This is a genomic window from Streptomyces sp. NPDC005141, assembly GCF_053599975.1.
Genome location: NZ_JBSFYW010000004.1, coordinates 229,331 through 273,815, shown reverse-complemented (window position 1 = coordinate 273,815; position 44,485 = coordinate 229,331). Strand labels below are relative to the sequence as shown.

The 44,485-nt window shown below is 70.0% G+C and carries 41 protein-coding genes and 1 pseudogene (1 of these 42 only partly in view); 25 read left to right on the top strand and 17 right to left on the bottom strand.

Annotation, left to right across the window (positions count from 1 at the left end; translation table 11 throughout):
- The first annotated feature begins 124 nt into the window (after positions 1-124).
- From iolB to ACWD68_RS05365, 3 genes are all read left to right on the top strand, one after another.
- A complete protein-coding gene (gene iolB / locus ACWD68_RS05375) occupies positions 125-1,009 on the top strand; it encodes a 5-deoxy-glucuronate isomerase (protein ID WP_451805145.1) in 885 nt (294 codons plus the stop codon).
- Positions 1,009-2,880 (top strand): 3D-(3,5/4)-trihydroxycyclohexane-1,2-dione acylhydrolase (decyclizing), encoded by a 1,872-nt coding sequence (gene iolD / locus ACWD68_RS05370; RefSeq protein ID WP_451805144.1) that lies wholly within the window; start codon positions 1,009-1,011, stop codon positions 2,878-2,880. Before iolB ends, iolD begins: the two co-directional genes overlap by 1 nt.
- Before the next feature lie 89 nt (positions 2,881-2,969).
- Positions 2,970-3,773 carry a GntR family transcriptional regulator gene (locus ACWD68_RS05365; RefSeq protein WP_451805143.1) on the top strand — a complete coding sequence of 268 codons (804 nt, stop codon included), beginning with the start codon at positions 2,970-2,972 and terminating at the stop codon, positions 3,771-3,773.
- A gap of 173 nt (positions 3,774-3,946) precedes the next feature.
- Here the strand turns inward: ACWD68_RS05365 and ACWD68_RS05360 are convergent, their stop codons facing one another.
- Complete coding sequence (locus ACWD68_RS05360; RefSeq protein WP_451805142.1) at positions 3,947-5,107, bottom strand: Gfo/Idh/MocA family protein; 1,161 nt, start codon at positions 5,105-5,107, stop codon at positions 3,947-3,949.
- A gap of 127 nt (positions 5,108-5,234) precedes the next feature.
- Here ACWD68_RS05360 and ACWD68_RS05355 point away from each other — a divergent pair, with 127 nt between their 5' ends.
- Complete coding sequence (locus ACWD68_RS05355; RefSeq protein ID WP_451805141.1) at positions 5,235-6,236, top strand: LacI family DNA-binding transcriptional regulator; 1,002 nt, start codon at positions 5,235-5,237, stop codon at positions 6,234-6,236.
- Here the strand turns inward: ACWD68_RS05355 and ACWD68_RS05350 are convergent.
- The 3 genes from ACWD68_RS05350 to ACWD68_RS05340 all read right to left on the bottom strand — a co-directional run bounded on the left by ACWD68_RS05350 (position 6,184) and on the right by ACWD68_RS05340 (position 8,309).
- Entirely contained in the window at positions 6,184-6,816 is a 633-nt protein-coding gene (locus ACWD68_RS05350) for a TetR/AcrR family transcriptional regulator (protein WP_451805140.1), read from the bottom strand. The two genes, ACWD68_RS05355 and ACWD68_RS05350, sit on opposite strands and share 53 nt — an antisense overlap.
- A gap of 14 nt (positions 6,817-6,830) precedes the next feature.
- Entirely contained in the window at positions 6,831-7,526 is a 696-nt protein-coding gene (locus ACWD68_RS05345; RefSeq protein ID WP_451805139.1) for a type 1 glutamine amidotransferase domain-containing protein, read from the bottom strand.
- Between the two features lie 219 nt (positions 7,527-7,745).
- Positions 7,746-8,309: a PadR family transcriptional regulator gene (locus tag ACWD68_RS05340; protein ID WP_451805138.1), complete on the bottom strand. Its 564-nt coding sequence runs from the start codon at positions 8,307-8,309 to the stop codon at positions 7,746-7,748.
- Between the two features lie 82 nt (positions 8,310-8,391).
- On the opposite strand from ACWD68_RS05340, the gene ACWD68_RS05335 reads away from it, so the two are divergent.
- Positions 8,392-8,784, top strand: coding sequence for a nuclear transport factor 2 family protein (locus tag ACWD68_RS05335; protein WP_356749940.1), 393 nt, complete (start codon positions 8,392-8,394; stop codon positions 8,782-8,784).
- Between the two features lie 51 nt (positions 8,785-8,835).
- Positions 8,836-9,207, top strand: coding sequence for a ferredoxin (locus ACWD68_RS05330; protein WP_451805137.1), 372 nt, complete (start codon positions 8,836-8,838; stop codon positions 9,205-9,207).
- A gap of 27 nt (positions 9,208-9,234) precedes the next feature.
- On the opposite strand, the gene ACWD68_RS05325 is transcribed toward ACWD68_RS05330, so the two are convergent.
- Complete coding sequence (locus tag ACWD68_RS05325; protein WP_451805136.1) at positions 9,235-9,810, bottom strand: histidine phosphatase family protein; 576 nt, start codon at positions 9,808-9,810, stop codon at positions 9,235-9,237.
- Between the two features lie 321 nt (positions 9,811-10,131).
- Between ACWD68_RS05325 and ACWD68_RS05320 the strand changes: the two genes are divergently transcribed.
- The 3 genes from ACWD68_RS05320 (at position 10,132) to ACWD68_RS05310 (ending at position 12,538) form a co-directional block, all read left to right on the top strand.
- Positions 10,132-10,353 (top strand): CbtB domain-containing protein, encoded by a 222-nt coding sequence (locus tag ACWD68_RS05320; RefSeq protein ID WP_451805135.1) that lies wholly within the window; start codon positions 10,132-10,134, stop codon positions 10,351-10,353.
- A 125-nt stretch (positions 10,354-10,478) separates the two neighbouring features.
- Positions 10,479-11,261, top strand: a complete 783-nt coding sequence (locus ACWD68_RS05315) for a hypothetical protein (RefSeq protein ID WP_451805134.1) — start codon at positions 10,479-10,481, stop codon at positions 11,259-11,261.
- Positions 11,262-11,347: 86 nt separating this feature from the next.
- Complete coding sequence (locus ACWD68_RS05310; protein WP_451805133.1) at positions 11,348-12,538, top strand: acyl-CoA dehydrogenase family protein; 1,191 nt, start codon at positions 11,348-11,350, stop codon at positions 12,536-12,538.
- Positions 12,539-12,558: 20 nt separating this feature from the next.
- Here ACWD68_RS05310 and ACWD68_RS05305 read toward each other — a convergent pair whose 3' ends face one another.
- On the bottom strand, positions 12,559-12,789 hold the full coding sequence (locus ACWD68_RS05305) for a TniQ family protein (RefSeq protein ID WP_451805159.1): 231 nt from the start codon (positions 12,787-12,789) through the stop codon (positions 12,559-12,561).
- Positions 12,790-13,129: 340 nt separating this feature from the next.
- On the opposite strand from ACWD68_RS05305, the gene ACWD68_RS05300 reads away from it, so the two are divergent.
- Positions 13,130-13,627, top strand: coding sequence for a hypothetical protein (locus tag ACWD68_RS05300; protein ID WP_451805132.1), 498 nt, complete (start codon positions 13,130-13,132; stop codon positions 13,625-13,627).
- A gap of 365 nt (positions 13,628-13,992) precedes the next feature.
- On the opposite strand, the gene ACWD68_RS05295 is transcribed toward ACWD68_RS05300, so the two are convergent.
- Together ACWD68_RS05295 and ACWD68_RS05290 are read right to left on the bottom strand one after the other, a co-directional pair.
- Positions 13,993-15,012: a hypothetical protein gene (locus ACWD68_RS05295; protein WP_451805131.1), complete on the bottom strand. Its 1,020-nt coding sequence runs from the start codon at positions 15,010-15,012 to the stop codon at positions 13,993-13,995.
- Between the two features lie 218 nt (positions 15,013-15,230).
- Complete coding sequence (locus ACWD68_RS05290) at positions 15,231-15,839, bottom strand: hypothetical protein (RefSeq protein WP_451805130.1); 609 nt, start codon at positions 15,837-15,839, stop codon at positions 15,231-15,233.
- Positions 15,840-16,654: 815 nt separating this feature from the next.
- Between ACWD68_RS05290 and ACWD68_RS05285 the strand changes: the two are divergent.
- Positions 16,655-16,843: pseudogene (locus ACWD68_RS05285) on the top strand (MMPL family transporter); the annotation flags it as partial.
- 465 nt (positions 16,844-17,308) lie between these two features.
- A complete protein-coding gene (locus ACWD68_RS05280; RefSeq protein ID WP_451805129.1) occupies positions 17,309-18,445 on the top strand; it encodes an FAD-dependent oxidoreductase in 1,137 nt (378 codons plus the stop codon).
- 35 nt (positions 18,446-18,480) lie between these two features.
- On the opposite strand, the gene ACWD68_RS05275 is transcribed toward ACWD68_RS05280, so the two are convergent.
- A complete protein-coding gene (locus tag ACWD68_RS05275; protein WP_451805128.1) occupies positions 18,481-18,777 on the bottom strand; it encodes a hypothetical protein in 297 nt (98 codons plus the stop codon).
- Between the two features lie 927 nt (positions 18,778-19,704).
- Here ACWD68_RS05275 and ACWD68_RS05270 point away from each other — a divergent pair.
- The gene (locus tag ACWD68_RS05270; protein ID WP_451805127.1) at positions 19,705-20,238 is read left to right on the top strand and encodes an NUDIX hydrolase; all 534 of its coding nucleotides are present in this window, start codon (positions 19,705-19,707) and stop codon (positions 20,236-20,238) included.
- Here ACWD68_RS05270 and ACWD68_RS05265 read toward each other — a convergent pair.
- Positions 20,216-21,556 (bottom strand): helix-turn-helix domain-containing protein, encoded by a 1,341-nt coding sequence (locus ACWD68_RS05265; protein ID WP_451805126.1) that lies wholly within the window; start codon positions 21,554-21,556, stop codon positions 20,216-20,218. The two genes, ACWD68_RS05270 and ACWD68_RS05265, sit on opposite strands and share 23 nt — an antisense overlap.
- A gap of 114 nt (positions 21,557-21,670) precedes the next feature.
- On the opposite strand from ACWD68_RS05265, the gene ACWD68_RS05260 reads away from it, so the two are divergent.
- The 4 genes from ACWD68_RS05260 to ACWD68_RS05245 all read left to right on the top strand — a co-directional run bounded on the left by ACWD68_RS05260 (position 21,671) and on the right by ACWD68_RS05245 (position 25,036).
- Complete coding sequence (locus ACWD68_RS05260) at positions 21,671-21,913, top strand: hypothetical protein (protein ID WP_451805125.1); 243 nt, start codon at positions 21,671-21,673, stop codon at positions 21,911-21,913.
- Between the two features lie 251 nt (positions 21,914-22,164).
- Positions 22,165-22,608, top strand: coding sequence for a glycine-rich domain-containing protein (locus ACWD68_RS05255; protein ID WP_451805124.1), 444 nt, complete (start codon positions 22,165-22,167; stop codon positions 22,606-22,608).
- Positions 22,609-22,678: 70 nt separating this feature from the next.
- On the top strand, positions 22,679-23,515 hold the full coding sequence (locus ACWD68_RS05250; protein WP_451805123.1) for a protein kinase: 837 nt from the start codon (positions 22,679-22,681) through the stop codon (positions 23,513-23,515).
- Positions 23,516-24,640: 1,125 nt separating this feature from the next.
- Entirely contained in the window at positions 24,641-25,036 is a 396-nt protein-coding gene (locus ACWD68_RS05245; protein ID WP_451805122.1) for an Imm7 family immunity protein, read from the top strand.
- A gap of 15 nt (positions 25,037-25,051) precedes the next feature.
- Here the strand turns inward: ACWD68_RS05245 and ACWD68_RS05240 are convergent.
- The 4 genes from ACWD68_RS05240 to ACWD68_RS05225 form a co-directional block, all read right to left on the bottom strand.
- Positions 25,052-25,932, bottom strand: a protein-coding gene (locus ACWD68_RS05240; RefSeq protein ID WP_451805121.1) for an IS5 family transposase whose coding sequence is annotated in 2 segments (ribosomal slippage) — positions 25,052-25,572 and positions 25,572-25,932 — 882 coding nt in all. Because the reading frame shifts where the segments join, the coding sequence is not laid out codon by codon here.
- A gap of 145 nt (positions 25,933-26,077) precedes the next feature.
- The gene (locus ACWD68_RS05235) at positions 26,078-26,257 is read right to left on the bottom strand and encodes a hypothetical protein (RefSeq protein ID WP_451805120.1); all 180 of its coding nucleotides are present in this window, start codon (positions 26,255-26,257) and stop codon (positions 26,078-26,080) included.
- Between the two features lie 16 nt (positions 26,258-26,273).
- Positions 26,274-26,546 carry an NUDIX domain-containing protein gene (locus tag ACWD68_RS05230; protein ID WP_451805158.1) on the bottom strand — a complete coding sequence of 91 codons (273 nt, stop codon included), beginning with the start codon at positions 26,544-26,546 and terminating at the stop codon, positions 26,274-26,276.
- 1,199 nt (positions 26,547-27,745) lie between these two features.
- Complete coding sequence (locus ACWD68_RS05225; RefSeq protein ID WP_451805119.1) at positions 27,746-28,093, bottom strand: HNH endonuclease; 348 nt, start codon at positions 28,091-28,093, stop codon at positions 27,746-27,748.
- A gap of 661 nt (positions 28,094-28,754) precedes the next feature.
- Here ACWD68_RS05225 and ACWD68_RS05220 point away from each other — a divergent pair.
- The 4 genes from ACWD68_RS05220 to ACWD68_RS05205 all read left to right on the top strand — a co-directional run bounded on the left by ACWD68_RS05220 (position 28,755) and on the right by ACWD68_RS05205 (position 34,687).
- A complete protein-coding gene (locus ACWD68_RS05220) occupies positions 28,755-28,940 on the top strand; it encodes a hypothetical protein (RefSeq protein ID WP_451805118.1) in 186 nt (61 codons plus the stop codon).
- Positions 28,941-29,737: 797 nt separating this feature from the next.
- A complete protein-coding gene (locus ACWD68_RS05215) occupies positions 29,738-30,535 on the top strand; it encodes an oxygenase MpaB family protein (protein ID WP_451805157.1) in 798 nt (265 codons plus the stop codon).
- Between the two features lie 65 nt (positions 30,536-30,600).
- Complete coding sequence (locus ACWD68_RS05210; protein ID WP_451805117.1) at positions 30,601-32,880, top strand: tetratricopeptide repeat protein; 2,280 nt, start codon at positions 30,601-30,603, stop codon at positions 32,878-32,880.
- A 241-nt stretch (positions 32,881-33,121) separates the two neighbouring features.
- Positions 33,122-34,687: a phytoene desaturase family protein gene (locus ACWD68_RS05205; protein WP_451805116.1), complete on the top strand. Its 1,566-nt coding sequence runs from the start codon at positions 33,122-33,124 to the stop codon at positions 34,685-34,687.
- 119 nt (positions 34,688-34,806) lie between these two features.
- Here the strand turns inward: ACWD68_RS05205 and ACWD68_RS05200 are convergent, their stop codons facing one another.
- Entirely contained in the window at positions 34,807-36,588 is a 1,782-nt protein-coding gene (locus tag ACWD68_RS05200; protein ID WP_451805115.1) for a serine hydrolase, read from the bottom strand.
- A 172-nt stretch (positions 36,589-36,760) separates the two neighbouring features.
- Between ACWD68_RS05200 and ACWD68_RS05195 the strand changes: the two genes are divergently transcribed.
- Genes ACWD68_RS05195 through ACWD68_RS05185 form a run of 3 tightly spaced genes read left to right on the top strand, consistent with a single transcriptional unit; the run spans position 36,761 to position 39,584 of the window.
- On the top strand, positions 36,761-37,873 hold the full coding sequence (locus ACWD68_RS05195; protein ID WP_451805114.1) for an NAD(P)H-dependent flavin oxidoreductase: 1,113 nt from the start codon (positions 36,761-36,763) through the stop codon (positions 37,871-37,873).
- Positions 37,870-39,420 carry an acyl-CoA synthetase gene (locus tag ACWD68_RS05190; protein ID WP_451805113.1) on the top strand — a complete coding sequence of 517 codons (1,551 nt, stop codon included), beginning with the start codon at positions 37,870-37,872 and terminating at the stop codon, positions 39,418-39,420. The genes ACWD68_RS05195 and ACWD68_RS05190 overlap by 4 nt, the downstream gene beginning before the upstream one ends.
- The gene (locus tag ACWD68_RS05185; protein ID WP_451805112.1) at positions 39,417-39,584 is read left to right on the top strand and encodes a hypothetical protein; all 168 of its coding nucleotides are present in this window, start codon (positions 39,417-39,419) and stop codon (positions 39,582-39,584) included. The genes ACWD68_RS05190 and ACWD68_RS05185 overlap by 4 nt, the downstream gene beginning before the upstream one ends.
- 113 nt (positions 39,585-39,697) lie before the next feature.
- Here the strand turns inward: ACWD68_RS05185 and ACWD68_RS05180 are convergent, their stop codons facing one another.
- Positions 39,698-42,109, bottom strand: a complete 2,412-nt coding sequence (locus tag ACWD68_RS05180; RefSeq protein ID WP_451805111.1) for a penicillin acylase family protein — start codon at positions 42,107-42,109, stop codon at positions 39,698-39,700.
- A gap of 130 nt (positions 42,110-42,239) precedes the next feature.
- Here ACWD68_RS05180 and ACWD68_RS05175 point away from each other — a divergent pair, with 130 nt between their 5' ends.
- On the top strand, positions 42,240-43,739 hold the full coding sequence (locus ACWD68_RS05175; protein WP_451805110.1) for an acyl-CoA synthetase: 1,500 nt from the start codon (positions 42,240-42,242) through the stop codon (positions 43,737-43,739).
- A 102-nt stretch (positions 43,740-43,841) separates the two neighbouring features.
- Here the strand turns inward: ACWD68_RS05175 and paaK are convergent, their stop codons facing one another.
- On the bottom strand, positions 43,842-44,485 hold the 3' end of the coding sequence (gene paaK / locus ACWD68_RS05170) for a phenylacetate--CoA ligase PaaK (RefSeq protein WP_451805109.1). It continues 664 nt past the right edge of the window; 644 of the gene's 1,308 nt are visible here — the last part of the coding sequence; its start codon lies beyond the right edge, outside the window; it ends in the stop codon at positions 43,842-43,844.

Sequence of the window (44,485 nt, the reverse complement as noted above, 5' to 3'; positions counted from 1 at the left end):
CCCTCCTGGACCCACGTCTGATCCAGCGGCGACGGACTGGGATGTACCGGCACGGCCCCGACCCACCCACCGGACCCCCACCCGAGAACCGCCGAGGCCCCCGCCCCCGCAGAGGAGTCAGCCGATGACCACCACGCACCATCTGCCCGCCGGCAAGGCCGGCACCGACGTCTACGCCGTAGAGGTCACCCCCGCGACGGCGGGCTGGGGCCACGCCGGCCTGCGGGTGCTGGAGCTGCCGCCCGGCGGGAGGCACGTCCTCGACACCGGCGACAGCGAGTGGATCGTGCTCCCGCTGGCGGGTGGCTGCACCGTCGCCGTGGACGGTGACACGTTCCGACTGACCGGCCGGGCGAGCGTGTTCGCCGGGGTCACCGACTTCGCGTACGTCCCCCGCGACGCGGAGGTCTCGATCACCTCCCGCGACGGCGGCAGGTTCGCGCTCACCGGCGCCCACTGCACCCGCAGACTCCCCGCCCGCCACGCGCCCGCCTCCTCCGTACCGGTCGAGCTGCGCGGCACCGGCACCTGCTCCCGCCAGGTCAACAACTTCGGCGCGGCAGGAGTCTTCGACTGCGAGAACCTCATCGCCGTCGAGGTGATCACACCGGCCGGCAACTGGTCGTCCTTCCCGCCCCACAAGCACGACGAGCACCGCCCCGGCGAGGAGTCCGAACTGGAGGAGATCTACTACTTCGAGTTCACCGCCCACGAGGGCACCCCCGGCCTCGGCTACCAGCGCGTCTCGCCCTCCGGGAACGGCACCGGCACGGACGTCCTCGCCGAGGTGCGCGACGGTGACGTCGTCCTCATCCCGGACGGCTGGCACGGCCCCTCCATGGCCGTGCCGGGCCACGACATGTACTACCTCAACGTCATGGCGGGCCCCGACCCCGACCGCGCCTGGCTGATCCGCGACCACCCCGACCACGCCTGGATCCGCACCACATGGCCCGAGCGGCCCGTCGACCCCCGACTGCCCCTCTACACCGCCCCCGAGAGGTCATGATGAGCACGACCACCCGCCGTCTGACGACAGCCCAGGCCCTGGTGCGGTTCCTGTCGGCGCAGTACAGCGAGCGCGACGGCGTACGCCACCGGCTCATCACCGGCACCTGGGGAATCTTCGGCCACGGCAATGTGGCGGGGATCGGCCAGGCGCTCCTGGAGGCAGGCGAGGACGCCATGCCGTTCCACCAGGGTCGCAACGAACAGGCCATGGTGCACGCGGCGGTCGCCCACGCCCGCCACCTGAACCGCCTCTCCGCCCAGGCCGTCACCACGTCCATCGGCCCCGGCGCCACCAACCTCGTCACCGGCGCGGCCCTCGCGACGATCAACCGCCTCCCCGTCCTGCTGCTGCCCGGCGACTACTTCGCGAGGCGCCCCGCCGACCCGCTGCTGCAGCAGCTGGAGCACCCTGTCGAGGCCGACGTCTCCGTCAACGACACCCTGCGCCCCGTGTCGAAGTACTTCGACCGCGTCACGCGCCCGGAGACGCTGATCCCGTCCGTCCTGAACGCGATGCGGGTCCTCGCCGACCCGGCCGAGACCGGCGCGGTCACCCTCGCCCTGCCGCAGGACGTGCAGGCGGAGGCGTACGACTGGCCCGATGAGTTCTTCGCCGAACGCGTCTGGCCCGTACGCCGTCCCGCGCCGGACCCGGTCGAACTCGCCGCGGCCGTCAGGGCGATCCGCGCCGCGCGGCGCCCACTGATCGTCGCGGGAGGGGGAGTTCACCACAGCGAGGCGGAGGAGGCGCTCAAGTCGCTGGTGGACACCACCGGCATCCCGGTCGCCTCGACCCAGGCCGGCAAGGGATCGCTGCGCCACGACCACCCCGCGGACCTCGGCGGCATCGGCCACACGGGGACCGCCGTCTGCGACGACATCGCCCGCACCGCCGACCTGATCATCGGCGTCGGCACCCGGTACAGCGACTTCACCACCGCCTCCGCCACGCTGTTCCAGGAGCCGGGCGTACGGTTCGTCAACCTCAACATCGCCGCCTTCGACGCTCACAAACTGGCCGCCCGCACCCTGGTCGCGGACGCCCGGACCGGCCTCAGGGCCCTCACGGAGGCGCTGTCCGGCCATCGCGTCGACCCGGCCTACGAGGCCGAGTACCGTGCGGGCGGGGCGCGTTGGGACGCGGTGGTGGAGACCGCCTTCGCGGCGGACGACTCCGCGGTGCCCACCCAGACCCAGGTCCTCGGCGCTCTCGACGCGGTCGTCGGCGACGACGACGTGATCATCAACGCGGCCGGTTCGCTCCCGGGCGACCTGCACAAGCTGTGGCGGGCGCGCAGTCCGCGCCAGTACCACCTGGAGTACGGCTACTCCTGCATGGGCTACGAGATCCCGGCCGGCATCGGCGTCCAGCTGGCCGCCCCGGGCACGCCGGTCTGGTCGCTCGTCGGTGACGGCACGTATCTGATGATGCCGACCGAGATCGTCACCGCCGTCCAGGAGGGACTGCCCGTCAACCTGGTCCTGATCCAGAACCACGGATACGCCTCCATCGGCGGCCTGTCCGAGGAGACCGGCGGCGAGCGCTTCGGTACCGCCTACCGCTACCGGGCGGCCGACGGGACCTTCACCGGAGACCCGCTCCCCGTCGACCTCGCCGCCAACGCCGCCAGCCTCGGCATGGACGTCATCCGCGCCAAGACCGTACGGGAACTGCGCGACGCGCTCGCCGCGGCGCGTGCCTCGGAACGGCCGACCTGCGTCTATGTCGAGACCGATCCGGCGCCGACCTCGCCGTCCGCCGCGGCCTGGTGGGACGTACCGGTCGCCGAAGTCGCCTCCCGCGAGGCCGCGTCGGACGCCCGTGAACGGTACGACGGCCATGCCGCCGACCGCCGGCGCCACCTCTGACCGCTCCCGCCGCCCACGAGCGGCGGTCGGCGCGGTGGTTCCCCGGCACCGCGCCGGCCGTCTCCGGGGCCGACCGTCAGGACGATGCGATGGCAAGGGTTCCCGACCGCCGGAGTGCCCGATCGGCAGGGGCGCCGGCCGCCCCGCCCGAGGGCCTCGACCTCGACCTCGTGCTCGACCGCAGCAGTCCCGTGCCGCTCTACTACCAGCTGGCACGGCAGTTGGAGACCGCCATCGAGCGGGGCGTGCTCGCCTCCGGGAGCCTGCTGGGCAACGAGGCGAAGCTCGCGGCCCGGCTCGGCCTGTCCCGGCCCACTGTCCGTCAGGGCATCCAGACCCTCGTCGACAAGGGGCTCCTGGTCCGCCGCCGCGGCGTGGGCACCCAGATCGTGCACAGCCGGTTCAAACGGCCACTGGAACTGAGCAGCCTCTACGACGACTTGGAGAAGGCCGGGCAGAGCCCGACGACCCGCGTACGTCACAACGCCCTCGAACCGGCGTCCCCCGAGGCCGCCGTCGCTCTCGGTATCGCGGAGGGCAGCGGCGTGCACCGCCTGGAGCGGCTGCGGCTCACCCACGGCCGGCCCGTGGCCGCCCTGTGCAACTTCATCCCGGAGGGGCTACTCGACGTCGACACCGTCCGGTTGGAGTCGACCGGCCTCTACCGGATGATGCGCGCCGCCGGTATCACCCTGCACAGCGCCCGCCAGTCCGTCGGCGCCCGCTCCGCCACGGCACAGGAGGCCGGCCTCCTCGACGAGCCCGTGGGCGCGGCCCTGCTCACCATGCAGCGCACGGCCTACGACGACACCGGCCGCCCTGTCGAGTACGGCTCCCACATCTACCGCGCGGCGCGTTACGCCTTCGAGTTCCAGCTGCTCGTCCGCCCATGAACCCCGACGGTCCGTGAAGCGGGTTCACCAGGCGACCGGTGAACCCACTTCACCGGGCAGTCCGCGATCCCGGGCTCACAGGCCACACCGGCCGGAACCTCCCGGAGCGCGCCCCCGGTTGGAGCCTCCGGGAGCGCCCCCGGCCGGAGCCTCCCGGAGCGCGACCCCGTCCGTCACTCCACGCCGAGCGTCACCCAGCCGCCCGACTCCGCGGAGCGCGCCATCGCGTCCAGCGCGGTCGCGCTGCGGACCGCGTCGACCAGCGTCGCGCCGTACGGCGTGTTGTCGGCGACGGACCGCAGGAAGGTGTGCGCCTCGACGACCTTGAGATCGTCGTAACCCATGCTGTTCGCCGCGCCCGGCTGGAAGGCGGCGTAGTCCCCGGCCCCCGGACCGACGTACACGGTGCTGACCGGCTGGTCCTGGTACGTCGTGCCCCGGCTGACCCCCAGCTCGCCCATGCGCCGGAAGTCCCAGAACACGGCGCCCCTGGTGCCGTGGATCTCGAAGCCGTAGTTGTTCTGCTCGCCGACCGAGACCCGGCACGCCTCCAGGACGCCGCGCGCACCGGAGGCGAAGCGCAGCAGGCAGTTGACGTAGTCCTCGTTCTCCACGGGGGCCGGCTCGCCGCCCGTCGCGCGCGCGTGCCCCGCGGTCGCGCCGGCCGGGCGGGCCCGCAAGGGCAGGAAGACCGCGGTGTCCGCCGTCAGTGCCTCGATCTCGCCGAGCAGGAAACGGGCGAGGTCGACGCCGTGCGAGGCCAGGTCGCCGAGGACTCCGCTGCCGCCGCGCTCCCGCTCGTAGCGCCAGGTCAGCGCGCCCTCCGGATGCGCCGCGTAGTCGCTGAGGAGGCGGACGCGCGCGTGGGTGACGTCACCGATGTCGCCGGAGGCGATCAGCTCGCGGGCGGCCACGACGGCGGGGGCGCTCCGGTAGTTGAAGCCGACCGTGCCCCGGACACCGGCCTTGGCCACCGCGTCCGCCACGGCTCGGGCGTCGTCGGCGGTCAGGCCGACCGGCTTCTCGATCCAGATGTGCTTGCCGGCCTCGGCCATGGCCACACCGATCTCACGGTGCAGGAAGTTCGGCGCGGCGATGCTCACGGCCTCGACGCGCGGGTCGGCGGCGATCTCGCGCCAGTCGCGCACGGCGGTGGCGAAGCCGTACCGCTCGGCTGCCTCCTCGGCCCGGCCCGGCACCTCGTCGGCGACGGCGACCAGTTCGGGCCGCAGCGCGAGATGCGGGAAGTGGTGGGGCACCCGGGCGTACGCCTGGGTGTGCACCCGTCCCATCCAGCCGAACCCCACGACGGCAACGCCGAGCGTACGCACCATGACTGCCCTTCTTTGGACCGGTCCAATTGCCTCCCGGTTCACACTGAAGCTCATAACAGGACGTGTCAACCCCTTTGACAGGCTCACCCACCCTGTGGAACGGTCCAGAGATGGAACGGTCCAGGTCATGAGAGCCCCGACGATTCGCGACGTCGCGGAGCGGGCCGGAGTGTCGAAGTCCCTCGTCTCGCTCGTCCTGCGCGGCTCGGACCAGGTCCGCGACGAGAAGCGGCAGGCGGTGCTCGCCGCCGTCGAGGAGCTCGGCTACCGGACCAACGCCGCGGCGCGCAGCCTCAGTGAGCGGCGCACCCGCACGGTCGGCGTGCTCCTCAACGACATGCGCAACCCCTGGTTCGTGGAACTGCTCGACGGGCTGAACGCCCGGCTGCACGACGCCGGTCTGCACATGCTGCTCGCCGACGGGCACCTCAACCGACGGCTCGGCGAGGACCTCACCCGGACCTTCCTGGACCTGCGCGTCGACGGTCTGATCGCCGTCGGCACCCTCCCTGCCTCCGAGGCGCTGCGCACGGCCGCCGGACGGATCCCGACCGTCGTCGCGGGCGCCCGGGAGCCCGAGCTGCCCGGCGTCGACATCGTCGCGGGCGACGACGAGCACGGCGCCCGCCTCGCCGCCGAACACCTCGTGGGCCTCGGCCACCGGCGCATCGCGCACATCGCGGGCCGGGGAATGGCGGGCGCGCTGCGCCGACGCGGTTTCGAGGCGGTCATGCGCGAGCACGGACTGACCGGGACAGCCGTGGTCGAGCAGGGCGATCTGACCGAGGAGGGGGGCTACCGGGCGACGGTACGGCTGCTCAGCGCGCCCGAACGGCCCACCGCCGTCTTCGCGTTCAACGACATCGCCGCGATCGGCGCCCTCTCGGCCGCCGAGGAGCTGGGCCACCGGGTGCCGCGCGACCTCTCCCTCGTCGGGTACGACAACACCTACCTTGCGCGCCTTCGCCACCTGTGGCTCACCACCGTGGACAACGCCGGCCACGACATCGGCCGCCGCGCCGCGCACTGCCTGCTTGACCGCATCGAGGACCCCGCCCGCCCCGGCGAGGTCGTCCTCACCCGCCCGGCGCTCGAAGTCCGCGGCACGACGGGACCGCCGGGCGCCTAGGATCGACGGCCGCATCCGCCGGCGCGCCCAGCAAGCCCGTCAGCAGGGCGTCCGCCGCCGGAGCGAGCAGCCGCCCGCCGTCGGGCGCCGACTCCAGCCCGGCCACCAGCGCGAGACAGATGTCCGCGGCCCGGGCGGGCTCGACACCGGCCGGTGACCGGGTCCCCGCGTCCGCCTCGGTGAAGAGCGCGATCAGCAGCAGGCGAAGCTCGCGGGTGAACGCGTGGCAGATGTCGCCGAACAACCGGGCCTTCTCGTCGAGGAGTTCGGCCGTGTGGGGGGAGTCCCCGGCCAGACCGCGCGCCAGGCCGAGCTTGGCGGCCAGGACGCCCCGGACGCGTTCGGCGTACGGGGCGTCCTCGGTGCCGGCCGCCCGGCGGGCCCGTACGAGCGCTTGATCGTGCAGTCGCCCGGCGAGGCGCCGGAAGGCGTCGTCCTTGCCGTGGACGTACTGGTAGACCGCCGACCGGGACACGCCCATCGCGGAGGCGATGTCGTCCATCGTCGTGCGCCGCACGCCGTACCGGGTCAGGCAGTCGTAGGCGGCGTCGAGGACGTCGTCCAGCCGGTCACCGGGCATCGTCCGGACCGGCCTCAGGCCAGCTTCTTCAGCAGTTCCGCGGCGAGCGGGGCCGAAGAGGCCGGGTTCTGGCCGGTGACGAGGTTGCGGTCGACGACCACCTTCGGGGCCCACGGCTCACCCTCCTGGAAGTCGACGCCCGCCTCGACGAGGCGGTCCTGGAGCAGCCACTTGGCCTGGCCGGCGAGACCGGCCTGGGTCTCCTCGGCGTTCGTGAACGCCGAGATCCGGTACCCCGCGAAGGAGTTGGAGCCGTCCTCCCGGGTGGCGGCCAGCAGCGCGGCCGGGCCGTGGCACACCACACCGAGCGGCTTGCCCGACTCCAGCGCGAGGGTGAGCAGCCGGCCGGAGTCGGCGTCGACCGAGAGGTCCTCCATCGGGCCGTGGCCGCCCGGGTAGAAGACGGCGGCGTAGTCGTCGAGGTTCACCTCCGACAGCTTGAGCGGCCGCTGGAGCTCGGTCATGGACGCGAGGGTGCGGGCGACCTTGTCGGCGCCTTCCTGGCCGCCGTTGTACTCGGGGGCCAGGCTCCCCTTGTCCACGGTCGGTACGACGCCGCCCGGCGTGGCGACGACGACGTCGTACCCGGCCGCCTTGAAGGCCTCGTACGGTGCCGCGGCCTCCTCGGCCCAGAAGCCGGTCGGGTGCAGGGTGCCGTCGGCGAGCGTCCAGTGGTCGGCGCCGGTCAACACGAAAAGGATCTTCGACATGGTGCGTTTCTCCGAAAAGTGCGGGCCCTGACGGACCTGGGAGGGATCTTGGTCGTACGCCCTGACGTTCTGTGCGCGGATCGTCAGGGCGGCGATGTCTTCGACCGTATGCGCGCCGGACATAGGTGACCAATAGGGAACCCGCTCGCAGCCATAGGCCATCCGATGGGGTCGCGGGAATACCCGGCGGCCGGGGCGGTGGCCGGAGCCCGCGCCCGCCTACCGGGGCACGGACGCGCGCTGTTCCAGGACCCGCAGCGCCTGCTTCGCCCAGTCGATGATCGCCTGTTCGAAGGCGCGTCCCCCCAGGAGAGTGAGATACGGGCCGACGCGCTCGGCCCCGGCGAGGTACTCCTCCTCGGTGCGCCCGTCGAGGAGGCGGGCGCCGATCCGGTCGTAGTGCGCCAGCTTGGCGCGCGCCCACTCCAGCCGCTCGGCGATCGCCGCCCGGACGGCGTCGGCGTCCCCTACGTCGAGGGCGTACACCTTGACCATCAGCTCGTCGCGGATCGCGGTGGACCGCGCGGGACCGGCGGTGAAGGAGGCCAGGGCGTCGAGGCCCGCCGCGGTCAGGGAGAAGACCCGCTTGTTGGGCCGGCGTTCCTGCCGCACGAGCCGGGCCTCGATGAGCCCGTCCGACTCCATACGGTCGAGTTCCCGGTACAGCTGCTGCGGGGTCGCCATCCAGAAATTGGCCACCGAGGCGTCGAACCCCTTGGCCAGGTCGTAGCCCGACGCCTCGCCCTCCAGGAGCGCGGCCAGAACCGCGTTGCGCAATGCCATCCTCCAAGGCTAGACGGCATGCACCCGCACGACTAATCTGATCCGCACTTAATCAATTAGTTGAGTATGAGAGGTGGGCGCGATGAACTCCTTCCGCAAGGCCGTGGAGGCCGGAGACCTCGGCGCGGTCGAGGAGCTGCTGGCCGACGACGTCGTGTTCACCAGCCCCGTCGCATTCAAGCCCTACCCGGGCAAGGCGATCACCGCGGCCATCCTGCGCGGCGTCTGGCGCGTCTTCACCGACTTCCGCTACGTCCGCGAGATCGCCGGGGCCGACGGCCGTGACCACGCGCTGGTCTTTACCGCCAAGGTGGGGGACAAGGAGATCAACGGCTGCGACTTCCTGCACTTCGACGAGGACGGACTCATCGACGAATTCACCGTGATGGTGCGTCCGTTGACGGCCGCGCAGGCGCTCTCCGAGGCGATGGGAGCGCAGTTCGAGCAGATCTCCCGCGAAGCGGCCGGCGCGTGAGGTCTCCGCACCCCGCTGTTTGAACCGACTCCCTTCGGCTACCCGGCCGTTGTGACGACGACTTCGCAGCAGGAACTCTTCCAGTTCCTCGAGGACCGCTTCGCCTGCGCCCAGGTCTGCGCCGAGTGCGCGCTGGCCTGTGCGCTGCGCGCGAGCCTCATGGATCCCGACGGGCCGAGGGAACAGGAGCTCGCGCGGCGCAAGGGCATCGAGTGCGCGGAAGTGTGCGAGGCGACCTGCCATGTGCTGTCCGGTCAGCCGGGGCATGACGAGCGGCGTATCCGCGCCCAGTTGGAGTGGTGCCGTGACGTCTGCCTGGAGTGCGCCGACGTCTTCGACAGGCACCCCGGCGCGGAGGTCGCGGCGAAGACCAGCCGCACGTGCGCCCAGGCGTGCGCGGACTTCATCGCGACTCTCCGCTGAGCGCACAGGCCGTCCCGGAGGGCGCCCCTAGGCGAGCGGACGCCCGGCGCGGACGTTCCAGCGCCCCGCGCGTCCACTGAACTCCGTGACGGTGAGCGGCGGCACGTCCACGCGCCAGAACGCCGACTCCGGCGCCCCCAGCACCCGTACCACCAAGGCCCGTACGACCTCGGGCTCCACCACCGCGACGGTTCGGCCGTCGAACTCCGCCGCCGAGTCCAGGCGCTCCGCGACCCGGTCGCAGAACACCCGCACCGGCTCCCCGCCGTGCGGCGCCGACGCCGGATCGGCGAGCCACCGGGCCACCGCCTCCGGCTCCTTCGCGCTCACCTCGGCCAGGGTCGCCCCGCGCCAGCGGCCCACGTCCAGACCGGCTAACTCCGTTGCCTCCACGCCGCCTTCGAGCCCGAGGGCGTCCGCGGTCTGCCGGCACCGCGGGGTGGGGGAGACCCACAGCCGGCCCCCGGCCGGCACGGCACCCGCACCGGCCGCCGTCCGGGCGGTCCGCAGGCCCGCGGCGTCCACCGGACTCCCGTCGTCGAAGCGGGCCTCGCGCAGCGCCTCGCTGATCGCCGCGGAGATCAAGATCACTCGGCTCGTCATGCCATCACTCTCATACGTTCTGGACCGTGCCCGGAGGCAAAACCCTGATCCGGCAGGGCGGTTACCGTGCTTCCCGGCGCACGGGGCGCACGTAGTGCGGGGCGTGCGCGCCCTTGGCCGGGCCCCGGCTTCGCGGTACGGTCGCGTGGATATTGACGACGGTTCGGCGGAAGCCCGGTGGAAATCCGGCACGGTCGCGCCACTGTAAGCCCAGCACGCGTCGCTCCGGCCAGGGGCGGCGAGGCGGGCCAAGTCAGACCCGTGGCTGTCGTCCTGTGCACCACCGAGACGGGACGCGAGTTCCCCAGGAGGTTCTGCCGCATGGCGCAGTCCGTCGCTCAGCCGACCGTTACCCCCACCGCCCTTCCCGCCCAGCTGCCGATCGGTGCGATCGTCCCCTGGGCGGCCTTCTTCGGCATCCTGATGCTCGTCCTGCTCTACTTCGTCGGCGCCGAACAGGGCGCCACCTCCCTCGTGTCGGGCGAGAACGTCCACGAGTGGGTCCACGACGCCCGCCACCTGCTCGGTTTCCCCTGCCACTGACGGCGACGAGGGACGCGCGGGCGGGTCAAGGCCCGACCGGCACCGGCCGGGCTCCGCCTCCCGCGGCGGCCCCGGCCCCGGGTGCGCCATTGACGGACCGCGAGCGGGTTCGGACGATGGCGTCCATGCGTTTTCTGCGGCGGGTGCGGGCCGATCTCTCCGCCGGGGAGAATCTGGAGATCTACGTCACGGCCCTGCTATCGCTGACCTTGGCCGTGCTCGGCGCGCTCGACGCCGTGAGCGGCGAGGTGCTCTCCGCCGCCACGCTCGCGACCCTCGCCCTGCTGGCCGGCGGCCTGCTGGGCGGCAGGCGGCAGGTCGGGGAACTGGCGGCGGAGGTACGGGCGCGCGCCGCCGGAGACGTCTCGGCGAAGGACTTCTTCGTCCACGACAAGCCCGAACTCGTACGGCAGGTGCGCGAGGCGCGGGACATACGCATCTGCGGAGTGACCCTCGCCCGGACCCTTCGCAACGTGATCGACGAGCTGGAACGCCGGGCCGTCTCGGGATGCGCGATCAAGGTGGCTCTCATCGACCCGGCCGGCACCGCGCCCGCCGAGGCCGCGCGCCGGAGCACACTCGCCGACCGGCCGGACGTGTACGAGAACAGGCTGCGCCCGTCGATCGACCTGCTGCGGGAGCTGATGGAGAGGCCGGGGGTCGGGGACCGGGTCGAGGTGAGATTCCTGCCGTTCGTGCCCGCCTTCGGGCTGGTGGTGCTCGATCCGCAGCGGCCGGGCGGCCTCATCCACGTCGACATCTACTCCCACAGTTCCGCGAGCGGTGACGCGGTGTTCACGCTGCGGCCGGATCGCGACGGGCCCTGGTACGAGCACTTCCACGCCGAGTTCGAACGCGTCTGGGAGTACGGCCGCCCGGCCGGGCCGTCCGACGGCTTCCCGGGCTGAGCTTCCCCGTCATCTGCATTCCCAATTTCTGAAACACGTTCTACGGTGTGCGCCGTCAGGTCGGGCTCGGGGAGGCAGGAGGCGCCGTGCATCTCGAATACACGCCGGAGCAGCAGCGGTTGCGCACCGAACTGCGGGTCTACTTCGCCGAGTTGGTACCGGACAACGCCTACGCCCGGTACGGCGATCCGGCGACGCAGAAGCGGTTCTACCGTGAGACGATCCGCCGGCTCGGCGCGGACGGCTGGCTGGGGGTGGGCTGGCCCAAGGAGTACGGCGGGCGGGGCCTGAGCCCGATGGAGCAGTTCATCTTCTTCGACGAGGCGGCCCAGGCCGGGGTGCCGCTGCCGCTGATGGCCCTCAACACCGTCGGGCCGACCATCATGCGGTTCGGTACGGAGGAGCAGAAGTCGTACTTCCTGCCGAAGGTCCTCGCCGGCGAGATCGACTTCGCCATCGGCTACAGCGAGCCCGACGCCGGGACGGACCTCGCCGCGCTCCGGACCAAGGCCGTCCGGGAAGGCGACGAGGAGACCGGTCACTACACGGTCGACGGCCAGAAGATCTGGACCACCAACGGCGACACGGCCGACTGGGTGTGGCTCGCCGTCCGCACCGATCCCGACGCCCCGCCCCACAAGGGCATCACCATGCTGCTCGTACCGACCTCCGACCCCGGCTACTCGTGCACCATCATCAACACGCTCGCCTCGCACGACACCACCGCGAGCTACTACGAGAACATCCGCGTCCCGGCCACGCGCCGGGTCGGCGAGGAGAACAAGGGCTGGCGGCTGATCACCAACCAGCTGAACCACGAGCGCGTCACGCTCGCGGCGCACGGCACCATGGCCATCCGCGCCCTGCACGACGTCCAGCGCTGGGCGATGGAGACCAAACTCGCCGACGGCCGCCGCGTCGTCGACCTCCCATGGGTGCGCCGCCTCCTCGCCCGGACGCACACCAAGCTGGACGCGATGAAACTCCTCAACTGGCGGATGGTGAACGCCGTCCAGGAGGGCACGCTCACCCCGCAGGACGCCTCCGCCGTCAAGGTGTACGGCTCCGAGGCGCGCCGGGACGCATACGCCTGGCTGATGGAGATCGTCGCGGCCCCCGGCGTCCTCAAGGAGGGCTCCGCCGGCGCCGTCCTGCACGGTGAACTCGAACGCGGCTACCGGTCGGCGGTGATCTTCACCTTCGGCGGCGGGAACAACGAGATTCAGCGGGAGATCATCTCGTGGATCGGACTGGGGATGCCCCGGGTGCGGCGTTAGCCGTTGTGTGACGAGGCTTTTTAGAGCACGGTGCGGTGCGTGACGCAGGCGTACGAGACGGGAAGATGCCAGCGCAGTTTCCAGGGGCCGCCATAGAGGGTTTGAACGGGACTTCCGTTCCCGGAAAGACAGGCAGCACAGTATCGACTGGAAATGCTGGCGGCCCACGACTTCCGCGCGGCAGTGGTGTTGCGGTTGCCGTCGATCCGTACGGATGCCAGTGGCGGGTAGGCGGCAGCAAAGGACGACAGCGTCAGTGCGTTGGCGTTCCAAGCGGTAGGCCAACCGCAGGAGCAGGCCGGGCAACGATTCCTCGGGGAGCGGACTGAGGGCGCGCGCCAGTGGGTGAACGGTCATCGAGCCGCGGCCAACCGGTGCGTGACGCATGGCCCGATATGAGCTTCGCACGGAACGGGGATATCGAGATCCCGTCCCTCATCACAGGCCCGTGCCATCAAGCCTCGCTCCAACCGTTGGGACAGTGCCGAATACGAGATTCTCCGGCGGTGGATGATTTGTCTGGCGGTGCAGGTGATCCGGTCAGGCGCCGTGCGGGCGGAGCGGTGCACAGTGACGGCCGGGACCCGCCGCATGATCGATGCCGGAGCCTTCGCCCTTCCCTCCGCGCCGCAGGACAACGAGGCGATGCCGTCGGGAGTCTGCCGCCCCACCCGGCCTGTCGTGGAACTCCTGTACGTTCGCTACCTTGCCGCCAGCCCTGTCGACGAGATCCAGTGCGTCGCCCAGACTCGGCGCCGCCGCCGCTGCTCCAGCGCGCTACTCACCCATGAGGCCCCAGCAGGCGCCTGGCGTCTGGTGCCCGCCACCGCTGCGGCCGGTCAACTCGCCCTGACCAACGAGGTAATGGCCGTGTACGACCTGACGCGCCTGCCCTACGCCGAGCAGCTGCGCTGGCGGTCGCACCGCTGCGTGCAGCACGCTGCCACGCCCTCCGCCGCGGATCTGGCTGTCGCCGACTGGGAACCCTTCGACCCGCTCATCCACCACGAGCACATCCACAGCCGGCTACCGGACCGCATTCGGCACCCCGGCCCAGCAGAGTGTGGTCGGAAGGCGGCCCGGCCGTGACACGGCACCACGCCATCGAGATCACCCTGACCTGGTCCGCCACCGCCGCCGAACTCCATCGCGCCTGCCGCGCCGTGCCACTGGCAACCAATGCGGAGCGCACCCGGCTGATGGCCTTATTGAGTGTTTTCACCCGACTGGACTGCCCAGGCGGGCGTTGCCATGTCCAGGTCGCAACAGCATCGCCCGTCGCGTGGTTCGACCTCCCCAGGCGCCCGGGCGGCAGCCGCGGAACACGTCGATCAACTTGTTGGGCCTGCACCGTGTCACCCTGGCCGTCGACGACAGCCTCGCCCGCCTGCACGCCCACCGCGCGGCCCCCAGCGAGGTGGCGCAGTACGAAGACAGCTACCGGCTCTGCTGCGTCAGGAATCGGGGCCCGGCTGACGACGGTCAACGCGACGGTGGCTGTTCGATCGCGCCGCCGCGATGAGCTGTAGGGATATAGCCCTTTGGCCCGGGTGGCAGAGCGTCGAGGCACGCCTGGGAGCAGGCGTTGACCAATAGCGGCAGAACGTCGTCGCCACCACCTGGGAGAGCCAAGCCTGGTGAAGGCCTGTCGCCGAAATCGACCCGGTGCAGACACTGCAAGTGCGAGCCGCGATGGTGCCCCAGCGGAAGGGAGCCAGGCTATCGAGGTCCAGGACGGTATCACCGGGCGGGAGGAGCCGCGGGAAGGGCGGCCGGTGCTTGTAGTTGCCGTAGATCGAGCGTGTGCTCACCGTGCTGCGCGCAAGCCGAGCGCACCGCGTGATTTCGTACGGGAACCAGTGCAGCCGTCGCGAAGTGTAGGGACTGAACTGCTCCAGGCTCGTCATGTCGCCGATCTCTGGAGGTATCCGGACCAGGTTGCTCCCGTACAGTACAAGGGTCCGTACCGCCGTCAGCCGCCCGATCGACGCCGGCAGCGTCACGATCTGCCGCCGCTCCTCAGGGCTCAGCTCCGGCAGCGGGCGGAATTCCTCCCGTCTGTCGGCCGCCGCCTCTTCGATCAGCTCCATCAACCGGAGCCAGCCCGGAGCACTGGTGTCCTGGATCTCGGCGTGGAAGGACGCCACCGCGCCGGGGGAACTCACCCGAACCTGGCTGAAGCAGTCGCAGCTGTCCTGCGGCACCCCGGGCCGGGAGTCCACCGCCTCGGGAAAGTGGTTCGGGAAGACCTGTGCAGGTAGTTGTTCGTCCGTCATGGCGCAACGATAGGGACGCGGCGTCCGGTACGGCACCATCCGGAAACCAGCGGACACAAACGACCCTTGGCAGGTGAAGGCTCCCTGGCCAGGGCTGGCGGACGCGGACAGATGCGCTGGACCGCGCACCACCTCGAGACTGTCACCAGCGCGGTCGCGGACCAGATCCTCGCTGATCTCAAACTCGGATTCGATCATGCCGAGTCGCCGTACTTGAGGTAGGCGAACGCCACCTTGCGCTTTGGGAGATCCAGCTCCCCGGCTGGATCTCCCGAGCTCTCTGAAGAGCTCACAGGCAAGCGCTGCAAGTCGTACTCGCCCGCCAACTGATGCGCTCGGCTCCGCTAACTGTCGGGCTCATCCGCCAGCTGGAGCGTAAAGCCACAGCGCCATCTACAAAGATCTCAAACGCGGTCTCAGATAGTCGGGGTGTCGTCAACAATCGGCCTGTGAACCTCAACGACCGGCTTCCACCCCGCGGAGAACTCGATGAAGTCCGCACGGGTGGGGTAGGTGTCGATCGCGCGACGGTCACGCTTGGGGCTGTCGCTCCCCTTGCGTCCCCGGGGAATCTGCTCCTCGAAGATGTCGACCTTCACGTCGGGAACCTCCTTGAGGCCCTGGCGCCAGATCTGCACGATGTCGGCGCCGAACGCCTGCCGGGCCGCAGCGTAAAGGGCCGTGAGGGCCCCCTTGTCCCCACCAGGGACGAAAAGTGCCAGGTCCAGCACGACACCGGCGGACTGGAGGACCTCGATGGTCACCGAGCCGTTCTCGTCGGCCAAGTAGATTCCGGCTTCATTCTCGTCGTCGGGAAGGCAGGAGACCTCTTCCTGGAATACGGTTCTCGCCGTGATCGAGCCGCCTTCGAAATGCTCACCGGACTTGGTCAGCAAAGCAGGGACATAGCAGTCGGGAAGCTTGAGTTCTGCCGTGTCGGCGGAAATGAAGAGCCTGTCTTTCACGCCGAGCTTCGTCACCTCTTTCAGTGAGAGGCGGCGAGCGGCGATCTTCTCCGTGTTCACGATTTCCCTTTCAGGTTGCACTGTCCCTCCGAACAAGGACGCTACCACGAAACCTGAGGTCAACTGCCCAGTAATCTTTGGGTAAATGGCCTCCGATGACCTGCACGGGAGGATGTCGAAGCGAGTGCCACTCGGTCGGGAACACGCATCCGCCAGGTAGTGGCCCTCGTCATGGTGTTGGGGATCAACTGGCGGTTGCATTTCGGTGCGTTGGGCAGCGCGGAGGAACTAAAAGAGAGTTTTCGGTAGATATCACCCATATTGCCTTCGGGGAGGTGGCGGCGAGGTAAGGCGATCCATTCGTCGTGCATCTCGAAGAGTGCAGCGGAAACCAACCGGATGGTCCGACGACGCAACAACAGAGACCCCCACCGGCAACATCTGGATGGAGCGCGAACCGGAAGTCGCCTACTACCGCGCCCTCTTCGGTCAGGACTTCGGCGTAGTCGGCTTCTCCGCGTACTGCAGCACCGACACGAGAGCCAGCTGAGCCGAGTCGGCATCCGTGAACATGCCGTCCAGCCGATCACGCACCCACATCGCGGTCGTGCCCCGTGGACTGCTCGCCCGGGCCATCCGCACCGTCAACGGCGGAATCACCCGCCCCGAAACCGAACCCATTGCCACTGCGGTCGCCCCTCCGACCGCCGAACCGCCCCGCTCCCACCAGCGCAGCATCACGAGGACATGAACACAGCCACGGTCAGAAGAAGTCACCCAGAGTGAAGATCACCAACAGCATCCGGAACTGCGGCCAGAGCCGGTTTCCACGAGCGCCGTCACCCCATCAGACGCTTGGAGTTCAGAGGCACCCTTTCGGAGGCTTCGTCCTCAGCGACGACCGTATGCTCCAGCAGTTCGGACTCGGCCTTGCCGTTGCCGCCCTGCTCGACGCCGTCGTCATCCGATGCCTCATCGTTCCCGCGGTCATGCGGATGCTCGGCACATGGGCCTGGTGGCTCCCTGCTCCACTGGCCCGAAAGCTGCCCAAGGTGTCCATCGAGTCCCTGAGCAGAGCTGACCTCGGCTCAACGCGGCTCGGATCACCATCAAACCCCCGTCACTTCCGCAGCCGGCGGCGCGGTCACGATGCACGCCGTGACCCGCGCATGGCTGGAAGAACGCATTCCCTTCGCCGGCGGCCCAGTTGGAATGCGCCTCTCGCCGCCGGGGAGGGGGGAAGCCCTGCGGTCAGGGCGAAGAGGTGCATCGAGCCGACCGCGACATCAGCCCCTGGCTACAACGCACGGGCCTTGCGGTCCGAATGGCCGTGGTTCGCTCGCAAACCAGCCTGGAAAGGAGAGTTGGAGCACGGTCGAGCGTGTCGACGGGCACAGGGGGCGGGCGGCGGCGACCCGGCCGGTTCGCTCCGGGCTGATGGCTGATAGAAAGTTGCAGGTCACACCGGAAAACCTCGGGGCGTCCGGTTGCCTGGTCGGTCCGGATCGTTCACCAAAGGATCGAGCATCGTGTCTTCTCGTCGAGTCGTCGTCATCGGTGGCGGGGTCATGGGCTCGTCCGCCGCGTGGAGGCTTGCTGCCAGGGGTGACCGCGTCACCCTGCTGGAGCGCTTCCCGCCCGGCCACGACCGGGGCAGCTCGCACGGCACCTCGCGGATCTTCCGGCTGGCCCACACGGACCCCTTCTACGTCGGTCTCGCCGTGCGGTCGCTGCCGCTGTGGCGGCGGCTGGAGCAGGAGACGGGACGGCAGGTCCTCACCCTCACCGGAGCCGTCGACCACGGCCCGGCCGCCACGACCGAGGCACTGTACGAGGCGCTGACCGTCGCCGGACACCCTGCCGAGCGGCTGGCCCCGGAGGAGGTCGCCGAGCGCTGGCCGGGGTTGCGCGCCGACACCGGTGCGGTCTTCCACCCGGAGGCCGGACGCCTGCACGCCGACGAGGCGGTCACCGCCTTCCAGCAGGCGGCGCGGGCGCCCGGCGCGGAGGTCCGGCACGGCGTCCGGGTGACCGGGCTGTCGGTGCACGGCGACGCCGAGGTCCGGGTGGTCACGGACACGGAGGAGGAACTGCGCGCCGATGCGGTCGTGGTCGCGGTCGGCGGCTGGGCGCCCGGAATGCTGGGCGGCGGTACCGTTCCGCTGGTCGGCGGCGTACCGGTGCTGCGTGTTACCCAGGAGCAGCCCGCGCACTTCCCCGCGGCGGACGCGCTCACCTGGCCCAGCTACATTCACCACCCGGGTGCCGCGCTGCCCATGGACGGCCTCACCGCGGACGGGGTGTACGGACTCGGCAGCACCGACGGCGTCAAGGCGGGTTTCCACGGCGTCGGCCCGGTCGTCGACCCCGACCGGCGCGACCGCACCCCGGACGCCGCGATCCTGCGGGAGCTGGCGGCGTACGCCGAGCGCTGGCTCCCGGGCGTGGACCACACCGCGCCCGAGGCCGTGACCTGCCTGTACACCACCACCCCCGACCATGACTTCGTCATCGACCGGCAGGGCCCGGTCACCGTGCTGGGAGGGTTCTCCGGGCACGGCTTCAAGTTCGCTTCGGTCATCGGGGAGCTGGCGGCCGCGCTGGTACGCGGAGAGCCCGGACCGAGCCGGTTCGCGCTCGGACGCCCGCGTCCCACGAGTCACTGAGCCGTTCCCGAAGAAGGGGCACCCCCCACCAATTTTCACCAGCGTAGGGCCGGACGCTTGACGCGATATAGCAGCCCCGGGGGGAGCTGGCTGCCGAGGAGGGCTGAGAGGTAGCCCAGGGAAATCACTTCACTACGACGTTGTCCCCGGCCGAAGTCGACGACCCGGTGGTGGATCTTCAAGGTTCTGGATGTCCTCTGGCTCGGGCGTTCGATGAGCTTGAGGATCTGGCGGCAGATGGTCCGCTTGAGACACCGTTGTGCGTCTCGGGAGGTCTTGCCCTCGGCCGCCCGGCGGGCGACGTAGGTCTCGGTCACCCGGTCCAGCTGCATCCTGATCAGCGTGATGGTGTGCAGTGCTCGATTCAGCTGCCGGTCATCGCTACGGTTGATCCGGTGTGGGTTGGTCAGCCTGAGGCACCTGGGTGAAGGGCCAGATAGCTTCGGGAGGGGTCCGTGCCGCGGCGTCGGAGACGGCACGAGCCCCTCCCCTTCTTCCGAATATCCCGTGCCGGATGGGGGCGTTGAGCAGATCCAGTGCATCGGCTCCCCCACGGCGGATGCGTATCCGTACGGGGCCTAGTTTGATCTTTAACGTCCGTCGTCGAATGGTGCGTCGACGGACGTTAAAGATGCAAGATGAGGTCTGTCGCACATTTCGGGTCGACCTCGATGAGCGCCTCATCCACCTCGGCCAGCGAGTAGGGGCCCCAGTCACCCCAGGCGCGGCGTACCGCTCCCAATCCTGTTCGGCCTCGGCAACGAGACCGCGAATCTGCTCCTCTACTGAGCCCTCAGCCTCAGGCGAGACGCGGCCGAGGACCCCTTCCTCCCGAGCCAGCGAGGCAAGCAACCCGCGAAGCTCACACGCGATGTTCATCGCACCATTTTCCCAGGCAGCTGGGGATATCCCCACGGCGTTCCTTCACCCTTGAGAGGTCGTGCCAGATGCGTGCCAGATCCCACGGGGAGCCGCGGGGAACACGGGGGAATCAGAGGACCCGCCACCAGCTGTCGACGCCCCTCCGCCCCAGGTCAGTCCCCCAGTAAGCCCCAGATCACCTCAGCTTCCCAAGCAGAGGGTTCGACGAACTACCCTGCCACCACGTTCGGTACTTCTCTCCAAGGGGCTTTGGCCACTTTCTAGAGTGCAAGCTCTCCGCAGGGCATTTCGTCAGTGTGACGCGAAAGGCAGCTGAACTTGCGCCGTCCTCTGGGGTGGTCTGAGATCCTGGAGTCCGATCGAGAGGGGCCGCAGGTATGGAGTGGAAGACCCACGGTGAGCGACAGATCTACACCAACCCTTGGGTGAATCTGTGTCTGGTCGACGTCCAACAGCCTGACGGGCGCAGGTGGGAGTACCACGTCGTTCGCCTTCGGCACCTGGCCGTGGCTGCCGTCGTCAACGACCGCCAGGAGGTGCTGATGATGTGGCGGCACCGCTTCATCACCGACTCGTGGGCCTGGGAGTTGCCCATGGGTCTGGTCGAGGAGAGCGAGACTCCCGAAGAGGCGGCAGCGCGCGAAGTCCTGGAGGAGACGGGCTGGCGTCCCGGTCCCATCAAGCCCCTGATCTACGCCGAGCCGGCCAACGGGATCACGGACTCACAGCACCACGTCTTCCGTGCGGATGGTGCGACTTACGAGGGTCCGCCCACGGAGAAGAACGAGTCCGACCGCATCGAGTGGATCCCGCTCAGCGAGATACGGGGAATGATCGACCGCCGCGAGATCGTGAGCAGTGGATCCCTCGTCGGTCTCCTGTACGTGCTCATGGATGAAGCGATCCGGTGACCGGTGGCAGGAGCTCCCGTAGCCGCGCCTCGAAGGCCAGGGCTACGGGCTCCTGCCTGTGTGGGGCCAACTGGTCGTAGAACTCCCTGAGGTGGCCTGACACGCGCTCTGAAGCGACCGCTGATGCGGGCTCCAGAGCTTGGGTGGCGGTGTGGCACGCCTGATCAAGCTTGCCTTGGTCCAGCTGCGTACGAGCCAGCCAGAACGCGTGAAACGCACGGCCTCGCTGGTTGTTGCGGGCTTCCCGACGCAAGGCGTCAGCGATCAACGGTTCAGCGGTCGCGGCTTCGCCCAGTCGGCCGTGGGCAATGCCGGTGTCCACGATGAGCTTCGGTTCGTCGAAGTAGGCCACCCACGACGGGTCCGGGTCGCCGGCCTGGATCTGCTCGAACTGGTGGTGCGCTTCCGTGATCGTCCGGTGAGTGGATGTCTGGCTGCCGAGCGTGGCGTGGGCGAAGGCTTCCCGCATGGACAGCATCGACAGGACCCGTGGAGTGGTGTCGATGGCGGAGCGGGCCTGGTCCTGGGCGGCGGTCACGAGGGCCAGGGAGTCCGCGGGCTTGTCCTGGTAGGTCGCCTGCAAGCTCATGCAGGCGAGGACGTTGGCCATGAACTGGCGGTCGTCGATGGCCTTGGCGAGTTGCAGGGCCTCGGTGAAGTAAGCGCGGGCCTGGTTGTACTGGCGGGCGTCGAAGTAGGTCCAGCCGGTGAGGCGTGCGAGCTCGGCCGCGATCCCGTACAGGCCGTTTCGGATGGCCGGGGGTCGGTTTTCCTTCAGGAGTCCGACCACATACCGAAGCTGACCGACGACGGCCGGCCTGAGAGCCTCTCCGCCGTGCTGGTCATCTCGTCGCCAGTAGTCCTCGATGGAGGACCGGAATGCTTCAAGCGTGGCCGCGCTGAGGTTGGTTCGCGTGGTCAGCGCAAGGATGCTGTCCACATCGGGCCCCGGAAGCGACGCGGGGGCCTGCTGTTCCGGCTCCGGTACTTGGGGTGCCTCGCGCTCGGTGACGACGAGAGCCTGCGGCGTCTCCCACGGGCGCCGGGCAAGCCCTAGCATGTGCCCTGGAATGCGCAAGCCGTCGGCGATGCGCTCGACGACGTCCATGTGAAGCAACTGGCGTCGGCCTGCGATGACTTCACCGACACGACTGGGCGTCAGCTCGCATCGTCTCGCGATCATCGACGGGTAGATGCCCGCTCTGGTCTTCACGAGCCGAAAGACTCTGCCGAAGTCCCGTGCCCGGCACGCATTGATCATCTCGGGATCGGTGAGCAGCCGGGCAGGCAACTCCTGCGGCCGGTCGGCGTCGGGCATCGGGCAAGCTCCCACACTGCGAGGGCTACGCAACGTCGCGGATTCTCTACTTGCCGCGATATTACCCAAGTTGGGTAATCAGCCTGACCTTTTGGCGGGGGTACCTGGATCGCGATGCTCGTGTGCATGGCGAGCAATCAGCAGACCAGACCAGCCGTCGGCGAACTGGCGAAAGACGGTGCCACCGGACGTATCGGCGTCGTCATGGGGGAGATCGGTGGCCGCGTGCAGATGCGGCCGGTCCGTGGCGGCAAGGAGTGGGATGCCATGCCGGGCAGTGTGGTGGCACCCAGTGCGCGGGAGGAACTGAGCGCGCGCCTGGCCGTGCGGAACAACGACAGTCAGGTCCCGCTGTGATGCGCGCCATCGGCCGGTACGCCGGGGTCCTGTTCATCATCTGCATCAGCGGTTCATGCGGTCTGGTGATCGGCATGGCCCTCGGGACCGGCCAGTAGACCGGCCGACCCCGGACGGGTGCCGATCCGCCCGGCTCCCCGTCCCCGTCCGGGGTCGGCCTCCAAGCCCGCTTCCTGATCGTCTCTGAGCCGAGCTCGACGATCGGGACGGGTCGTACGTGTCCTGCACCACCTCACCTGAGGAGATCGCACATGACGGCAACAGCGAACGATCAGAAGACCGGTCGCGCGGTGGCTGGCGAAGAGCTGTTCGAGAGCCTGGCCCGCTTCGTGGTCACCCACAACGGGCAGTCCCCCGAGCGCGCTGAGCGGATCGCGGATCAGGCGGTCGCGTTCCTGGTCACGGCAGCTACCGCCACCGTTCCAATGGTCCCGTCCGACGACGTCGACCACGGCCTTCACGCGCTCATCCTGCACACGAAGGAATACGCCGGACTGTGCGAGCAGTACGCGGGCCGCTTCCTGCACCACAACCCAATGCCAGGTGGAGGAGGCCGCGACCTGGAGAAGGTCGCTGCCTCGGCTCGCGCCATGAAGGCGGCCGGGTTCGTGGTCCTCGACGACCTGTGGACCGTGGACGGCACGAACCTCGCGCAGTGCGACTCGGACTGTGGCCGACCGTACGGTCAGGCGTAGCTCACGACAACAGCGACGCGGCCGGCCTCGACTCGTGTTCGGCCGCGCTCGCCCGGAGGGAGAAGAGATCTTGTCCAGCCCAACCCCTGAACTGCCGATCGTGGTGCTCGACGCGCTCATACCCACGACTCAGCGCATGGTCATCAATCGTCGAGGCTCCACGGTGTGGGAGGTGGAGAGCCACCGGGGCCACTTCGCGGTGAAGCTCGGCTATCCGATCGAGGCCACGGCCGAGTGGACCGCTCAGCCCTGGACCGTGCTCGCGCCCGCACGCGAGGGCGCTGTCCTGCATCGCCTCGGGCTCGACGCCGTTGCGTACGGAGAATGGGAGCGCGGTACCTGGAATTTCCAGCCGTGGCACGAGGGGCCGGACCTCTACAGGCTGTGGGAGCCATGCCGTAAGCAGGGCTCGTCCATCAAGCCCCAATCCAGCGCGGCGCTGGGCTGTGTCGAGGCCCTGGCTGATCTCCACGTGCGGGGCTGGGCTCACGGTGATGTGCAGCCCGCGCACTTCATCGTCGGGCCGGAGCGAACGCACCTCATTGACCTCGCCCTGGCCCAGGGAGGACAGGTACCCACGGGGTACGACTTCCCGTTCCGCGGCTGCCTCGTCCACTACGAGGCACCGGAGATCGCGCGCAGCGTGCTCGACACCGGGGAAGCGGAGCCGACACAGGAAGCTGACATCTACGCACTCGGGGCGTCGCTGCTCATCTCGGCCACGGGCTGGCGGGCGGTCGAGTACCCGGATGACGCTCCGCGCCTCGTGCAGAGAGATGCAGTGGCCAACGGCCGGCGTCGGCCCGTGAAGGTGCCCGGTGAGCTGGGTGAACTGGTCGACGCGATGCTCAGCCATTCGCCGGGGGATCGGCCGTCCATCTACGAGGTGGGCAAAGCCCTGATCTGATGCGGTTCGGACGGGTGACGATCGTCATCACAGTCGGCATACCGCCGCCCGCGTCCGCGCCGCCTTCCCCGTGGTGGGCAGCCCGGTCGGTCTCGCCGTCGAAGCGACCATATGCGCCCAGCTACTCCAGACCGTGGCCCGCGGAGAACAACCTGCCCCTCCAAGCCACGCTCCAAGCCTGGTCCGAGGCGCTCCACCGCAGATGAGGATGCCCATCCATACTGTTCGGTGCCTGGCGCCCCCAAATCGGCGTCACGTACTGCGGCGCAGACACCCACGCATCCATGGTCGGCCCGACCTCGAGTTCAGCCACGGGGGCGATCCGTGGTCGGGGTCTGTGGGCGGCAACCCGATCGAGTCGCCGGATGCGCCACACACTTGACCTACACCCGTTCCTGCACCTTCCGGCCGGTGGAATGCAACGTGCTACGCGCCAGCCGCGCGCTCGGCGCCACGTGCTCTGGTGAAGAGGGACACGACATCTCTAGCGGGATCTCTTGCGGCTTCTCCTGCGACGTCTCTTGCAGCATCTCTTGCGCGACTTCAGAGCCCGACACTGGTATCCGCGCAGCTCAACCCAGGCCCACGCCCGTGGTCGGGATGCTGACATCCCCTCTGGAGCCGCTTTTCCCAGGCCGGGTGAAGATGAGTGAGAAGGAGGCGGGGCGGGCGTAGTCGAGCAGCGGCCGCAGGGATGGCGACGCCGTCTGGGCAACGCCGGGCAGGTCCGCCGCTGCGCCGGTGCCCACGGCGGTCACGCGGATCCCACGCCACAGGGTGGCCTGGCCGACGAGTGGACAAGAGGCGGTCGACGCCCAATCCGCCGAAGCGGATGGCAAGAGCGGGTTGAAAGCGAGGGTCGGTCACAAGCGACTTCCAGGCGCATCAATGCATCAGCTCCACCGGATACTCGTAACTGGTAGTTCTGTGAGAGGGCCGAAGGGGCTCCGCCCGGCACGTGGCCGAACGGGGCGCTTCCGTGTCTGTTCAGTCGCTGAACGACGACTTTACAGCGGTGACGATGTCTGCCGCCTGGTCGTCGGTGAGGCTCGGGACCTGAGGCGTGTCCGGCGGATCATGCTGCGGCCGGAACGGTGGAGCGGGTCATCTCACTACGATCGTGGGATGTTTGAGTACCACGGGGAGATCACGGTCAGGGAGACCGCAGCCGATGACGACGATGAGTTCCGGTTGCGGCAGATCGTCGATGAGCTTCGCCGTCACATCGCCCAGATGGACAGCCCGTACTTGCTTGACCTCAGGTGGATGAACGGCGAGCCGTTCATCCACCTCGGCGGCTCTTCCAATCACCGCTCATCACCTGACGTTGTCGAACTGTTTGAGCATGTTGCCGTGGTAGCCCCTGGTTCCTACGGGCTCCTCCACGTTCTCGATGACGAGGAATCGGATCGCGAGAACGAGGTACGCGTGCTGAGGCTCGTTCGAGGCAGGGTCACGCAGCACACGGAGGCATTGCTGTCGCCGTACATCGCGACGGTGGAAGATCCCTTCACGGGTTGAGGCAGCGTCGCCGGATCATGCTCGGAGCCAGAGCCGGATCTCGGCCACCGTGATGGTGCCGTGGAAGGCGTAGGCCCGTTTGTCGAAGCGAGTCGCAACGGCGCGAAAGCTCTTCAGGCGGTTGATCGTCCGCTCGACCTCGTTGCGGCGCTTGTACTGCTTCTTGTCGAAGCCGACAGGACGGCCGCCTCTGCCACCACGGCGCCGACGGTTGGCTCTCTGGTCCCTCGGCTCAGGAATCGTGTGCTTGATCCGGCGTCTGCGCAGGTAGCGGCGGTTGCTGCGGGACGAGTACGCCTTGTCTGCGCTCAGTCGGTCCGGGGTGGTGCGCGGCCTTCCTTCTCCGGTGCGGGGCACGCGGATGCGTTCGAGGACCGGGATGATCTGTGGTGCGTCGCCCCACTGGCCGGGAGTGACCAGCAGGGCGAGTGGTCTGCAGCCGCCGTCGCTCGCGAGGTGGATCTTGCTCGTCAGTCCGCCCCGGGACCTTCCGAGTCCCTCGTCGGGGCGGTGCTGCCGAGGGCTTGATCTTTTTTCGGTGTCCGCGGAGCCTTCCTGCGGGCGCCGGCGGCGTGCTGGTGGACACGGCAGGACGTCGAGTCGACGCCCACCATGGTCCAGTCGATCCGATCATCGGCATCGACGTCGGCCTGGACGGCCTGGAGTATCCGTTCCCAGGTGCCGCCGGCGGACCAGCGTCTGTGCCGTTCGTAGACCGTCTTCCACCTGCCGAACCGCTCCGGCAGGTCTCGCCACGGGATCCCCGTCCGCTCACGGAACAAAATCCCGTTGATTACCCTCCGGTGGCCGGCCCACCGCCCACCACGCCGCCCGCCCACAGGCAGATGAGGCTCCAGACGGAGCCACTCCTCGTTCGTCAGATCACCACGGCCCACGACCAACTAAACGGCCATGACCATCGGAACACTCATGATCCGCCGGGCACGCCTTAGCTGACGGGAAGCTGGTGCCGGGACCATGCGCAAGCCCCGCCCAATGCGCCGGGGGAGGTGCATGGACGGGGCTCGACTCGAACCGGTGCTATGACGCCGTCTCGGTGTCGCTGTCGTCGTCAGCCTCGTTGGGGTAGAGGCTTTCCGGCGTGTGGGTGCGGACGTGTCGGTCCGCGAGTGACCCGTGCGTGTTCTGCGGTGTGCCGTTCGTCCGGTCCCGCTCGATGGCTGCCTGTGCCGCCGCTACGGTTCGCTTGGCGATTCCCATTACCGGTTGTCCGCCGTCACCGACTTGCCCTCGCAGAGGAACTGCGCGGGCCCGAAGCCGTCGAGAACGGCGAGTGCTTCCGTTGCGCGGGGGTGTAGTCGACCAGGAGCAACCGGCCCGGCCGGAAGTTGGCAAGCCCGGTCTCTTCGGTCACTTCACGGGCGCACGCCTCGTGTGCGGGTTCGTCGCCGTGCGCTGCGCCTCCCGGCAGGATGCACCCGTCTTTGTAGGACGGTTCGACCATGAGGACCGCTCCGCTCTCGTTACGGATCAGCGCGAGAGCGCCGATGCGCCGACCGACCGAGCGGGTTGGTCAGGTCAATGTCACTGTGCAAGACGTCTCCTCGTTGTGCGGGCACGCCGAAGCGCGCTCCTGGCTTTGGGGGATGAGATATGGGAACAGGGCCCCGCCCATGCGTCACGGGGATATGGGACGCACAGGCGGGGCGGCCGACGCGCTGAGCCTTGCTCGGGCCGTCCTCAGCGGGCCGGAGTCACCAGCGGACAGGTTCCGCGCTGCCACCAACGCATATGGGGCAGGGGCGTTTCTCGGTCCATCCGCAGAGCTGACACCCGCCGAATCCGCAGCACCCGTCGCACCAGATGGACCGGTGCCCGGTACAAAGCCCGCAGTAGCTCGGTGAATTCAGTGGGAGGGGATGCTTCCTGATGCTCTCGGCGCGCGTCCGGTGGGGCTCCCTGACAGCATTTCGGGACCGTTCCGGGGCTGTAGTCACCCAACTGCCTCAGCGGGGCTGTCGGAGTCGTTCTCGTCGTCTGCCTGGGGTGCAGTTGCTGCTTTGTCATGGCCTGTTCGCAGCGCTTACTTTTGCGGCTACCGGAACAATCCGCCCCACTCTCAATCACAGTGAACCCGCCTCACAGGGCACCAGGTGGCATCAATAGACGCAGGGAGAAGCAATGCAGCACGAACCCACCCAACGAGCGGTGGACATCCGCATCGGCGGGCTCCGCGTGACCATGCAGCGCATCCGGGTGAAGCTGTTGACGTTGCTGACAGCTAGCGCGTGGTCGGGGTTCACAGCGTGGATCACTAGTCGATGACGTGCGCTCGTGCCTCGTTGCTGCACCTCCCGCGTGTGCTGCACGACCGGGTTCGGTCGTGTACCGGCTTGGTCATGAATCGGCCCCTCCATGACTGAGAGTCAGCGGGCCGCGTAGCGTGTTGCGGAGCACGGCAAGGAAAGATCCTCCCAAAGCAGTAGGGTTAATCCTTTACCTACCTAGTACCGTTGTTTGCACCGAGAGCCACTCTGAGTGGCCCAACGTCCGTAAGCGGTCGGCGCTTTGAAACCCAACTCATAACAGCGCGGAGGTCAGCTATGCCCAAAAAGGAACCCTATTTCGAAGTCAGGATTGGCGACTTCCGCGTGACTGCCGATCGATTTCCTGCACGGCTCATAACTGCGCTTGCCACCGCACTTACTTCTGGATTCGGAACCTGGATTTACATGCGGTAGGGCCGTTTCAGGACGATGTCGATATGCCCCCGAACTCCGTTGCAGTCTTGCGCTGGTGGCAGCCGTGGCAAAGGGGTTGAACGTTCGTGTCCGTGTCCTCGCCACCGAGGGCGAGCGGCTGCACATGGTCCACGTCCACCACGTCCGCGAGGACGAGCGACCCGCACCGCCCACAGCGAGCACCACCACGGGCACCGACCAGAGCACGGAGTCGAGCGGCCCCCGAGAACGCCCGGACCAGCACCGCCCGGCGGACTCGCCGAGCACGTACCGAAGCGCCTCGTTCGTAGACCCGGTGGTGACCCTCGCAGCGGCCCCGGTGAGTGGCGGGCTCGGTGCAGTCAACACACCGCATGTTCATCCCCTGGTCGTCGTCCTGGTGCTCGTCGTTGCGTGCCCACCCCCGGACTTGAACCGGGGAACTCTGCGGCCGATATCCCCGAGTCGGGGCTGGTACCGCGTACCTCTACCGTTGGGTCAGTGGGCTTGGCGTTGCCCTCGCCGGCGAGACCGGTCCGGGCCTGGTGGGGAGACCACACGGGCTTACAACCCGTTTCGGCGACTCGCGGACGAGCCGGATACTCATGGGCGGTGCAGTCTCCCCGCGCTCTGCCTCACGACCTCTGCGGCCACCCCGAACGGGTGGTGCACGGGCAGAGCTGTTGGTGAGGGTGGGCACTCAGTCCGGCGTTTCCGGGCTGGTGGGGTGCGCGGTAACCCGCTCTCACTGAGTTGTGGGGACCAGTGAATTCCCGGCACCCGCTCGCGGCGTGCTCGGATTCCGTTCCGGTCCCTCACCCAGAGCTGGGCGGACTCGGTTGAGGTAGAGCCAGACCGTGCCTTCCCGTCGCGGGAGAGTGCGAGGGTCGCCGTCCGGCAGGACGCGGGTCCAGCCTCGGTCTCGGAGCGGGGAAGGAGGGTCCGCTGTTGTCGTCAAAGATCGCCATCCTCTCAAGGACCGTGACGATATGCCCGACCCGTAGGTCCATGGCGCGCAGCGGGGCGAAGATCTCCCCGTGCTGGATGACGTCGCCTTCGACGTGGCCGGTGAGGACGAGGGGCAGGCCGCGGTTGACCGCGAGGCGGACGCCGAGTCCCCAGCCGCAGGTTCGACCTCCGGCTCTATCGAGTGCGCAAGCCGCGCCTGCGCACTTGTGGCGTCATCCCGGCTGCTGCGCAGCCAGGCGCCGAGGAACAGCTGAGCATTCCCGGCGGGGTCGTTTCTCTGCGCAGCGATGCGCGCCCGGGCCGGGCTTGGGGTGTGGCCTGCACTGTGGTCGGGGCTGAGGTGATGGTGACGCACAGGGCGGTCGGCCCGGCCGCGATGGCGCTTCAGGCTGCCAAGCGGGGGAGGCGTACCCGACGCCGCATCTTCTCCATTGCGACACCCACAGCCCCGGGGGCCAGCGGCTGCCAACTTGTCAGGCGACCTGCTAAAACTCCCAGGTCAGAGAGACTGCTAAAGACTTAGAACAGACACAGACACAGACACAGACACAGACACAGACCCCGACCACAGACCCCACCACGGCTGGCGCCGCCCTACGGTGAGGCCTAGGCGGCGCACGCACGGCACGGGATGACCAGCACGCTGAGCGCCGCAGATCGGGGTGCCACAGCCGTTGCGCAACCAAGGAGCCGGCCCAATGCGCACGGGCGTCCACTCTGTGCGCAGCAGCTGCGCACTGCCGCGAGGGCGTACCGCCGTCGCGGTGCGCAATCGGGCCGCGCAATGTGGCGCGGTGGCACCCTGCGCACCCGTGACCGGCCCCGACCACGGCCCCGACCACGGCCCCGACCACGGCCCCGACCACGGCCCCGACCACGGGCCCGACCACCTGGCCTGTTGTCAGACCGTGACCGGTGGTCGGGTCCGGGCATCACAGCAGTTCAGGCGTGCTCGCGTGTGCCAATTGGCAATCCCGGGCACACTGGCGGAGTGGACCCCACCGGAGCCGGTGACCCCGGGCTGTTCGGGCCCGAGTCGGTCACCTGGCAGATGCACGGCGACCCCATGATGTGGGTCGCCGGGATCCGCGCGCTCTACCTTCAGGCCCTCCACCCGCGCGCCGTACGGGGCGTCATGCAGAACTCCGACTTCCGGAGCGACGCCTGGGGCCGGCTGATGCGCACCGCGAACTTCGTCGGAACGACGACTTACGGGACCACCGAGGCGGCGGAGCGGGCGGGGGCCCGGGTGCGGAAGATCCACCGCATGCTCACCGCCACCGACCCGGACACCGGCGAGCGCTACGGGGTGGACGAGCCCGAACTGCTGCTGTGGGTGCACTGCGCGGAGATCGACTCCTATCTGCACGTCCTGCGGCGCTCCGGCTTCCGCCTCACGGACGCGCAGGCCGACCGCTACATCGGGGAACACCGGGTCGGCGCGCGGCTGGTGGGGCTCGACCCGGACCGGGCGCCGGCGGACCGGGCCGAACTGGCCGCGTACTTCGAGAAGGTGCTCCCCGAACTCGCCGCGGGACCCGAGGCCCGCGACGTGGACGACTTCCTCTCGCGTCCGCCGGTCCATCCGCTGCTCGTACCGGCGCGCGCACTGCTGTGGCGGCGCGTGGCCCGGCTCGCGTACGCCGCTCTGCCGCCGCACGCCCACGCGTTGTACGGCAGGTCGGCGCCGCCGCCCGCCGCGGTGACCCGCGGTCTGCGCGTCACGGGCACCACGCTGCGCTGTGTCCCCGCACGGCTGCGCTGGCAACTCCCGCCCCGACACATTCTCTCGGCCATGTCACGGCTCGGCCCCGGCTCGCGACCGGCGCCGTTCAAAGTCGGCAGATAGCTCGTCATACTGGACGGGCCGGGGGAGGGCTCGAGGCTGAGCAGTGACGGGGGCGATCACACCAGATGGCGGAGAGCAGGCTGATCCAGGGCCGCTACCGGCTGCTCGACCTGATCGGGCGCGGTGGCATGGGCGAGGTGTGGCGGGCGCGGGACGAATCGCTGGGTCGCCACGTGGCGGTCAAGTGTCTCAAACCGCTCGGCCCGCACCACGACCAGTCCTTCACCCGCGTCCTGCGCGAGCGGTTCCGGCGCGAGGCCCGGGTCGCCGCGGCCCTTCAGCACCGCGGGGTGACCGTCGTCCATGACTTCGGCGAGTCCGACGGCGTGCTGTACCTGGTGATGGAACTGCTGGAGGGAAGCAACCTCGGCCAGCTCCTGGAGGAGAACAGACATCATCCGCTCGGGGTCGCCCTGGTCGTCGACATAGCCGACCAGGTGACCGCCGCCCTCGCGTACACCCACCAACAGGGCATCGTGCACCGCGATTTGAAGCCCGCGAACATCATGCGGCTGACCGACGGCACCGTGAAGATCTGCGACTTCGGCATCGCCCGCCTCGGCCACGACATCGGATTCACCTCACGGCTCACCGGCACCGGCATCGCGATGGGCACCCCGCACTACATGTCGCCGGAACAGATCGGCGGTTCGGAGGTCGACCAGCGCAGCGACCTGTACTCCTTCGGGTGCGTGCTCTACGAAATCGCCACCGGGGCACCGCCGTTCGACCTCGACGACGCCTGGGCCGTCCTCGTCGGCCACCGCGACACCGTGCCCGAGCCGCCGCGCAGCCACCGGGCCGAACTCCCCGAGTACCTGGAGCGGATCATCCTCGACCTGCTCGCCAAACGGCCCGAGCAGCGCCCGCGGGACGCCCGCGAACTCGGCCGCCGCATCAGCGCCGGGCGCACCACGCCGATGTACGTGCCGACCGTTGTCACCCCGGCTCTGCCGCACCCCGCCGTGGGTGGGCGGCCCCCTGCCGCCCGGGGCGCGTCCCGCCCCGAGCAGCCGCCTTCCCGGGAACCCCGGCTGCCGTCCTGGACGCAGGGCATGACCACCGGCCACAAGGCCACCGGCGCGGGACTGCGCGTCACCCCGCCGGACGCCTCCGCCGGGCTCACCGGCGAGTGGATCGCCCGCCCTTCCACGGCCGTGACGCCCCAGCAGGTCCGTGGCGAACGACCCACTCCCGCACCCGAGTTGCTCACCACCCTGGAGGGGCGGCACAACGCCGGGCTGAGCCTCGGGCGGCTCGGCCGGTGGACCGAGGCGGGAGAGGTGCACCGTTCGGTCGCCGCCGAACGGGAGCATCTGCTCGGGCCCGACCACCCGGACACACTCGCCAGCCGCTACGAGGTCGGCTTCACCCTCAGCCGCACGGGACGCCCCGCCGAGGCGCTGCGCGAGTACGCCCGGGTCGCCCGGGCCAGGGAGCGGGTGCTCGGCGCCGAACACCCCGAGACCCTGGCCGCCCGGCAGGAAATGGCCTATGTGCTGGGCCAGTTGGGCCGCCACACCGAGGCGCACCAGGCTTACGGCGTGGTGCTCGCCGTCCGGGAGCGGGCGATGGGCCCCGACCATCCCGACACGCTGCGCTGCCGCCACAACCTCGCCTTCAACCTCAGCCGGCTCGGGCGCCTGGAGGACTCGTACCGCATGGCGAGCGAGGTCGCCGCCGCCCGCGCCCGGGTGCTCGGCCCGGCGCACCCCGACACGCTCGTGACCCGCTACGAAGTGGCCTACGCGCTGGGCCAGTTGGGGCGCTGGCCCGAGGCGCTGCACTCCTATCAGGAAGTGGCCGCGGCCCGTGCGCAGGCCCTGGGTCCGGACCATCCGGACACGCTCGCCGCCCGCTACGAGGTGGGCATCAGCCTCGGCCGGCTCGGGCGCAGCGCACAGGCACTGGAGCTGTACCGCTCCCTCGTCGACGACCGCACCCGGGCACAAGGCGCCACGCATGCCGAAACGCTGCGCGCGCGGCACGGGCTCGGCGTGAACCTCGGCCGCCTCGGCCGCTGGGAGGAGGCCCTCGCCGAGTCCCGTGACGTGTGCGCCATCCGCGAGCGCGTGCTCGGCGCCGACCACCCCGACACCCTCGTCAGCCGCCGCGAGGTGGCCGTCGGTCTCGGCTGGCTCGGCCGCTGGGCCGACGCACTTACCGAGTACCGGCGCGTCGCCGCCGCCCGCGAGCGCGTGCTCGGCGCCGACCATTCCGACACCCTGGCCAGCCGCAACGACGAAGCGCACTGCCTGGAGCAGCTGGGGCACGGGCAGGAAGCCGCGGAGCTGTACCGGAGAGTGGCCGCGCTGCGCCGGCAGCGGGCCGCCGGAGGCCGCTGACCACCGGGGCGGTCGCGGCGGCTGCCTGCCCGGACAGCGAGAGGCGGAGTGCGCCGGGGCCCACGCATCCGCGGCGGAACCGGGCACCGTCCGTGGCCGGACCGGGCGCCCGTCCGTCGCGGAACCGGAGCCCACCCGGCGATGGCCCCGGAGTCCGAGATGTCCGTGCCCCCTCGTACGGCCGCCCGCCGCTTGCCGCGCACCCCTGGCCGACGTAGATCATCACGTGCTACCAAGAACCATGCCTGTACACGCGGAATACGACGCCGTGATCGTCGGCGGAGGCCACAACGGACTGGTCGCCGCCGCCTACCTGGCCCGGGCCGGGCGGTCCGTGCTGGTGCTGGAGCGCCTGGGCAACACCGGCGGCGCCGCCGTCTCCACCAGGCCGTTCGCCGGAGTCGACGCGCGTCTGTCGCGCTACTCGTACCTGGTGAGCCTGCTGCCCCGGAAGATCGTGCGGGACCTGGGGCTCGACTTCCGGGTCCGTGGCCGCACGGTCTCCTCGTACACGCCCGTCGAGCGCGACGGACGGCCCACCGGGCTCCTCGTCGGCGGCGGCGAGCGGCGCACCCGCGAGGCGTTCGCCCGGCTGACCGGCTCGGACCGTGAGTACGAGGAGTGGCAGCGCTTCTACGGGATGACCGGCCGCGTCGCCCGGAACGTGTTCCCGACACTCACCGAGCCGCTGCCCACCCGCGAGGAGCTGAGGGCGCGCCTCGACGACGAGGAAGCCTGGCGGATCCTCTTCGAGGAGCCGGTCGGCGCGGCCGTCGAGGAGTACTTCACCGACGACCTCGTACGCGGTGTCGTCCTCACCGACGCGCTGATCGGTACCTTCGCCGACGCCCACGACCCGTCCCTGCGGCAGAACCGCTGCTTCCTCTACCACGTGATCGGCGGCGGCACCGGAGACTGGGACGTGCCCGTCGGCGGGATGGGTGCCCTCACCGACGCGATCGCCTCCGCGGCGATCACCGCGGGCGCGGTGATCGCCACCGGGCACGAGGTGCTGCGGATCGACACGGACGGCGAGTCCGCCGAGATCACCTACCGGACCGCCGACGGCGAGGGCGTCGTGGCGGCCCGGCACGTCCTGGTGAACGCCTCGCCGCAGGAGCTCGCGCACCTCACCGGAGACGAGCCGCCCACCCCCGCCGAGGGTGCGCAGCTCAAGGTGAACATGCTGCTCAAGCGGCTGCCGAGGCTCCGGGACACCGCCGTGGACCCGCGCGAGGCGTTCTCGGGGACCTTCCACATCGCCGAGGGCTACGAGCAGTTGGCGACCGCCCACGCGCAGGCCGCGTCCGGTGAACTGCCCGCCGCGCCGCCCTCCGAGATCTACTGCCACTCGCTCACCGACCCCAGCATCCTCGGCCGGGACCTGGTCGAGCAGGGGTATCAGACCCTCACGCTCTTCGGCCTCCACACGCCGGCCCGGCTCTTCGAGCGGGACAACGACGCCGTACGGGAGGAGCTGCTGAAGTCGACGCTGGCACAGCTGGAGGCGCACCTCGCCGAGCCGCTCGCCGACTGTCTGGCCACCGACGCGGACGGGCGGCCGTGCATCGAGGCGAAGACCCCGCTCGACCTGGAGCGCGATCTGCGGCTGCCCGGCGGCAACATCTTCCACCGTGACCTCGCCTTCCCGTACGCGCAGGAAGGCACCGGCCGCTGGGGCGTCGAGACCCGGCACGCGAACGTGATGCTGTGCGGGGCGGGCGCGGTGCGCGGCGGCGGGGTGAGCGGGGTCCCGGGGCACAACGCCGCGAAGGCCGTACTGGAGTCGCTCGGCCAGGGTGGCTAGGGCGTTCGTCTCGATCAAAGACGGACACTCCGGGAACGCCACCTGGGGTCTCGGGTCGGGGACCGGATCGAGGGGAGCGCGGCCGGGGGCGGCAGCGCACGACCGCCCCCGGCCTGCCCTCAGTCCCGGGACGGCGCCCAGCCCACCGGCGCGATCCGTGCGGCGTCCGCCGGTCGTGCCTCGTCGAACAGGACGCGGTCGCTGGTTCCGACCCGCAGGGTGTCGACGTACGCGCCGCGGCCGACGTACAGCCGGTCGGTCGTGTACCGCCAGCGCAGCGTGAGCGCCGCGGCGCTCGGCAGGTCCGCGCCGAGCCGGTGCCAGACGCGCCCCGACCAGCCGGTGGCCGTGCCCGCGGGATGGCCCTCGGGGTCCTCGGACCGCCGTCGGGTCGTGAAGGGGACCGGCCGCCAGGTCGCGCCGCCGTCGGTGGAGGACTCCAGGAACAGGAGGTCCGACCCGGGTTCGGTGTCCCACCACAGTGCGCAGCCGAGCCGTGCGGGGCCGGCGGTGGTGTCGAGCGCGGGCAGCGTCAGTGTCGCGGTCGTCGCGTTCGCGGTCCCGGAGAACCAGGACGTACGGCCGCGCGCGGGGCGCATCGCGACGGCCCGCGCCAGGTTGTTCGCGGCGGCGACCCGGGGAGCGGAACCGGATCGCCAATTGCGCACCGGGTGCACGGAGTTGCCGAGGACGATCAGGAAGGAGTCGGTCGTCGGGTCGAGGACGAGCGAGGTGCCGGTGAAGCCGGTGTGGCCCGCGGTGCGCGGTGTGGCCATCGCGCCCATGTACCAGTGCTGGTAGAGCTCGAAGCCGAGGCCGTGCTCGTCGCCCGGGAAGGCGGTGTTGAAGTCGGTGAACATCAGGTCCACCGTCTCCGGCTTCAGGATGCGTGCCCTGCCGTACGCTCCGCCGTTCAGCAGCGTACGGCCGAGAACGGCCAGGTCCCACGCGCATGAGAAGACACCCGCGTGACCGGCGACCCCGCCGAGGGAGAACGCGTTCTCGTCGTGGACCTCGCCCCACACGAGCCCGCGGTCCAGCCCCGACCAGGGCAGCCGGGCGTCCTCCGTGGCGGCGATCCGGGACTTCCAGGAAGCGGGCGGGTTGTAGCGGGTGCGGTCCATGCCGAGGGGACCGGTGATCTCCTCGCGCAGGAGTGTGTCGAGGGTCCGGCCGGTGATCCGCTCCAGGACCAGTTGGAGCGAGATCAGGTTCAGGTCGGAGTAGAGGTACGTGCTGCCGGGCGGATGGAGGAGCACCTCGTCCCAGATGAGCTGGAGCTTGCCCTCGTGGGTCGGCGCCTTGTACAGGGGGATCCAGGAGCGGAACCCGGAGGTGTGGGTGAGCAGTTGACGGACGGTAATGTCCTTCTTGCCGCCCGCGAACTCCGGGAGGTAGGAGGCGACGGCCGCCTCCAGCTCCAGGGCCCCGCGCTCCATCTGCTGCACGGCGAGGATCGACGTGAACAGCTTGGAGACGGAGGCCAGGTCGTAGACCGTGTCCTTCGCCGCCGGGATCTGCCGGTCGGCGGGGAGCTCCACACCGGTGTCGGTCTTCTCGTCGTACGCCGCGTAGCGCACGGCCATGCCGATCGGCTGGTGGAGGGCCACCGTGCCGCCGCGCCCGGCGAGCAGGACGGCACCGGCGTACCAGGGGTGCTGGGGGGAGGGGCCGAGGAATGCCTCGGCGTCCACGACCAGTTGGCGCAGATGGCCGGCGAGCAGTCCGGCCTGGCCGGGGGTGCCGTGCCGCAGGGTCCGGCGGCCGTCCCCCGCCGAGGCCACCGCGGGGCCGGCCGGGAACGGCGCGATGGCCAGCGTTCCGCCCACGGCCAGTACGCCCTTGCCCCATTGACGACGGGTCAGTTCGCCGCCCGCTCTGCCCTTCGCGCGCTCGGTCATCGAGAAGCCTCCCGCTCACGTAGCCTGAAAGTATCTTTCCGGGTCTGCCGTGCCGAGTGAAACTTTCCCGTCAGGCGCAGGCGTGTCAACCCTCCACGGCGGACCTCCGAAGATCTGACGGAGTATCAGAAAAGGCCTTCCCTCGTCCGGACGTCTGCGGCATCCTGCGGCCATGCAGACGGAGCTGAGCAAGGAACTGGGAGTCGAGCACGCCATTTTCGGCTTCACGCCGTTTCCCGCCGTCGCCGCGGCCATCAGTCGCGCGGGCGGATTCGGTGTGCTCGGCGCGGTCCGCTACACCACACCCACCGACCTCGAGCGCGACCTCGACTGGATCGAGGCGAACGTCGACGGCAGGCCCTACGGCCTGGACGTCGTCATGCCCGCGAAGAAGGTCGAGGGCGTCAGCGAGGCGGACGTCGAGGCGATGATCCCCGAGGGGCACCGGCAGTACGTCAAGGACACCCTCGCCAAGTACGGCGTCCCCGAACTCGCCGAGGGCGAGGTGTCGGGCTGGCGCATCACCGGGTGGATGGAGCAGGTCGCCCGCGGTCAGCTCGACGTCGCCTTCGACTATCCGATCAAGCTGCTCGCCAACGCACTCGGCTCACCGCCCGCCGACGTGGTCGAGCGCGCCCACGCCCAGGGGGTGCTCGTCGCGGCCCTCGCGGGCAGCGCCCGGCACGCCCGCAAGCACGCCGAGGCGGGTATCGACATCGTCGTCGCACAGGGCTACGAAGCCGGCGGGCACACCGGGGAGATCGCCTCGATGGTGCTCACCCCCGAAGTCGTCGACGCCGTGGACCCGTTGCCGGTGCTGGCCGCGGGCGGGATCGGCAGCGGACAGCAGGTGGCCGCCGCGCTCAGTCTCGGCGCCCAGGGGGTGTGGCTCGGGTCGATCTGGCTGACCGTCACCGAGGCCGACATGCACTCACCCGCCGTCACCCGCAAGCTGCTCGCCGCCGGCTCCGGCGACACCGTCCGCTCGCGCGCCCTGACCGGCAAGCCCGCACGTCAGTTGCGCACCGAGTGGACCGACGCCTGGGACGACCCGAACGGTCCCGGCACGCTCCCCATGCCGCTCCAGGGGCTGCTGGTCGCCGACGCCGTCTCACGCATCCAGAAGTACGAGGTGGGGCCCCTGCTCGGCACACCGGTCGGGCAGATCGTCGGCCGGATGAACAGCGAACGCGCTGTCCAGGAGGTCTTCGACGACCTGACCAGGGGCTTCGAGCGCGCCGTCGACCGCATCAACCGTATCGCCGGCAGGGAGGAAAGGGCATGAGCACAGCACCGAACGGCTTCTGGGCCCAGGCCGCCGCAGACCCCGAGCGCGTCGTCCTCGTCACCCCCGCCGGAGACGAGTGGACCGCGGGACGGCTGCACGCGGCCGCCAACGGGCTCGTCCACGGACTGCGTGCCGCAGGCCTCCGACGCGGCGACTCCTTCGCGGTCGTGCTGCCCAACGGCGTCGAGTTCTTCGTCGCCCACCTCGCCGCCTCGCAGGCCGGTCTCTACCTCGTCCCCGTGAACCACCACCTCGTCGGCCCCGAGATCGCCTGGATCGTCTCCGACTCCGGCGCCAAGGTCCTCATCGCCCACGAACGGTTCGCCGACGCGGCCCGGCACGCCGCCGACGAGGCGAAGCTGCCCGGGGACCGGCGGTACGCCGTCGGCGCGATCGAGGGCTTCCGGCCGTACGCCGAACTCCTCGACGGGCAGCCCGGGTCCGCGCCGGAGGACCGCACCCTCGGCTGGGTCATGAACTACACCTCGGGCACCACGGGCCGCCCGCGCGGCATCCGGCGCCCGCTGCCCGGCAAGCTCCCCGAGGAGTCGTACCTCGGCGGCTTCCTCGCCATCTTCGGCATCAGGCCGTTCGGCGACAACGTGCACCTCGTCTGCTCGCCGCTCTACCACACCGCCGTCCTCCAGTTCGCGGGCGCGTCCCTGCACATCGGCCACCGGCTGGTGCTGATGGACAAGTGGACGCCCGAGGAGATGCTGCGTGTCATCGACGCACACAGGTGCACCCACACCCATATGGTGCCGACCCAGTTCCACCGGCTGCTGGCACTCCCGGACGAGGTGAAGGCCCGCTACGACGTCTCCTCCATGCGGCACGCCATCCATGGCGCGGCCCCGTGCCCGGACCATGTGAAACGAGCCATGATCGAGTGGTGGGGCGACAGCGTCGAGGAGTACTACGCGGCCAGCGAGGGCGGCGGAGCCTTCGCGACAGCCGAGGACTGGCTCAAGAAGCCCGGCACCGTCGGCAAGGCGTGGCCGATCAGCGAACTGGCGGTCTTCGACGACGACGGCAACCGGCTGCCGTCCGGTGAACTCGGCACCGTCTACATGAAGATGAGCACCGGCGGATTCTCGTACCACAAGGACGAGACAAAGACCCGGAAGAACCGCATCGGTGACTTCTTCACCGTCGGTGACCTTGGCCATCTCGACGAGGACGGCTATCTCTTCCTCCGTGACCGCAAGATCGACATGATCATCTCGGGCGGGGTCAACATCTACCCGGCCGAGATCGAGGCGGCACTGCTCACCCACCCCGCCGTCGCCGACGCGGCCGCCTTCGGCATCCCGCACGACGACTGGGGCGAGGAGGTCAAGGCCGTGGTCGAGGCCGCGCCGGGCCACGAGGCCGGTCCGGCGCTGGCCGCCGACATCCTCGGCCACTGCGAGCGGCAGCTCGCCGGGTACAAGCGGCCCAAGAGCGTCGACTTCATCGCGACCATGCCCCGCGACCCCAACGGAAAGCTGTACAAGCGGCGGCTGCGGGACCCCTACTGGGAGGGCCGCACCCGAGTGATGTGACCCAGGTCGGATCACCGAGTTGTCACGCCGAGAACGGGGCACCGGCGCTCGCGCTCTCGGCCGACGGCATCGAGCAGGTCGTCACCGTCTCGGTCCACGAGGGCCGCGTCGACGGCGTCTTCGCGGTCCTCGACCCCGACAAGCCGGGCCACATGGGCCTGTGACGCGACGGCGCGCGGTGTCCAGGGAACCCTGGACACCGCGCACCGTCATCCGCCGTCCGGCCCGAGACCCGAGGGACGGGGCCCAAGGCCCGATCTACGGGGCGGTGCCACGGTCAGCGGTGATCGCTCACCCGAACCACCCGCAGTCCCGGCGACGCCAGGATGTCCTTCTCGCAGAACCGCGACGTCACCCAGCGCCCGTCCGAGAACAGCCGCGTCTGATCGCTGAAGTGCCGCGAGTCCGGGTTCGAGGACTGGGAGTACGTCAGCAGAGTGCGGGCGACCGGACAGCGGCCGCCGTCCCAGCCGACGGCCTGGATGTACGAGGACCCGGTGACGACCTCCGTGTATCCGCCGGCCGCCGGGCTCCACGGCATCTCCACCTTGTTCCACACACCCAGCGACTCCGTGCCGCCCGGCACGGGGACGCGCTCACCACCGCGTACGACGAACTGGTGGGAGCCGAGCCGCGCGTCCAGCGCCACCCCCGCCGCCCGGAGCTCCGTCACCGTGTCCGCGAGGGCCGTGGCGAAGCCCGGCGCGGAGGTGTCGAGCGTGTTCGGGGTGCGGACCGGGTCCGCCGCCGAGAAGGGGACCTTCCACAGCTGCGCGGGCGGTACCGCGGCCGTCAGCCTCCGCCAGAACCGGTCGAAGAGCAGCGCGCCCCGGCTGCCGGTGTCCGTCGAGTGGTCCCAGGCCCGCAGCACACCACAAGCCTCGGTCACGTCGACGGCCCTGCCGTCGCCGCCCGTCGCCGTGCCACCGGGCAGCGCGGCGCAGGCGCGCGCCGCGTCGTCCGCGACGAGATCACCCGCGGGCACCCGGTTCGCGAACTGCTGCGCCTGAAGATCCCGTACGGTCAGCCGCCCCCGCGCGGCCATCGCGGCCACGTCCTCGACGGCTCCGCGCGTCCGCATCGACCTCTGCGTGCCGATCGTGCCGAACACCCGCTCGTACCCGGTCAGCGGTTGGCCGGCGTTGGCCAGCCAGGCGCTGTCGTTGGAATTCTCCGCGTACGGCGCGTCCTTGAGCACCGGCATCCTCGCCGGTCCGAAGATGCCCGACTGCACGGCGTCGGGATCACTGCCGAGCGCGCAGTCGCCGCGCGACCCGTCCAGCACGGCGACCCCGGACGAGGGGTACGTGACCTTGCCCAGAGGCGTCGAACAGCGCTGCGCCAGTTCGTCGGTGATGCGCGGGAGCACCTGCGACTGCGTGAACAGCGAGTGACCGTGCGAGTCGGCGGCGACCGTGTTCACCCACGGCAGCCCCTGCGTCCGCCTGAGGGCCGCGAGGACGCCGTCCGTGTCGCGGGCCTTGCTGAAGCCGAGCGCGGTGTCCGAGGCGCGGAGGTTGGCGGCGTTCGGGTCGTTGAGCGCGTACGCCGTCGTGGTCGTCCACGGCAGCGGCAGTTGGGCCCCGAGCGTGCTGATGACCGGACCGTACCGGGTCCACCACTGGGTACGCGTCACCGGCGCGCCGTCCCGCACCTCGACGGTGACGGTGCGCCGCGTCATCCGCTCCGGCCTGCCGTCCACCAGATACGTCGTCGGATCGGCCGGATCGAGCGTCAGCTGATGGAGGTTGAGCGTGACGCCCGTGGCGACGGTGTGGCTCCAGGCCACCCGTGCGGTGTGACCGATGGATATCGTCGCGGTGCCGAGCAGCGCGCCGCCCTGGACGTTCAGCTCGCCGGGGATCGTCTGCTGCGCCTGCCAGAAGCGACGGCCGCCCTGCCAGGGATAGTGCGGATTGCCGAGCAGCAGGCCACGTCCGTTCGCGGTCGAGGCACCGCTGAAGGCGACGGCGTTGGACCCCATGTCCGCCGTGTCGAACAGTTCCCGCGCGGCGGCGGCCGTGCGCCTCGCGTCGGGCACGCCGGTGACAGCCGTCGCCGTCGCCGTCGGTGGCTGCGCCGCCGCGATGCCGTCGACACCGCGGCCCTGGCCGCCGAGCACCGCCAGCGCGAACCCGCGCGCGGCGACGTCCACCTGGGTCACCGGGCGGACCCAGGAAGCTCCGCGGCACGCCGGATCGGTGACGCGGTTCCGCGCCAGCCACGCGTTGTAGCCGGCCGCCCAGCCCCGCATCAGGTCCTTGACATCACGGCCGGGCCCCCGGGGCGCGGGCTCGGCGAGCAGCTTCTCGACCGTGCCCGCCTCCCGCACACCGCGGAAGTACAGATCGCTGGAGAGGTTCTTGGCCGCCGAGGACAGGGAACCGTCCGGCGCCGCGCCGGACCCGAAGAAGCGGGACCGCTCGCCGCGCAGGGTCACGAATCCGTCGGCGAGGGTGCACACCTGGTCGGCGGCCTGTGCCCAGCCGGTGCCGAAGCCGAGGTTCGCGTAGTCCTTGGCGACGATGTGCGGAATGCCGTACTCGGTGTAGCGGATCACGGCTGACAGCCCGCCGTGCGAGGGGTGTTCCTGCCGGGCCTGTCGCTCCGCCGCGGCCGCGGGCAGCGTGGCCGCGGCGGTGAGCAGGGCGACGGCCGCGACGACGAGCCGTCTCCTACGGATGCGCATCGTGCCTCCCAACATCATTGGGGGAAGGGGCGGTTGAGCGTACCAACGGGTATGTGCGCTGTCGGTACGACTGTTCGACCTCAGTGCGGTGACTTGACCTCCCCGGTCCCTGGACCGAGGATCACGTGACATGACGCCTGGACATGGCAGTACGGTTGACGGGGTGCTGCGGCGCAGTGCCCGGCGCACACCCGCGCGGCGCGCGGTCGACTACCGCGAGCGTTCCTGGACGTACGCGGAACTCGACGAGGCCGTCTCCCGCGCGGCGACCGTCCTCCTCGACGAGGGGCTGGCCCCCGGCGACCGCGTCGGCGCCTACGGCCACAACTCGGACGCCTACCTGATCGGCTTCCTCGCCTGCGCCCGCGCGGGACTCGTCCATGTGCCGGTCAACCAGAACCTGACCGGCGACGACCTCGCCTACATCGTCGGCCAGTCGGGAAGCACCCTCGTCCTGGCCGACCCCGACCTCGCCGACCGGCTCCCGGACGGCGTACGGACCCTGCCGCTGCGCGACGCCGACGACTCGCTCCTCGCGCGGATGGACACGGCACTCCCGTACGACGGTGAGGAGCCGCGGGGCGACACGCTCGTGCAGCTGCTCTACACGTCGGGCACCACCGCTCTGCCCAAGGGCGCGATGATGACGCACCGCGCCCTGGTGCACGAGTACCTGAGCGCGATCACCGCTCTCGATCTGAGTGCCGGGGACCTGCCGGTCCATTCGCTGCCGCTCTACCACTCGGCGCAGATGCACGTGTTCCTGCTGCCCTATCTCGCGATCGGCGCCTCGAACACCATCCTCGACTCGCCGGACGCGGGTCAGCTCTTCGACCTCATCGAGGCGGGCCGCGCGGACAGCCTCTTCGCGCCGCCCACCGTGTGGATCGGTCTGTCGAACCGCCCCGACTTCGCCGACCGTGACCTGAGCGGCCTGCGCAAGGCCTACTACGGGGCGTCGATCATGCCGGTCCCCGTCCTGGAGCGGCTGCGCGAACGGCTGCCGAAACTGGCCTTCTACAACTGCTTCGGCCAGAGCGAGATCGGCCCCCTGGCCACCGTCCTCGGGCCCGACGAGCACAAGGGCCGCATGGACTCGTGCGGACGCCCGGTGCTGTTCGTCGACGCACGGGTGGTCGACGAGGACGGCAAGGACGTGCCCGACGGCACACCGGGCGAAGTCGTCTACCGCTCACCGCAGTTGTGCGAGGGCTACTGGGACAAGCCGCAGGAGACGGCCGAGGCGTTCCGTGACGGCTGGTTCCACTCGGGGGACCTCGCCGTGCGCGACGCCCACGGGTACTTCACCGTCGTGGACCGGGTCAAGGACGTCATCAACTCCGGTGGCGTCCTGGTCGCTTCACGGCAGGTGGAGGACGCGCTGTACACCCACGAGCAGGTCGCCGAGGTGGCCGTCGTCGGGCTCCCCGACGAGCGCTGGATCGAGGCCGTCACCGCTGTCGTCGTCCCGCGCGGTGAGGTCACCGAGGACGAACTGATCGCCCACGCACGCGAGAAGCTCGCCCACTTCAAGGCGCCCAAGCGCGTCCTGTTCGTGGACGAGCTGCCCCGCAACGCCAGCGGCAAGATCCTGAAGCGGGAGCTGAGGGACCGGTTCGGCGAGGCCTAGCGGACGCCGGCCGTCGCGGCCTCGCTCCAACAGGGAGACGCGCGGGGCCGGTTCGGCGTCGGGTCGAGGCCCGGGGCCTGGCGCACTTGTGGCCGTGGCCGGTCAGGGGCGCGGGCGCAGGTCCACGATCCGCTTGAGCTTGCCCACCGAGCGCTCCAGCGACTCCGGTTCGACGATCTCCACCGTGACCGAGACGCCGATCCCGTCCTTGATCCCCGCGGTGATCGCCCGAGCCGCCGCCTCCCGTGTCTCGGGCGTGGCGCCGGACCGCGCCTCGGCCCGAACCGTGAGAGCGTCGAGACGGCCCTCACGGGTCAGCCGGAGCTGGAAGTGCGGGGCGACCCCCGGCGTCCGCAGCACGATCTCCTCGATCTGCGTCGGGAAGAGATTGACCCCCCGCAGGATCACCATGTCGTCACTGCGCCCGGTGATCTTCTCCATCCGGCGGAAGACCCGCGCCGTGCCGGGCAGCAGTCGCGTCAAGTCCCGTGTCCGGTAACGGATCACGGGCATGGCCTCCTTGGTGAGCGAGGTGAACACCAGCTCGCCCTCCGCACCGTCCGGCAGCACCTCACCGGTGATGGGGTCGACGACCTCCGGGTAGAAGTGGTCCTCCCAGATGTGCAGACCGTCCTTGGTCTCCAGGCACTCCTGGGCGACACCCGGGCCGATCACCTCCGAGAGGCCGTATATGTCCACCGCGTCGATCGCGAACCGCTCCTCGATCTCGCGGCGCATCTCCTCGG

What these genes read in the sequence shown, in the direction of transcription:
- iolB (WP_451805145.1), top strand. Translation starts at nt 125, where the DNA reads ATGACCACCACGCACCATCTGCCCGCCGGCAAGGCCGGCACCGACGTC.
- iolD (WP_451805144.1), top strand. Translation starts at nt 1,009, where the DNA reads ATGAGCACGACCACCCGCCGTCTGACGACAGCCCAGGCCCTGGTGCGG.
- ACWD68_RS05365 (WP_451805143.1), top strand. Translation starts at nt 2,970, where the DNA reads ATGGCAAGGGTTCCCGACCGCCGGAGTGCCCGATCGGCAGGGGCGCCG.
- ACWD68_RS05360 (WP_451805142.1), bottom strand. Translation starts at nt 5,107, where the DNA reads ATGGTGCGTACGCTCGGCGTTGCCGTCGTGGGGTTCGGCTGGATGGGA.
- ACWD68_RS05355 (WP_451805141.1), top strand. Translation starts at nt 5,235, where the DNA reads ATGAGAGCCCCGACGATTCGCGACGTCGCGGAGCGGGCCGGAGTGTCG.
- ACWD68_RS05350 (WP_451805140.1), bottom strand. Translation starts at nt 6,816, where the DNA reads ATGCCCGGTGACCGGCTGGACGACGTCCTCGACGCCGCCTACGACTGC.
- ACWD68_RS05345 (WP_451805139.1), bottom strand. Translation starts at nt 7,526, where the DNA reads ATGTCGAAGATCCTTTTCGTGTTGACCGGCGCCGACCACTGGACGCTC.
- ACWD68_RS05340 (WP_451805138.1), bottom strand. Translation starts at nt 8,309, where the DNA reads ATGGCATTGCGCAACGCGGTTCTGGCCGCGCTCCTGGAGGGCGAGGCG.
- ACWD68_RS05335 (WP_356749940.1), top strand. Translation starts at nt 8,392, where the DNA reads ATGAACTCCTTCCGCAAGGCCGTGGAGGCCGGAGACCTCGGCGCGGTC.
- ACWD68_RS05325 (WP_451805136.1), bottom strand. Translation starts at nt 9,810, where the DNA reads ATGACGAGCCGAGTGATCTTGATCTCCGCGGCGATCAGCGAGGCGCTG.
- ACWD68_RS05320 (WP_451805135.1), top strand. Translation starts at nt 10,132, where the DNA reads ATGGCGCAGTCCGTCGCTCAGCCGACCGTTACCCCCACCGCCCTTCCC.
- ACWD68_RS05315 (WP_451805134.1), top strand. Translation starts at nt 10,479, where the DNA reads ATGCGTTTTCTGCGGCGGGTGCGGGCCGATCTCTCCGCCGGGGAGAAT.
- ACWD68_RS05300 (WP_451805132.1), top strand. Translation starts at nt 13,130, where the DNA reads ATGATCGATGCCGGAGCCTTCGCCCTTCCCTCCGCGCCGCAGGACAAC.
- ACWD68_RS05295 (WP_451805131.1), bottom strand. Translation starts at nt 15,012, where the DNA reads ATGATCGAATCCGAGTTTGAGATCAGCGAGGATCTGGTCCGCGACCGC.
- ACWD68_RS05275 (WP_451805128.1), bottom strand. Translation starts at nt 18,777, where the DNA reads ATGCAGCTGGACCGGGTGACCGAGACCTACGTCGCCCGCCGGGCGGCC.
- ACWD68_RS05270 (WP_451805127.1), top strand. Translation starts at nt 19,705, where the DNA reads ATGGAGTGGAAGACCCACGGTGAGCGACAGATCTACACCAACCCTTGG.
- ACWD68_RS05265 (WP_451805126.1), bottom strand. Translation starts at nt 21,556, where the DNA reads ATGCCCGACGCCGACCGGCCGCAGGAGTTGCCTGCCCGGCTGCTCACC.
- ACWD68_RS05260 (WP_451805125.1), top strand. Translation starts at nt 21,671, where the DNA reads ATGCTCGTGTGCATGGCGAGCAATCAGCAGACCAGACCAGCCGTCGGC.
- ACWD68_RS05255 (WP_451805124.1), top strand. Translation starts at nt 22,165, where the DNA reads ATGACGGCAACAGCGAACGATCAGAAGACCGGTCGCGCGGTGGCTGGC.
- ACWD68_RS05245 (WP_451805122.1), top strand. Translation starts at nt 24,641, where the DNA reads ATGTTTGAGTACCACGGGGAGATCACGGTCAGGGAGACCGCAGCCGAT.
- ACWD68_RS05235 (WP_451805120.1), bottom strand. Translation starts at nt 26,257, where the DNA reads ATGGGAATCGCCAAGCGAACCGTAGCGGCGGCACAGGCAGCCATCGAG.
- ACWD68_RS05225 (WP_451805119.1), bottom strand. Translation starts at nt 28,093, where the DNA reads ATGCGGTGTGTTGACTGCACCGAGCCCGCCACTCACCGGGGCCGCTGC.
- ACWD68_RS05215 (WP_451805157.1), top strand. Translation starts at nt 29,738, where the DNA reads ATGCACGGCGACCCCATGATGTGGGTCGCCGGGATCCGCGCGCTCTAC.
- ACWD68_RS05210 (WP_451805117.1), top strand. Translation starts at nt 30,601, where the DNA reads ATGGCGGAGAGCAGGCTGATCCAGGGCCGCTACCGGCTGCTCGACCTG.
- ACWD68_RS05205 (WP_451805116.1), top strand. Translation starts at nt 33,122, where the DNA reads ATGCCTGTACACGCGGAATACGACGCCGTGATCGTCGGCGGAGGCCAC.
- ACWD68_RS05200 (WP_451805115.1), bottom strand. Translation starts at nt 36,588, where the DNA reads ATGACCGAGCGCGCGAAGGGCAGAGCGGGCGGCGAACTGACCCGTCGT.
- ACWD68_RS05195 (WP_451805114.1), top strand. Translation starts at nt 36,761, where the DNA reads ATGCAGACGGAGCTGAGCAAGGAACTGGGAGTCGAGCACGCCATTTTC.
- ACWD68_RS05190 (WP_451805113.1), top strand. Translation starts at nt 37,870, where the DNA reads ATGAGCACAGCACCGAACGGCTTCTGGGCCCAGGCCGCCGCAGACCCC.
- ACWD68_RS05180 (WP_451805111.1), bottom strand. Translation starts at nt 42,109, where the DNA reads ATGCGCATCCGTAGGAGACGGCTCGTCGTCGCGGCCGTCGCCCTGCTC.
- ACWD68_RS05175 (WP_451805110.1), top strand. Translation starts at nt 42,240, where the DNA reads ATGACGCCTGGACATGGCAGTACGGTTGACGGGGTGCTGCGGCGCAGT.